This window comes from Streptomyces daliensis, from assembly GCF_054782395.1.
Genome location: NZ_BAAGSO010000099.1, coordinates 53570 through 111240 on the forward strand (window position 1 = coordinate 53570; position 57671 = coordinate 111240).

At 72.9% G+C, this 57671-nt stretch carries 36 protein-coding genes (1 of these 36 cut by a window edge); 15 read left to right on the plus strand and 21 right to left on the minus strand.

The window, feature by feature from the left end:
• Positions 1-1079, plus strand: a 1079-nt coding sequence (locus tag ACYVOO_RS26630) for an RNA-guided endonuclease InsQ/TnpB family protein (protein ID WP_461018239.1), incomplete at its 5' end; no start/stop codon positions are given.
• A gap of 13 nt (positions 1080-1092) precedes the next feature.
• Here the strand turns inward: ACYVOO_RS26630 and ACYVOO_RS26635 are convergent.
• The 3 genes from ACYVOO_RS26635 to ACYVOO_RS26645 form a co-directional block, all read right to left on the minus strand.
• Positions 1093-2253, minus strand: coding sequence for a phosphotransferase family protein (locus tag ACYVOO_RS26635; protein ID WP_461018240.1), 1161 nt, complete (start codon positions 2251-2253; stop codon positions 1093-1095).
• Positions 2250-3389: a hypothetical protein gene (locus ACYVOO_RS26640; protein ID WP_461018273.1), complete on the minus strand. Its 1140-nt coding sequence runs from the start codon at positions 3387-3389 to the stop codon at positions 2250-2252. Before ACYVOO_RS26640 ends, ACYVOO_RS26635 begins: the two co-directional genes overlap by 4 nt.
• Positions 3390-3783: 394 nt before the next feature.
• On the minus strand, positions 3784-11475 hold the full coding sequence (locus tag ACYVOO_RS26645; RefSeq protein ID WP_461018241.1) for an SDR family NAD(P)-dependent oxidoreductase: 7692 nt from the start codon (positions 11473-11475) through the stop codon (positions 3784-3786).
• A gap of 346 nt (positions 11476-11821) precedes the next feature.
• On the opposite strand from ACYVOO_RS26645, the gene ACYVOO_RS26650 reads away from it, so the two are divergent.
• Together ACYVOO_RS26650 and ACYVOO_RS26655 are read left to right on the plus strand one after the other, a co-directional pair.
• Positions 11822-12967 (plus strand): SDR family oxidoreductase, encoded by a 1146-nt coding sequence (locus ACYVOO_RS26650; protein WP_461018274.1) that lies wholly within the window; start codon positions 11822-11824, stop codon positions 12965-12967.
• A 125-nt stretch (positions 12968-13092) separates the two neighbouring features.
• On the plus strand, positions 13093-13761 hold the full coding sequence (locus ACYVOO_RS26655) for a hypothetical protein (protein ID WP_461018242.1): 669 nt from the start codon (positions 13093-13095) through the stop codon (positions 13759-13761).
• Positions 13762-13797: 36 nt separating this feature from the next.
• On the opposite strand, the gene ACYVOO_RS26660 is transcribed toward ACYVOO_RS26655, so the two are convergent.
• Positions 13798-14742: an endonuclease/exonuclease/phosphatase family protein gene (locus ACYVOO_RS26660; RefSeq protein ID WP_461018243.1), complete on the minus strand. Its 945-nt coding sequence runs from the start codon at positions 14740-14742 to the stop codon at positions 13798-13800.
• Positions 14743-15018: 276 nt separating this feature from the next.
• Entirely contained in the window at positions 15019-16194 is a 1176-nt protein-coding gene (locus ACYVOO_RS26665; protein ID WP_461018244.1) for an acyl-CoA dehydrogenase family protein, read from the minus strand.
• A 454-nt stretch (positions 16195-16648) separates the two neighbouring features.
• Between ACYVOO_RS26665 and ACYVOO_RS26670 the strand changes: the two genes are divergently transcribed.
• The 3 genes from ACYVOO_RS26670 (at position 16649) to ACYVOO_RS26680 (ending at position 21172) form a co-directional block, all read left to right on the plus strand.
• Positions 16649-17953 carry a glycoside hydrolase family 18 protein gene (locus tag ACYVOO_RS26670; protein ID WP_461018245.1) on the plus strand — a complete coding sequence of 435 codons (1305 nt, stop codon included), beginning with the start codon at positions 16649-16651 and terminating at the stop codon, positions 17951-17953.
• 282 nt (positions 17954-18235) lie between these two features.
• Entirely contained in the window at positions 18236-20050 is a 1815-nt protein-coding gene (locus tag ACYVOO_RS26675) for a bifunctional 3'-5' exonuclease/DNA polymerase (RefSeq protein WP_461018246.1), read from the plus strand.
• Between the two features lie 384 nt (positions 20051-20434).
• Positions 20435-21172 (plus strand): HdeD family acid-resistance protein, encoded by a 738-nt coding sequence (locus tag ACYVOO_RS26680; protein WP_461018275.1) that lies wholly within the window; start codon positions 20435-20437, stop codon positions 21170-21172.
• A 37-nt stretch (positions 21173-21209) separates the two neighbouring features.
• Here ACYVOO_RS26680 and ACYVOO_RS26685 read toward each other — a convergent pair whose 3' ends face one another.
• Positions 21210-21635, minus strand: a complete 426-nt coding sequence (locus tag ACYVOO_RS26685) for an HIT family protein (protein ID WP_461018247.1) — start codon at positions 21633-21635, stop codon at positions 21210-21212.
• 228 nt (positions 21636-21863) lie between these two features.
• Here ACYVOO_RS26685 and ACYVOO_RS26690 point away from each other — a divergent pair, with 228 nt between their 5' ends.
• Positions 21864-22634 (plus strand): class II aldolase/adducin family protein, encoded by a 771-nt coding sequence (locus ACYVOO_RS26690; protein WP_461018276.1) that lies wholly within the window; start codon positions 21864-21866, stop codon positions 22632-22634.
• A 67-nt stretch (positions 22635-22701) separates the two neighbouring features.
• Here ACYVOO_RS26690 and ACYVOO_RS26695 read toward each other — a convergent pair whose 3' ends face one another.
• A complete protein-coding gene (locus tag ACYVOO_RS26695) occupies positions 22702-26004 on the minus strand; it encodes an amidohydrolase family protein (RefSeq protein WP_461018248.1) in 3303 nt (1100 codons plus the stop codon).
• Between the two features lie 200 nt (positions 26005-26204).
• Positions 26205-27104 (minus strand): LysR family transcriptional regulator, encoded by a 900-nt coding sequence (locus ACYVOO_RS26700; protein ID WP_461018249.1) that lies wholly within the window; start codon positions 27102-27104, stop codon positions 26205-26207.
• A 129-nt stretch (positions 27105-27233) separates the two neighbouring features.
• Between ACYVOO_RS26700 and mgrA the strand changes: the two genes are divergently transcribed.
• Positions 27234-28232, plus strand: a complete 999-nt coding sequence (mgrA, locus tag ACYVOO_RS26705; protein ID WP_461018250.1) for an L-glyceraldehyde 3-phosphate reductase — start codon at positions 27234-27236, stop codon at positions 28230-28232.
• A gap of 71 nt (positions 28233-28303) precedes the next feature.
• On the plus strand, positions 28304-29614 hold the full coding sequence (locus tag ACYVOO_RS26710; protein ID WP_461018251.1) for a DUF6236 family protein: 1311 nt from the start codon (positions 28304-28306) through the stop codon (positions 29612-29614).
• 62 nt (positions 29615-29676) lie between these two features.
• On the opposite strand, the gene ACYVOO_RS26715 is transcribed toward ACYVOO_RS26710, so the two are convergent.
• The 7 genes from ACYVOO_RS26715 to ACYVOO_RS26745 form a co-directional block, all read right to left on the minus strand.
• Positions 29677-30249 (minus strand): 2'-5' RNA ligase family protein, encoded by a 573-nt coding sequence (locus ACYVOO_RS26715; RefSeq protein WP_461018252.1) that lies wholly within the window; start codon positions 30247-30249, stop codon positions 29677-29679.
• Between the two features lie 220 nt (positions 30250-30469).
• Entirely contained in the window at positions 30470-31297 is an 828-nt protein-coding gene (locus tag ACYVOO_RS26720) for an aldo/keto reductase (RefSeq protein ID WP_461018253.1), read from the minus strand.
• A gap of 175 nt (positions 31298-31472) precedes the next feature.
• Positions 31473-32111 carry an NAD(P)-dependent oxidoreductase gene (locus ACYVOO_RS26725; protein ID WP_461018254.1) on the minus strand — a complete coding sequence of 213 codons (639 nt, stop codon included), beginning with the start codon at positions 32109-32111 and terminating at the stop codon, positions 31473-31475.
• 204 nt (positions 32112-32315) lie between these two features.
• Positions 32316-33542, minus strand: a complete 1227-nt coding sequence (locus ACYVOO_RS26730; protein WP_461018255.1) for a beta-ketoacyl-[acyl-carrier-protein] synthase family protein — start codon at positions 33540-33542, stop codon at positions 32316-32318.
• Between the two features lie 227 nt (positions 33543-33769).
• Complete coding sequence (locus ACYVOO_RS26735; RefSeq protein WP_461018256.1) at positions 33770-34261, minus strand: MarR family winged helix-turn-helix transcriptional regulator; 492 nt, start codon at positions 34259-34261, stop codon at positions 33770-33772.
• Positions 34262-34269: 8 nt separating this feature from the next.
• Positions 34270-35493: an MBL fold metallo-hydrolase gene (locus ACYVOO_RS26740; RefSeq protein WP_461018257.1), complete on the minus strand. Its 1224-nt coding sequence runs from the start codon at positions 35491-35493 to the stop codon at positions 34270-34272.
• A complete protein-coding gene (locus ACYVOO_RS26745; RefSeq protein ID WP_461018258.1) occupies positions 35490-36371 on the minus strand; it encodes an SAM-dependent methyltransferase in 882 nt (293 codons plus the stop codon). Before ACYVOO_RS26745 ends, ACYVOO_RS26740 begins: the two co-directional genes overlap by 4 nt.
• A gap of 704 nt (positions 36372-37075) precedes the next feature.
• Between ACYVOO_RS26745 and ACYVOO_RS26750 the strand changes: the two genes are divergently transcribed.
• Positions 37076-37279, plus strand: a complete 204-nt coding sequence (locus tag ACYVOO_RS26750; RefSeq protein WP_453347800.1) for a hypothetical protein — start codon at positions 37076-37078, stop codon at positions 37277-37279.
• A gap of 80 nt (positions 37280-37359) precedes the next feature.
• Here ACYVOO_RS26750 and ACYVOO_RS26755 read toward each other — a convergent pair whose 3' ends face one another.
• The 3 genes from ACYVOO_RS26755 to ACYVOO_RS26765 all read right to left on the minus strand — a co-directional run bounded on the left by ACYVOO_RS26755 (position 37360) and on the right by ACYVOO_RS26765 (position 48392).
• The gene (locus ACYVOO_RS26755; protein ID WP_461018259.1) at positions 37360-45957 is read right to left on the minus strand and encodes a hypothetical protein; all 8598 of its coding nucleotides are present in this window, start codon (positions 45955-45957) and stop codon (positions 37360-37362) included.
• A 669-nt stretch (positions 45958-46626) separates the two neighbouring features.
• Positions 46627-47439 carry a maleylpyruvate isomerase family mycothiol-dependent enzyme gene (locus ACYVOO_RS26760; RefSeq protein ID WP_461018260.1) on the minus strand — a complete coding sequence of 271 codons (813 nt, stop codon included), beginning with the start codon at positions 47437-47439 and terminating at the stop codon, positions 46627-46629.
• Positions 47440-47624: 185 nt separating this feature from the next.
• Positions 47625-48392, minus strand: coding sequence for a HalD/BesD family halogenase (locus ACYVOO_RS26765; RefSeq protein ID WP_461018277.1), 768 nt, complete (start codon positions 48390-48392; stop codon positions 47625-47627).
• Between the two features lie 633 nt (positions 48393-49025).
• Between ACYVOO_RS26765 and ACYVOO_RS26770 the strand changes: the two genes are divergently transcribed.
• The 4 genes from ACYVOO_RS26770 (at position 49026) to ACYVOO_RS26785 (ending at position 54251) form a co-directional block, all read left to right on the plus strand.
• Positions 49026-49856 carry a B3/B4 domain-containing protein gene (locus ACYVOO_RS26770; protein ID WP_461018261.1) on the plus strand — a complete coding sequence of 277 codons (831 nt, stop codon included), beginning with the start codon at positions 49026-49028 and terminating at the stop codon, positions 49854-49856.
• A gap of 52 nt (positions 49857-49908) precedes the next feature.
• A complete protein-coding gene (locus ACYVOO_RS26775) occupies positions 49909-51807 on the plus strand; it encodes a KedN5 family methylcobalamin-dependent radical SAM C-methyltransferase (protein WP_461018262.1) in 1899 nt (632 codons plus the stop codon).
• A gap of 128 nt (positions 51808-51935) precedes the next feature.
• Positions 51936-52982: an EamA family transporter gene (locus ACYVOO_RS26780; RefSeq protein ID WP_461018263.1), complete on the plus strand. Its 1047-nt coding sequence runs from the start codon at positions 51936-51938 to the stop codon at positions 52980-52982.
• Between the two features lie 39 nt (positions 52983-53021).
• A complete protein-coding gene (locus tag ACYVOO_RS26785; protein WP_461018264.1) occupies positions 53022-54251 on the plus strand; it encodes an ATP-grasp domain-containing protein in 1230 nt (409 codons plus the stop codon).
• A 70-nt stretch (positions 54252-54321) separates the two neighbouring features.
• Here ACYVOO_RS26785 and ACYVOO_RS26790 read toward each other — a convergent pair whose 3' ends face one another.
• The 3 genes from ACYVOO_RS26790 to ACYVOO_RS26800 are packed head-to-tail and all read right to left on the minus strand — an operon-like array spanning position 54322 to position 56368.
• On the minus strand, positions 54322-54666 hold the full coding sequence (locus tag ACYVOO_RS26790; protein WP_461018265.1) for a putative quinol monooxygenase: 345 nt from the start codon (positions 54664-54666) through the stop codon (positions 54322-54324).
• Between the two features lie 11 nt (positions 54667-54677).
• The gene (locus ACYVOO_RS26795; RefSeq protein WP_461018266.1) at positions 54678-55289 is read right to left on the minus strand and encodes a DJ-1/PfpI family protein; all 612 of its coding nucleotides are present in this window, start codon (positions 55287-55289) and stop codon (positions 54678-54680) included.
• Between the two features lie 26 nt (positions 55290-55315).
• Positions 55316-56368 carry a GlxA family transcriptional regulator gene (locus ACYVOO_RS26800; protein WP_461018267.1) on the minus strand — a complete coding sequence of 351 codons (1053 nt, stop codon included), beginning with the start codon at positions 56366-56368 and terminating at the stop codon, positions 55316-55318.
• Positions 56369-56568: 200 nt separating this feature from the next.
• On the opposite strand from ACYVOO_RS26800, the gene ACYVOO_RS26805 reads away from it, so the two are divergent.
• Positions 56569-57671: the 5' end (the start) of a penicillin acylase family protein gene (locus ACYVOO_RS26805; protein WP_461018268.1), read on the plus strand. Its footprint extends 1384 nt past the window's final position; 1103 of the gene's 2487 nt are visible here — the first part of the coding sequence; its start codon is at positions 56569-56571; its stop codon lies off the right edge, out of view.

The window sequence follows — 57671 nt, forward strand, 5'->3', positions numbered from 1 at the left end:
GGCGTATCACCCAGGCCAAGCGCAGCGAGGAACGCGCCTGGCTCGCCGAGGTCTCCGCCGTTGTCCTGCAACAGTCCCTGCGGGACCTGGATGCCGCCTACAAGAACTTCTTCGACAGCCTGAAGGGCAAGCGGCCCGGCCGCAAGGTCGGGCCGCCCCGGTACAAGTCGAAGAAGGATGCCCGGCAGTCGGTCCGCTTCACCGGCAGCGCCTTCTCCCTCCAGGAGAACGGCAGGGTGTATGTGGCCAAGGTCGGCTATCTCAAGGTCAGGTGGTCGCGTCCGCTTCCGGCGGCCCCGACTTCGGTGACCGTCACCAGGGACGGCGCGGGCCGGTACTTCCTCAGTTTCGTCGTGGAGACCGAGCCCGACATCCTCCCCGTGCTGGGGACAGAGGCCGGTATCGACCTCGGGCTGTCCGTCTTCGCCGTCCTCTCCGACGGCTCCAGGATCGCCAGCCCCCGTTTCCTGCGCCGGGCGGAGAAGAAGCTCAAGCGTCTTCAGCGGGAGCTGTCCCGCAAGGCGAAGGGGTCGAAGAACCGGGCCAAGGCCCGGATCAAGGTCGCGCGCCAGCATGCCCGGGTGGCGGACCGGCGCCGGGACTGGCACCACAAGGCATCCACACAGATCATCCGCGAGAACCAAGCGGTGTATGTGGAAGACCTCGCGGTGTCCGGTCTCGCCCGCACCCGGCTGGCCAAGTCCGTGCACGACGCGGGATGGTCCGCATTCACCGGCATGCTGGAGCACAAGGCAGCCAAGCACGGCCGCACCTTCGCCAGAGTGGACCGGGCCTTCCCCTCCTCCCAGGCCTGCTCAGCCTGCGGCGTGCGGGACGGCCCCAAGCCCCTCCACGTACGGCAGTGGACCTGCGGGGCGTGCGGCACGGTGCACGAGCGTGACCACAACGCGGCCCGCAATGTCCTCGTCGAAGGACGCCGTATCGTCGCCGCCGGACGGGCGGAGACGCCAAACGCCCGTGGAGCGCCGGTAAGACGGGCACCCGTGCCCGCACAGCGCCGTGAAACAGGAAGCCCCCGGAAGGGCCACACGACCCAGACCGGAATCCCTGGACTTTAAGCCAGGGAGCACGTCAACAGTAGCGGTTCTCCAGCATCGCCTCCAGCGTGGCCCGGTGCATGATCAGGTCGTCCGGGTCCCGCGGGGCCACGGCCTCGCCGAAGTGGATCTGCCGGTAGGCGATGCGGAGCATCAGGATGGCGTGGCGCAGTGCCGCGTAGAGGGTGTGGAAGTCCATCGCGCGCGGCGTGTGTCCGGTGAGTTCGGCGTAGCGTGCCTCGACGGCGTCGCGGCGCAGGAAGTCCGGCAGCCCCCGCTGGCCGGTGGACTCGGTCAGGTCCTGGAAGAAGCGGTGGAGGAACACCGTCCAGGAGAGGTCGAGTTCGCGCGGTCCCAGGGACGCCATCTCCCAGTCGAGCACGGCGACGGGTGTGAAGCCGTCGTAGACGACGTTGCCGATGCGCGCGTCGCCCCAGCACAGCACCGTATCGCCCTCCTCCACCGGCCAGTTGGCCTCCAGCCAGGCGAAGGCGCGCTCGATCAGCGGTGATCGCGGGCGTCCCTCGACGACCCAGTGGTAGTAGGCGCGCTGCGCCTCGACGTGGTGCCGCAGCGGGCTGCCCGCTTCCTCGGAGTCGCCCTCCTCGGTGTCGGCGGGGACGGCCGGGCCGGGGTCGGCGGCGAGGAACTCGGCCTCCCGTAGCGGCACTTGGTCGTGGAGGCGGGCGAGGAGCCCGACCGACTCGGCTTCGAGGCGGGCGCGTTCGGCGTCGGTGGCCGAGTGCAGCCAGTTGCCGTCGTACGTGTAGGGCATGACGTCGGGCGGTACGCGGCCCCGTACGCGCTCCATCACGAAGAAGGGCGCGCCGAGGGGCCGTTCGTCCTCCTCCAGCCACAGCACGCGCGGCACGGGCACATCGCTGTGCGCGGCGACGAGGGCCATGGTGCGGTACTGGCGGGCCATGTCGTAGCGGGGGAAGACGGTGTACGCGGCGGGGTCGGCCGCGAGCCGTAGGGCGCAGGCGGTGACGGGCGCCTCAGCGTGTTCGAGGCCGAACAGCACCGTCTCGCTCGACATGCCGTTGCTCTCGGGAACGACCGGATCGGTGACGCGGGCGCCCGGCAGGCGGTCCCCGAGCCAGGTGTTGAGGCGTTCGGCGAGTTCTGCGGGGTCGCGGGTGGTGGTGCGGGGGCGGGAGCCGGGGTGAGGCCCGGGGCGGGGCGCGGAGGTCATGGCCGCTCCTCCCCCGTTGCGCCGGGTGCGCCGGGCGCGGTGTCGGCGTAGCCGGTGAAGCCGCTGGGGTCGTGGCGGCCGAAGCTGCCGTGCTCGAAGATCCCGTATCCGGTGCGGCCTTCGAGGGTGAAGCGGGCGGCGTGGTCGGTGACGCCGTAGGCCGCCAGTGGGTGGGCCGAGGGGTCGGAGAGGTCGTAGACGCGGCGCTCGCTCCAGCCGCGCCCGCGCCAGGTGCCGTGCTGCCAGTCGTCGGCGGGCGGGTAGCCCGCGCCGACGGCGAGGGGCGAGGAGGTCAGCGTCTCCACATGGAGTTCGAGGGGTTTGCTTCCGTGACCGGAGGAGCCGGACGGGGGTGCGTCGAGGTGGACGACGGCGCGTTCGGGGTGGCGGGTGCCTGGCCGGTAGGCGATCTCGGTGCGGGGCCAGCCGAGCTGGGTGTCGCGGTGCCCGTCGCGCACGAGCAGCGCCTCGTTGAGCGTGCGGTAGCCGTCGGCGTCCTCCTGTGCGATGACGACGAGGAAGCGGTCGGCGAAGCGGACGGGGCTCCAGATCCAGTGAAAGCCCTCGGGCCTGGCCTCCTCGGCGGCCCGGCCGCCCTCCTCGCCGGGTATCGGGCGGGTGCCCCAGCTCCGGTCGCGGATGCCCGTCCACTGCTCCGCCGTGACGGGGAGGTCGGTGCCGTCGGCCCTGATGACCCCGGTGACGTGGCCCGCCTGCACGAAGCGCCGCCCTTCGAGGATGAGGCGGTCCCCCCGGCGCTGCGTGTGGTGCGGCTCCCAGACGGCGGGGAAGTCGGCGGTCCAGGTGAGGTCGTAGGAGAGGGAGCCCTCCCCTCCCCCCTCGGGCCCCTCGCTCCCCTCGCCCGGGTCGCACCGGAGCCTGAAGCGCTTCAGCGGCTCCTCGACGGTGATGCGGAAGGGGCCGACGGCCAGGCTCATCCGGTCCTCGCCGAGGGCGTCCGAGGCGCGCACGGCGAGCAGCCGGTCCCCGAGGCGCAGGGTCGCGTAGGCGTCGATGACGCCCGTGTTGGGGTAGACGCCGAGCCCGGCGACGAGCAGGGCGCGGCCCGTGTGGTCGAGCACCTGGAAGATGCACCGGTCGTAGGCGTTGCGGTCGCCCGTCGCGACGTGCCGCATGGACAGGGGCACCTGGTGGACGGGGTACTCGTCGAGCGGGACGGGCCGCTCGTCCGCGAGGGGATGTGCGCCCGTACGGGGAGGGTCGTCGTCCGCGCCGGGTCGGGGCTCCGTGCGGGGGTGGTCCGCTGACTCGCCGGTCTTCGGTGACTCGCCGGTCTCTGGTGCCACGGTCTGCCTCCTCGATGAGGGCGTGCGGCGGCGCGCCGGACAAGGGCGGCCCCCTCGGCGGAACTTGACGGTACGTCAGCTGCGGCGAGGGGGCCAGGGTCCGTGCGGGGGCCAGGCGGTACGGGAGCCGGGGCACGGGGCCGGGGCCCGGCGGCGCCCCTTCACCGGCGTGCCGGGCCCCGGTGGTCCCGGGCGGACCCGGATGCTCTCCGGTGGCCGCTCCTCAGTCGGCCAGCGGCTCCTTCTGCGGCGCGGGTGCCTGCGCCTGCGCGGGAATGCGGACACCCGCTTCCGAACCGGGCGCGTTGCCGCCCAGGCCCAGGCGGATGTGGACGATGCGCGCGAAGTCGTCGATGGTGCCGTTGCTGCGCAGCAGCTCCATGGGCGGGATCTCCACCCCGTAGCGCTGCTGGAGGCTGACCAGGATCCGGGCCGCCATGAGGGAGTCCATGCCGTACTCGTCCAGCCTGCGGTGCACGTCGAGCTGGTCGGCTTCCATGTGCAGCACCTCGGCCAGCAGTTCGCGCATCGTGGTGCGCAGGTACCCCAGGGCCTCTTCCAGAGGCATGCCGTCCAGCCTGGCGAGCAGTTCCTCCCGGCTCAGGCCGTCGGCGCCGCGTACCGGGACCAGGTCGCGCAGCCGTGCGCTGTCGAGGAGGGGCAGCAGAGTGGCGGCGCGCGACCAGTCGATCCGCACGATCGCGGCGACGTCGTCCCCGGCCCGCAGCAGGTCCTCCGCCACGGTGAACGCCTCCGCCGAGCCGACCGTCTCGAAGCCGAACTCGGCCATGGATTCCGCCAGCTCGTTTCGCGCGACATAGCCCGCGTCCGCGATGGCACCCCAGGCGACGGCCAGCGCGCACTCGCCGTTCCGTCGCCGCCTGCGGGCCAGCGCCTCCAGATAGAGGTTCGCCGCCACGTAGGGAGACTGCTTGAAGTTCCCGATGGTGGTGGTGCCGGAGGAGTGGAGCAGGAACAGGCCGAGGTCGTCACCACGCTCCCTGGTCAGGGAGTCCAGTACCCGCGCTCCGCCCACCTTGGGGGCCAGTACGGCCGCGATCCGCTCCTCGTCCAGATCCGCCAGCAGCGCGTCGTCAAGTTGCATGGCACAGTGCACCACTCCGCGCAGGGGGTGTCCCGTCGCGTCCACCTTCGCCAGCACCGCACGCATGGCGTCCTGGTCCGTGACGTCGGCGGCGTGGGCGGTGGCGGTCACTCCCCGCGCGGCGAGCGCCTCCAGCAGCTTCGCCGCCTCGGGCGCCTCGGGTCCGCGGCGGCTGACCAGGGCGAGGTGACGGACGCCGAGACCGGCGAGCCAGTGCGCGGTGGCCGCGCCGAAACCACCGGTGCCGCCTGTGACGAGGTAGCTGCCCTCGGGGTCGAGGCGGGGCGTGGTGGCCCTCGGCCGGACGGGCGGGAGTTCGCCGTGCGGGTCGAACGTGACGACGACCTTGCCGATCTGCTTGGAGTGCTGGAGCAGCCGGAACGCCTCTTCGACGCGGGCTGCGGGGAAGGCTGTGCAGGGCAGGAGCGGCGCGTGCTCGCCGGCACGCAGTTCCTCCAGTTCACGGCGCATCGCGGCGTCGGCGGGGTCGTCGGCCCGGAGGCGGGAGACGTCCACGCCGAAGAAGGCGATGTTGTTGCTGAAGGGCCGCAGCAGCAGCGGCTTGTTCTCGTAGAAGTCCCGCTTGCCGAGTTCGACGAACCGGCCGCCGGAGCGCAGGAGTTCCAGTCCGCGCGCGATGGCCTCACCCGCGAGGGAGTTGAGCACGATGTCGACGCCGCGCCCCCCGGTGATCTCGCGCACCCGCTCGGCGAAGTCCAGGGTGCGCGAGTCCAGCACGTGCGGAACACCCAGTGCCCGCAGAAAATCGCGCTTCAGGCCGCTGCCCGCGGTAGCGATGACGTGTGCGCCCTTGAGCCGGGCGTAGTAGATCGCGGCCAGTCCCACGCCTCCCGCGGCGCCGTGCACCAGGACGGTCTCGCCCCGCCTGATCCGCGCGAGCTGCCCGAGCCCGTACTGGACGGTGGTGACAGCGACGGGGAGCGCGGCGCACTCCGCGAAGGAGTCGTGCTCGGCCATGCGCCACAGCTCCTCCCGGTTGAGCACCGTGTGGCTCGCGAGTGAGCCGTCCGCCATGCCCGCGACCCGGTCCCCCACCGCGATGTCGTCCACGCCGGGCCCGCAGGCGGTGACCACACCTGCGCACTCGACTCCGATGCCCTCCGAGCCGTCGGCGAACCTGGTGCCCTCCCGTACGGCGGCGGGGAGCATCCCCGAGAGCAGGGTGATGTCGCGGTAGTTCAGCCCCGCGGCACGCACCTCGACGGCCACCTGCCCGGGGCCGGGCAGGGGCGGGGTGAACTCCTCCCACTCCAGCCGGTAGGAGAGGCCGGGGTTGCGCACCCGCAGCGCGAACGGTGTCTGCCCCGCCCGCTCGCGCTCGGCGGGCCGTTCCCGCTCGCGCGGGACGAAGCGGTCCTGGGCGGTGAGCAGGATCTCGTCCTCGTCGTCGGGGTCGAGGAGTTCGCGCGCCAGGCGGTACGCGTCGGCCGCGACGCCTTCGGCGTCCGCCGAGCGGTGGAGGCTGACGCGGCGGCCCGTCACGTCGGCGTGCTCGTTGACCAGGGTGCGGGCGATGCCCCAGGTGGTGGCGTCGAGGGGGTGGGTGACCTCCTCGGGCGTGGGGACCGCGCCGCACGGCCTCGTCACCAGCCACACTTCCGCGTTCGCCTTCCCCGGCAGCTTCTCGCACGCCGCCGTGACGGCTCCCAGCGAGGTGGCGCGGCGCGCGGCACGGGCCACGTCTTCGGCAGGGCCGCCGTTCTCGGCTCCGGCGCCGAGAAGGACCGCGACGCAGACGCGTTCGGCCCCGGCCCCGGCCCCGGCACCGGCACCGGCACCGGCGAGGTGGTCCGCCCACGCCTCGGCATCGTCCGTCATGGGGACGGTGTGTGCCTGCCCGTCGCCGTCGTGGGTCAGTGCCTCGGCCAGCGCGGCGGCCAGCGGCGCCTCGCCCTCGTCCTCCGCCGCGAGGACGAAGGCCGTCGGGCTGGACGGCACGGGCAGGGCGGGCAAGGCGGGCAGGGCAGGCTGAGCGGATGCCTCCGGCGTGGGCGCCTCCTGCGGCGTGGCCGCGAGGAAGACCGAGAAGTCCTCGCGGGCGGGCGCCTCGTCGTCCCCGGTCTGGATCACATCGGTGAAGCCGCAGTCGGCCAGCACCTCCGGCCACCGCTCACGCGGCAGCAGCACGGCGTCGGGGCGCAGTTCGCGGTCGGTGTTGGCGTAGAAGCTGTCCAGAGGCCCGAAGATGGGTGCGAGCACCTCCAGGGCGTGGGCCTCGATGCCCAGCATCTGGCCACCCGGTGCGAGCAGGCCCCGCACCCTCCGCAGCGCCGCCTTCAGCTCCACCGCCGTGTGCAGCGCGTTGGCGGCGATGACGAGATCGAAGGAGCCTTCGGTGAAGCCCTGTTCTTCCGGCGCCGTGTTCAGGTCGAGTGTCCGGTACTCGACGAAGTCGTAGGCGCCGAAGCGGTCCTCGGCACGGGGGAAGAAGAGCGGGGAGACGTCGGTGAAGCAGTAGCGCGTACGGTCGGCGGGGAGCAGCGGCAGCAGGGCCGCCGTGACGCCCCCGGTACCGGCTCCGAGCTCCAGCACCCGCAGGGCGCGGTCGGCGGGCCAGTGCCGTACGGCCTGCCGGAGCAGGGTGGCCGCGACGCGGTTGTGGAAGCGGAGCGGCGGCGCGATGTCGTAGAACTGTTCCAGGGCCTTCGCCGTGGCCTCCGAGGCCAGCAGCTCCGTGGGGTCGCCGCCGCCCTGGAACGCGTTCTCCATTTGATGGGTGGCGAGAGCGACGTAGGTCACGAAGGCCGGGTGGCGGGCGAGCATTTCCGTGCACGCCGCCTCGGTGTGGAACTCCTTCACGAGCAGGCGGCGGCGCCCCTCCGCGTCCGGGGCCGTCCATACCCCGGCCTCTTCCAGCGCCCCGGCGAGCAGCGCCAGCGGACGGCGCTGGGACTCCGGGAATCCGGCGGCCACGAGATCGTCCGGGACGAACGGCAGGGCGGGGTCGTCGAGTACGGCCGCGACGGCGGCGCCGTACCGGTGGGCGAGGTACTTCTTGAGCAGCGAAAACGCTTCCCCGTACGCGAGGCCGTGCCACTCCTCGCGCAACCGCGCGATGTCCCCGGCAGCCTCGGTGACGAGCTGCCGCGGCGGGGGCAAGGGCGAAGGCGCACGGGGGGTCAGGGCCGGCGGCGCGGCGCGCAGTTCGGTGCGGAGCGTGGCGAGCGGTGTGGCCCGCGTGGTCTGTACGCGGCGCAGTCGGCAGCCCTCGATATGCGCCGCCACGACGCCGTGCGCGTCGGTGAGGAGGATGTCCCAGCACACCTCGTCGTGGGTGCCGGCGCGCTCCTCCACCCACATCAGCCCCTCGGTCGCCGGGGTGTCCCACACCCGTACGGCTTCCAGGACACAGGGCAGATACGCGTAGCCGTCCGCGAGGCGGTCGAGCAGCAGGGCCGCGCCCGTCTGCAAGGCGCTGTCCAGCAGGGCCGGATGCACGGTGTACGGATCGCCGGGAGCCTCGTGCCGGTAGGCCGCCAGCGCCTTCCCCTCCCCGGACCACAGGCCCGTGAGCGACTGGAAGGACGGGCCGTAGTGCAGGCCCGCCTTGTCGCAGGCCGCGTAGAACTCCCCAGCCTCCAGGGCGCGCGGGCAGGCGCGCCGTGCCCCTTCCACGTCGAGCGGTGCGGGACGGGGCCGCAGGAGTCCACGTACCCGGGCCCGCACGTGCGCGCGTGGTTCCCGGGACTCCTCGGTGGTGCTGGCGATCAGCACGGTGCCGTCGTCGGAGTTGAGCGAGGTGCGTACCTGGACGGATCCCGCGTCCGGCCAGGGGAGGACGAGGGCGTTGCTGATGTCGAGGTGCTGGACTTCGACGGCGTCGCCGAAGACCGCGCGGCCCGCCGCCATGGCCATCTCCGCGTAGCCGGTGGCCGGGAGCACCACGCTGCCGCTCACCCGGTGGTCGCTGAGCCACGGGGCGAGTACGGGTTCGACGGTGCCGGACCAGACGGGCTGCGGCGCGGGGAGCCGCTCCCCCAGCAGCGGGTGCTCCAGCTTCCCGTCGCCGCTGGTGCGCACCCACGACTGCGGGGTCCCGCGCCAGTGGCGCTGCCGCTGCCAGGGGTAGGCGGGCAGTTCGGCGACGCGCCCCTGACGGGGGAAGTAGCGGTCCAGGCCCAGCTCTGCGCCCGCCGCGAGGAGGGTGGCGCGGGTGGTGTCCAGTTCCCTCCGCGGCGCTTGCCCGGCTTGCTCCGTCTGGTCCGCGCCGTCGCGGTGCAGCGTGGGGACGACGACGGCGCGCTCGCCGGAGCGCGTGGCGGTGATGCGGCGCAGGTAGCCGCGCAGGACGGGGTGCGGGCCGATCTCGACGAAGAGGTCGGCGCCGTCGTCGAGGGCTCCTTCGACGGCGGCGGCGAAGCGGACCGGGCGGCGTACGTTGTGCCACCAGTACGCGGCGTCCAGCTCCGGGCCCAGTACCCGCCGCCCGGTCACGGTCGAGCGGAAGGGAAGGGCAGCGAGAGTCGGTTCCAGTCCCGCCAGCGCGTGCGTCAGCCCGTCCTGGAGACCGTCCATGGCGGCACTGTGGAAGGCGTAGCCCAGACCAAGGTCGCGGAAGAACACGCCGCGTTCCCGCAGTCGCCCGGCCAGCTCCTCCAGCGCGGCGGCCTCACCCGTGACGGTCACGTCCTGGCCACTGTTGACGGCCGCGATCTCCAGCCGCCCCGCGTACGGGGCGAGTTCGGCCCTGGCCTGCTCCTCGCCGAGCCCGACGGCCGCCATGCGCCCGCTGCCCGCCGTGGCGGCCTGGGCACGGCCGCGTTCGGCGATCACCCGAGCCGCCTGGGCGAGGGAGAGCACCCCGCTCGTATGCGCGGCGGCCACCTCGCCGACGCTGTGGCCGAGCACCATGTGCGGCTCGACACCCCGCGCGCGCAGCGAGGCGACGATGCCCAGTTGCACGGCGAACAGCAGCGGCTGGGCATTCTCGGTGGCCTCCAGTCGCCAGTCCTCGGCCGGTGCGGTCAGTGCCTCGGCGACCGACCAGCCCAGGTGGGGGGTCAGCTCCTTGTCGGCCTGGAGCACGGCGTCACGGAAGGCCGCGTCCGAGTGCAGCAGACCGGCGCCCATGCCCGCCCACTGGGAGCCGTTGCCCGAGAAGACGTAGGCCACCCTGCCTCGGGCGACACCCTGGGCCGTCGCGGTGACGGGCAGCGGCGGGACGGGCACCTCGGAGAGCGCGTCCGGGGACGCGTCGGCGGACACGGGTTCCGTACCGGCCGTCTCGGGTTCCGCTTCCGCCGCCAGCGCCGCCAGCCCCCGTGCGGCCTCGCGCGGGTCGTGCGCGAGGACGACGGCGCGGTGCTCGTGTCTGCCGCGCCGCAGCACGGAGGTGTGGGCCACGTCGTAGAACTCCTCGTCGGCCGCCTCTCCGAGCCGTCGCGCCGCGCGTCCCGCCGCCTCCGTCAGCGCTTCGGGGGTACGGGCCGAGACCAGGAACGGCAGCTCGCGGCCGTCCGGCGGGACTGCCAGCCGCTCCGGCTCCGGCGCCGTGGCGAGGATCGCGTGCGCGTTGGAGCCGCCGAAGCCGAAGGAGTTGACGCCCACGACATGACGTCCGCCAGCGGGCAGCGGCCGCGCCTCCGTGGCGACGCTGAGGCCCAGCCCCGAGAAGTCGATGTGCGGGCTGGGCGGCTCAGCGTGGAGCGTGGGGGGCGCGGTGCGGTGCTTGAGGACGAGCAGCGCCTTGCACAGCCCGGCCATGCCCGAGGCGGGCTCCAGATGGCCCAGGTTGCTCTTGACCGAGCCCAGGGGCAGCGGGCAGTTGATCCGGCGGATGCCCAGGGCCCTGCCGATGGCCATGGCCTCCAGGGGATCGCCCGCCGGGGTGCCGGTGCCGTGCGCCTCGAAGTAGGCCAGCTCGTCCGGGTGCACCCCGGCCTCCGCGTAGACGGCACGGAGCAGGTCCTCCTGCGACTGCTCGTTCGGCAGCGCGATGCCCAGTGTCCGGCCGTCGCTGTTGGAGGCGGTCCCCAGGATCACCGCGTGCACGCGGTCGCCGTCGGCCAGCGCGTCGGCCAGCGGCTTGAGGACGACCACACCGCCGCCCTCGGCCCGTACGAACCCGTCAGCGTGCGCGGAGAAGGACGCGCACTTGCCGCGCGGCGAGAGCATGGACGCCTGGGAGAACCCGATGTACTGGTGCGGACTGATCAGCACGTTGACGCCGCCGCACACAGCCGTCCTGCTCGTGCCCTCCCACAGGGTGCGGCAGGCCCGGTCGAGCGCGACCAGCGAGGACGAGCAGGCCGTGTCCACCGCCATGCTCGGCCCGCGCAGATCGAAGGTGTACGAGAGCCGGTTGGCGGCGATCGAGGAGGCGGCGCCGGACATCGTGTACGGGCCGATGCCGCGTTCGGCGTACATCTGGAGGGCGCCGTAGGAGGCGTCGGAGATGCCCACGTACACGGCCGTGTCGGAACCGGCGAGCCGTGCGGGGGCGAGGGCCGCGTCGTCGAGGGCCTCGGTGGTCAGCTCCAGCAGCAGGCGGTGCTGCGGGTCCACGTGCTCCGCCTCGGCCGGAGAAATACCGAAGTAAGCGGCGTCGAAGTGCGCGATGTCGTCCAGGAAGCCGCCCGCCGACGTGTAGCTCTTGCCGGGGCGCGGTACCGAGGTGTCCGCGTAGCGCTCCTTCTCGAAGCGGTCGGCGGGCACCTCCCCCACCAGATCGCGCCCCTGTTCCAGGGCCGTCCACAGCTCCCCGAGCCCGTTGATCCCTCCGGGCAGCCGGCAGGAGGCCCCGACAACGGCGATCTCCCGTCCGGTCGCGTCGTGCTGATGCGATGTCATGCGTGTGCGCTCTCTCTCCTCGACATCGGCGGCCGAGGGCGTCCGTCGGCCGACAAGCGCTCGCACGGTAGGGGGGAGGCGGGAGGTATCGGACGGTGAACACGCCACTAAGGAGGGCGATTCCGCGATTCATCCGGAAGGGCGGCCGTCAACGACGCTCCGCCCGTCAACGATGCGGGTGAACTTGTGCCCCTCGGCCCCCGCGCCGCTCGCCCGCGAGCGCCCATGAACGCCCACGCACGGCCCCTCCCCCGCGCACGGAGCGCCACGGAACCGTCGTCGGCCGGTGTTGAACTGTGCCGGAGACCGACGTAATGGACGTAATGGAGGCAGCACCTTGTCCGTTGTGATCACTGGCGCGAGCGGGTTTCTCGGCAGCCACGTCCTGCGGGAACTGCTCGCGGAGGACGCGCGGGAACCGGTCACCGTCCTGGGGCGCGGCGCCCCCGATGACCTGCGCGCACGCGTCGAGTCCGCCGTCGCCTCGCTGCCGGGCCCGCCGCTGGCGCCCGGGGCCCTGGGGCGGGTGCGGTACCTCGGCGCCGACCTCGCCCTCCCCGGTCTCGGCCTCGGCGTCGAGGACCGGACACGGGTTACGGCGGGGATGACCGAGCTGTGGCACTGCGCCGCGCTCACCAATCTCCAGGGCGACCCAGCGCGCCTCTTCGAGGCCAACGTGCGCGGCACCCGCGCCGTACTGGAGCTGGCCGACGGCGCCCCGGAAGCACAACTGCTGCACGTCAGCACGGCGTTCGTAGCCGGGAAGCGGCGCTCGGGGCACGTCATGGAGGACGATCTCAGCGAGGCGGAGGGCTTCCAGACGTACTACGAGGAGACCAAGTACACCGCCGAACGGATGGTCCGTGACTGGGCAGGGCGCGACGGCCGCGTCGCCACCGTGCTGCGCCCGAGCATGCTGGTCTCCGACCGTCCCGCCTCCGGCGGCTCCCCGGAGCAGACCCTCGATGTCGTCGTACGCCTCATCGACGACGTGCTGAACTCACGGCGGGAGGCCGCCGACGAGGAGGTGGCGGCGCTCGTCCCCGCCTGTGGCGGTGCGCTGCCTTTCCGGATCATGGGTGTCCCGGACGCCGTGATGAACGCGGTCCAGGTGGACTACGCGGCGCGCGCCATGATGCGGGTGGCCGCCGCGCGCGGGGCGAACCCGGCCCCTGGCGTCCGCACCGTGCACGTCACCCACCCCCGGAACACCCCGTTCGAGGCGTTGAAGGAGGCCCTGGAGATGATCTTTCCAGGGCTGCGACTCTCGCTCCTGCCCACCGTCCCGGCACCGGCCCGCCACGAGGCGTTCGCCATGGCGCACTGGAGCCAGCTTGTCGGCTTCAGCGCACAGGCCCGCACATACGACAGGGCCCACCTGCTGGAGGACCTCGCGTGCACGGGGGGCCTGCCGGATCCCGCGCCCCTGGACAGCGCCTATCTGAAGCGGGCCACGGACCGGCGCTCCGTCGCGGTGGCGGGCATCTCCTAGCTCTCTTGGCCGCCACGTATCGAGGCCCCCGGTCCGGGTACCCGGCGCCGGGAGGCCCCGGTCGGCGCCCCGGCCCCGGCGGCGCGGACCGGCCGGGAGGACGTGACGACCTGGAGGAGGCCGACGTGAGCGGGACGAGAAGCCGGAACAGCGAGAACAGCGAGAAGGACAAGGCGCTGGCGCGGACGCTGCTGAAGCGGTACGGGCGCACGTACGCGCGGGAAGCGGGCATCACCCTGCGTGACACGCCCTCGCCCCTCTACCGGCTGCTGGTGCTCTCCCTGCTGCTCAGCGCCCGTATCCGCGCGGACATCGCGGTGGCGGCGGCCCGCGCGCTCTCGGACGCGGGGATGCGGGACGCGCGGCGGATGGCGGACGCGACGTGGCAGCAGCGCGTGGACGCGCTCGGCGAGGGCGGCTACCGGCGCTACGACGAGAAGACCGCCACCCAGCTCGGCGACGGCGCCGAGCTGCTGCTGCGCGAGTACAAGGGCGATCTGCGCAGGCTGCGCGAGGACCCGGACCCGAAGAAGCGCCTGCGCGAGGTCCCCGGCATCGGCCCCACGGGCACCGACATCTTCCTGCGCGAAGCGCAGGCCGTATGGCCCGAGTTCGTGCCGCACATCGACCAGAAGGCGCTCCAGGGCGCGGAGCGCCTGGGGCTGCCGCGCTCGGCCGACGCGCTCGCGCGACTGGTCACCGAGCGCGAGGTGGCGCCGCTGGCGGCGGGGCTGGTGCGCGCGGCGCTCGACAAGAAGGTCGCCGACGAGGTCCGCGAGGCGGCCGGAGTCTGATCCCGTCCCCCCGGCCCGCGCCCCACGGGACACGGTTCAGAGGTCGAGCACGGCCTGTACGGGCAGGTGGTCGCTGGGGAACTGCCCGTCGAGGGAGAAGGTGTTGACGGCGGCGTAGCGGCTGCGGACCCCGGGCGAGGCCAGGATCCAGTCGATGCGCTCCCCGTCGGGCACGAGCGGCTTGTAGCCGTGGAAGGTGGCGTAGAGCTTGCTCCGCCGCTCGGCCGTGTCCCAGGTGTCGGTCAGCCCGCCGCCCGCCAGCAGCGCGTCGTAGACGGGGTTGCCGTGCGCGGGGACGTTGAAGTCACCGGTGACGACGCGGGGCACGTCGGCTTCCAGTGCGCCCAGGCGCTCGGTGATGAGCGCTGCGGAGCGCTCGCGCGAGGGCTGGCTCTGGTGGTCGAGGTGGGTGTTGAGGTGGTAGAGCGCGCCACCGGTGCGGCGGTCGGTGAAGCGGATCCAGGTGACCATGCGGATCACGGTGTTGCCCCAGCTCCTGGAGCCGATCAGGGAGGGCTGGTCGGAGAGCCAGAAGTGGTCGAACTCGGCCGGGGTCAGTCGCTCGGTGTCGTAGAAGACGGCCATGAACTCGTCGCGGCTGCCGCCCGCGCGGCCGGTCCCGATCCAGTCGTAGCGGCGCGGCAGATCGGCGGCGATGTCCTTGAGCTGCCCGTACAGACCCTCCTGCGTGCCGACGAGATGGGGTTCCTCCCGCCGCAGCAGGGCGCGGGTGACGGGTCGGCGCTCGGCCCAGCTGTGGGGTGTCTGGTCCGAGGCGTAGCGGAGGTTGAAGCTCATGACCCGCAGCGCGTTCCCGTCGCGCCCGGCGCCCGTGTCCTCCTTCGGCGTGGCCTCCTTCGACGAGGAGGCGTGCGCCGGGGTGGTGGCGCGGGCGGCGAGGGGCAGCGCGAACGCCGCCGCGACGGCGGTGCGCAGACCGTGGCGGCGGCTGATTCTGCGGCTCTTCGGGGCTGCGGTCATGGCGTCCTCCGGTGTCCTGGGCGGGTGTCCTGGGCGTGGGGCGGCGGCCGGTCCGGGCCACGGGAGAGTCTCAGACGGGCGGATGTGAGGGAAGTGGCACCTGCGCGAAGGGTGGGGGAACGCGCGATGTCGCGGGCGGACGGGACCGCGCGCCCCGGCCCGCCCCCCGTGACGCCCCGACCCGCCCCGGCCCGCCTGCGGGACACGGGCGCGGGCGCGGGGCCTCCGTCGGCCGGGCGTCAGCCCGTCACTTGACACTGCTCGCGCCGCTTGCCGCTACTTGCCGCTCTCCGGACCCGCGAGATGGCGGGCGATGACCATGCGCTGGATCTGGTTGGTGCCCTCGACGATCTGGAGGACCTTCGCCTCGCGCATGTACCGCTCCACGGGGAAGTCCGTCGTATAGCCGTAGCCGCCCAGGAGTTGGACGGCGTCCGTGGTCACGCTCATCGCCGCGTCGGTGCAGAAGAGCTTGGCCATGGCCGCCTGCTGCGCGAAGGGCCGCCCCGCGTCGCGCAGCCGCGCTGCGGAGAGGTAGAGGGCGCGCCCCGCCTCGATCTGAGTGGCGGCGTCGGCGAGCATGAAGCGCAGCCCCTGGAAGTCGGCGAGGGGACGGCCGAACTGCTCGCGCCCGTGCGTGTAGGCCAGCGCCTCGTTCAGCGCCGCCTGCGCGACGCCGATGGCGCACGCGGCGATGCCCAGTCGGCCCGAGTCGAGCGCGGACAGCGCGACGGCGAAGCCCTGCCCCTCCTCACCGAGGCGGTGCGTGTCGGACACGCGGACGCCGTCGAAGTGCACCTGTGCCGTGGGCGATCCCTTGAGGCCCATCTTGTGCTCGGGCGGCGCTGCCGACACGCCCTCGGCGTCGGCCGGTACGAGGAACGCGGTGATGCCTCTGGGTCCTTCGCCGCCCGTGCGGGCCAGGAGGGTGTAGAAGTCGGCGACGCCGCCGTGCGTGATCCACGCCTTCGTCCCGTCGATGACCCAGTCGTCGCCGTCGCGCACGGCGCGCGTACGGAGGGAGGCGGCGTCGGAGCCGGAGGAGGGTTCGGAGAGGCAGTAGGCGCCCAGGAGTCCGCCGCCGAGCATGCCAGGAAGATGTTCGGCGCGCTGCTCCTTGGTACCGAAGGTGGCGAGCGCGTGACAGGCGAGGGAGTGGACGCTGACCCCGAGGCCGACGGTGAGCCGCGCTGCGGCGAGTTCTTCGAGCACCTGGAGATAGACCTCGTAGGGCTGGCCTCCCCCGCCGTGTTCCTCGGCGTACGGGAGGCCGAGCAGTCCGGAGGCGGAGAGCAGGCGGAAGGTCTCGCGCGGGAAGCGGCCCGCGAACTCCTCTTCGCTCGCGGCGGGTTTGATCTCCCGCTGGACCAGCTCGCGTACGAGAGCCATCAGGTCCCGGGCTTCTTCGGTGGGCAGTTGGCGTTCCACCGGGTGCGGGCCGTACTGGGTCATGGCGGCGCTCTCCTCCTGTCGGGCGCTGCGGCGGCGTGCGCCGGGGTGTGGCGACGGCGCCGTTGTGTCCCCGGCCCTGCGGACCGGGCCGGGGGTGGCACTGCCCCTGCCGCGATGGTGCCGCGCCGGGTTGCGACGGCGGCTGACCTGCGGCTGTGGCGAACTGGAGTATGCCCGATCGGAGGCGTGCCGTCACTGAGTGAGCGGTCGGGGAGGGGCGGGGCGCGCCGAGTGGGGCGGGAGGGGACGCCCGGGGATGCGGAGTGGTCGCGAAGTGGTCGTGAAGTGGTCGAAGACGAAACGGAATTGGTAGGGACCATTGACGTATTGGTCTAGTCCTTCTAGATTCCAGCGCAACGTACGGACCGTTCATGCGCATGTCACCCACAACAGCCACGGACGGACCGTGCGCCACCTCATCGCACCCCCCGCACCCCACACCGCGAGGAGAACCATGCCCGAGCTACCCGTCCACCCCCACAGACCCGGCGGCGCGGCCCGGCGCCGGCGCGGCTTCCAGGGCCTCGTGGCCACCGCGTGTACGGCGGTGCTGGCGGCGACCCTGCTGTCGGCCACCGCCTCCGCGAACACGAACACGGCCCAGGACGCGCGGCCCGCGGCCCAGACCGCCCAGGCGGCGGACACGAAGGCCACGGCGGCGGGCAAGGTCGTCGGCTACTTCACCAACTGGGGCGTCTACCAGCGCAATTACCACGTCAAGAACATCGAGACCTCGGGCTCCGCGAACAAGCTCACCCACATCAACTACGCCTTCGGCAACGTCCAGGGCGGCAAGTGCACCGTGGGCGACTCCTACGCCGACTACGAGAAGGCGTACACCGCCGACCAGAGCGTCGACGGCAAGGCCGACACCTGGGACCAGCCGCTGCGCGGCAACTTCAACCAGCTCCGCAAGCTCAAGCAGAAGCACCCGAACCTCAAGGTGCTGTGGTCCTTCGGCGGCTGGACCTGGTCCGGCGGCTTCGCCGAGGCCGCCAAGAACCCGGCCGCCTTCGCCGACTCCTGCCACAGCCTCCTCAACGACTCCCGCTGGGCCGGTCTCTTCGACGGCATCGACATCGACTGGGAGTACCCCAACGCCTGCGGCCTCACCTGCGACACGAGCGGCGCCGCCGCGTTCGGGAACGTCATGAAGGCGCTGCGCGCCAAGTTCGGCACGAACAAGCTGGTCACCGCCGCCATCACCGCCGACGCCTCAAGCGGCGGCAAGCTCGACGCGACGGACTACAAGACCGCGTCGCAGTACGTCGACTGGTACCTGCCGATGACGTACGACTACTTCGGCGCCTGGGACGCGAAGGGCCCCACGGCTCCCCACTCCCCGCTGACCAGCTACAGCGGCATCCCGAAGGCGGGCTTCAACACCGCCGACACCACAGCGAAGCTGAAGGCCAAGGGCGTGCCGGCGAGCAAGCTGCTGCTCGGGCTCGGCTTCTACGGGCGCGGCTGGACCGGCGTCACCCAGTCGGCACCGGGCGGCACCGCGACGGGCGCGGCGCCCGGCACGTACGAGGCGGGCATCGAGGACTACAAGGTCCTCAAGACCAAGTGCCCCACCACGGGCAAGGTCGGCGGCACCGCGTACGCGCACTGCGGCAACCAGTGGTGGAGCTACGACACCCCGGAGACGATCGGCACCAAGAGCGACTGGGCCACCCAACAGGGCATGGGCGGGTCCTTCTTCTGGGAGCTGAGCGGTGACACCGCCAACGGAGAGCTGATCAAGGCCATCCGCTGACGTCGGCCGTCGGCGGCAGCCCATGGGGGAGGCCGCCGACGGCGGTCACCGGCCTGCCGGGACCACCGACCTGCCGGAACTGACGGCAACCGCCGCACGACAACCGCACGACAGCCGGACGGGGAACGCCGGGGGACGGCTTCCCGCACACCGTCGGCCGGTGAAGCGCTGCTCGGAGCCTTCACCGGCCGACGGGCTTTCGCGCGCCGGGCCACCGCGCTGACACGCACCGACATCCGCCGGCGCGGCCGATTGTCAGAGGCGGGTGCGAGACTCCGTGGCATGAGGTCCGAGCAGGTGGGAGAGGTGCGCGAGGCGGTTCCGGTGCCGGAGAGGGGACCGGCGCCGGGCGGTGGGGCGTCCGATGCCGGGCCGCCCGTCGCCCAGCGGTGGGCGCTCGCCGAGACGGAGGACGGGCGCGCGCTGGTCTGCCCCCTGGACGCGCACGGCCGCGCGGCGGGCCCGGTCCGCGTGGAGAGGTCACCGGCGGCCGCCGTGCGGGACCGCCCGGACGTCGTCCGCTGGGTGTGGCGGTCCACGGCCTCCGTGTATCCCCGGCTGCTGGACGCAGGGGTGCGCGTGGAGCGGTGCTATGACGTGGAGGCGGCCGAGGCCCTGCTGCTGGGGCACGAGGGACGCGCGGGCGCGCCGCGTTCCCTCCCCGCCGCCTGGGCACGGCTGCACGGCGCTCCTGTCCCGCCCGATCCGCCCCTCGTCTCCCGCGAGGCCGATCCCGAGCCCTCCCTCTTCGACGCGGGGCCTGTCCCCCTGCCCGAGGGCGTGGACCCGCTGGAGGCGCTGCTGGAGGTGTACGCGGCGCAGGGCGAGCGCACCGCCGCAGCCGAGCACCCGGACAGGATGCGGCTCCTGCTGGCGGGCGAGTCGGCGGGGACGCTGGTCGCGGTGGAGATGGGGCGGGCAGGCGTGCCGTGGCGCGCGGACGTGCACCGCGAGCTGCTGGACGAGCTGCTCGGGGAGCGCTATGGGGGCAGCGGCCTCCCCCGTCGCCTCGCGGAGCTGGAGGAGGAGATCTCCCGCGCCTTCGGCCCCGAAGCGCATGTGCGGCCCGATCTGCCCGCCGACATCCTGCGCGCCTTCGCCCGCGCGGGCATCGCGCTTTCCTCCACGCGCGCGTGGGAACTGCGCGAGATCGACCACCCGGCGGTGGAGCCCCTGCTGCGGTACAAGAAGCTGTACCGCCTCTATACGGCGCACGGCTGGTCGTGGCTGCGCTCCTGGGTGCGCGAGGGGCGGTTCCGCGCGGAGTACGTGCCGGGCGGGACGGTTTCCGGCCGGTGGACGACGAACGGGGGCGGGGCGCTCCAGATCCCGAAGGTGGTGCGCCGCGCGGTCGTCGCCGATCCGGGCTGGCGCCTGGTCGTCGCGGACGCGGCGCAGATGGAGCCCCGCGTGCTGGCGGCCGTCTCCCGGGACCCGGGGCTGATGGCGGTCGCCGGGGACGACGGCGATCTCTACACCGCGCTCTCCGAGCGCGCCTTCTCCGGCGACAGGGGCGAGGCGAAGCTCGCTCTGCTCGGCGCCGTCTACGGCCAGACGAGCGGCGACGGCCTCAAGAACCTCGCCGCGCTGCGCCGCCGCTTCCCGTACGCGGTCGCGTATGTGGACGAGGCCGCGCGCGCCGGTGAGGAGGGTCGGCTGGTGCGCACGTATCTGGGCCGCACCTGTCCCCCTGCGGGTGGCGGGGGCGAGGACGGCGAGCAGGGCGGGAGCGGTCCCGAGGGGGACCTGGGCGAGGAGCCGGGCGGCCCGCCCGCTTACGGCCCGGGCGGGGGCGGCGGTGCGAGCGCCCGCGCCCGGGGCCGGTTCACCAGGAACTACGTGGTGCAGGGCAGCGCGGCCGACTGGGCGGTGCTGATGCTGGCCGCGCTGCGCCAGGAGCTGCGGGACATGGCGGCCGAGCTGGTCTTCTTCCAGCACGACGAGGTCATCGTGCACTGCCCGGCCGAGGAGGCCGAGCGGGTCACCACGGCGATACGCGCGGCGGCGGACCACGCGGGCCGCGTCACGTTCGGCGAGACCCCGGTCAGGTTCGCCTTCACCACGGCGGTCGTGGAGTGCTACGCGGATGCGAAATGATCGCGGGGCGGGGCACGGAGCGCGGAGCGCGGAGCGCTCGCGGAGCCGCTGGGGGCACGGCGGGCGCGTGAGGCCGCGTACCCCGGATGGCCGAGCCCCGGATGGCGGACGGGTGAGGCCCGGCCCAGTGTGAACCGTATGAGCACACCAACCGGCACACCGGCGAACGAACCAGAGGGCGGGGGCGGCGCGTCCGGTACGGGCGGCGCATCCGGCTCGTCCGGTACGGGCGGCTCGTCGGGCGTCGGGCCCACCGCAGGTCCCGGCGAGCCCAGCAGCCGGGGCACCGGAAACCGCGGCGCGGACCAGGACCCGGACCCGCACCGGGGCCAGGGACCCGGAGACGCACCCGGCACGTCCGGCGCGGCGGGGCCCGGCGAGGGCGTGCGCTGGGGCGGCCCGTACGAACCGGGTCCGGGCGGCGCCGAGCGGGGCGGGCCAGACCAGGGCGGGCCCGGTCCCGGGCTCGGGGCCCCGCTGCCCACTGGGGTACTGGGCAAGCTGTCGCGCGCGGCCTGGCAGTACGTACTCGTACTGGGCCTCCTCTCGCTGGTCCTCGGCGTCCTCACCCTGCTCTGGCCCGGAGCCACGCTCCTCGCCGCAGGCGTGCTGTTCGGCGTCTATCTGCTGGTGAGCGGCGTCTTCCAACTGGTGTCCGCGTTCGGCACGCACGCGACCACGGCGCTGCGCGTGATGGCCTTCATCAGCGGCGCGCTGTCCATCCTGCTGGGCCTGTTCTGCTTCCGGGGCGCCTTGCAGTCGGTACTGCTCCTCGCGCTGTGGATCGGGATCGGCTGGCTCTTCCGCGGCATCACCCAGGCGGTGGCCGCCGCGTCGGACGAGGCGATGCCCGCGCGCGGCTGGCAGGTCTTCCTCGGCGTCGTCAGCGCGCTGGCGGGCGTCGTGCTGCTGGTCTCGCCGTTCAGGACGGCCGCCGTGCTGACCGTGCTCGCGGGGTGCTGGCTGCTGGTGCTGGGCGTCGTGGAGATCGTCACGGCCCTTCAGATCCGCGGCAGGACGAAACACCTGGGCACGGGCAGGGGCGACAAGGACGGCCGCGACGGCGAGCACCGGGACGCGGACCGGACGGGCGGGGCGCGCCACGCGGCCCGCCACCACTGAGCCCGCCATCAAGCCCCGCCCCACCGCGCCCTTGGACTCAGCCCTCGGCCAGCTCCTCCCGCAACCGCCGCGCGACGGACTCCGCCTCGGCCTCGTCCGCGTAGCGCGTGCGCGGCCAGAAGAAGCCCCGCAGCCCGTCCTTGCGGTTGCGGGGCACCACGTGGACGTGGAAGTGGGGCACGGACTGGCTCACCTTGTTGTTCGCGGCGACGAAGGACCCGGCGGCGCCCATCCCCCGCTCGACGGCGCCCGCGAGGATCTGTACGCGGGTGAAGAAGGGGCCCACGGCGTCCGGCGGCAGATCCGTCAGCGTCCCGACGTGCTCCCGGGGCACGGCCAGCACATGCCCGTGGAAGAGGGGCCGGGTGTCGAGGAAGGCCACGACCACGTCGTCCTCGAAGACCCGGTGCGCGGGGGTGCGCCCGGCGACGATCCCGCAGAAGAGGCAGCTCTTGTCGCTCACGGTCCCAGTGAACCCTCCCGTCCCGCCACGCGACGCCCAGCGACACCGCACCGCGCACATCTCCGCAGCGCATCTCCGTCCGACGCGTCGCATCGCGCTCCTGTGCGGGTACCCGATGAGAATGCCCGTGCGCGACACCCGTACGGGCCGCCCCTGTCCCCGACCACGCCCGTACCCCAGAAGGAGAGCACCGTGACCGAGCCGGTATCCGCCCCCGCTCCGGCCGCCCTGGAGCCCGATCCGATCGCCGACGCGGCTGCCGAGGAGTTGCAGCTGCGCCGCGAACTCGCCGCCGTGTACCGGCTGGTGGCGCACTTCCGGATGACGGACCTGATCTTCACCCATATCTCGCTGCGGCTCCCCGGCCCCGATCACCACTTCCTGATCAACCCCTACGGGCTGCTCTTCGACGAGATCACCGCCTCCAACCTGATCAAGATCGATATGACCGGCGAACCGGTGGAGCCCACCCCTTACACCGTGAATCCGGCCGGGTTCGTGATCCACAGCGCGATCCACTCCGCGCGGACGGACGCGCGCTGCGTGCTGCACACGCACACCAAGGCGGGGTGCGCGGTGGCGGCGCAGCGCGAGGGGCTGCTGCCGCTCAGCCAGATGTCGATGGAGTTCTACGGGCGCGTCGGCTACCACGACTACGAGGGTGTGGCCCTCAACCTCGACGAGCAGCGCCGCCTCATCGACGACATCGGCGAGCACCCGGCGCTCATCCTGCGCAACCACGGGCTGCTCACGGTGGGTGAGACGGCGGCGCAGGCGTTCCTGCGGATGTACTACCTGGAGAAGGCGTGCGAGATCCAGGTGACGGCCCAGGCGGGCGGGGCCGAGCTGACGACGCCCCCGCCCGAGGTCTGCGCGTACGCGGCACGGCAGCTCAACAACGAGGTCGGCGGCGACCTCCAGGACACCGTCGCCTACGGCCTGGCCTGGGACGCGATGCTGCGCCTCCTGGAGCGTACGGCCCCCGACTACAAGGACTGACGACAGGGCGCGGGGTGGGGCGACCGGCCGGGGCGGCGGAACCGTCCCGGCCGGTCGTACGCGCCTCTCACATCCCCGTGTCGCAGCAGCCGTCGCGCCGCATCAGATGCCCGGCGCGCCGCCAGTGCTCGGCCGCGCTCTCCCCGTCGCCGCCATCGCCCTCGCCGCCACCGGCCCGCTTCTCCACGCGCGCGGGCGCGGGGAAGGACTCCACCAGCTCCTTCTGCGCGAGGGGCACTCCCCCGCGCAGCACCGAGACCGTCCGCACGAGCGTGTCGAAGTCCGTGAAGGGGTCGCCGTCGATCAGCGTGAGGTCGGCCAGCTTGCCGCGTTCCACGGTGCCCAGATCGCGTTCGGCGCCGAAGACGCGCGCGGCCAGCACCGTCGCGGTACGCAGGGTCTCCGCCGGGGAGAGCCCTGAGCGGTGCAGCGCGCGCAGCGCCATGTGGAGGTGCAGGCCCACCGGCACGAGCGGGGTGTCGGTGCCGAGCGCGACGAGCCCGCCGCCCGCGAGCACCCGGCGGTAGAAGCCGGTCTCCCGGTCCAGGGTGGCCAGTTCGTCCGCCGTCGGCGGCTTGGCCGCCAGCGCCTCGACGGCCTGCACGTCCCAGGGCGGCATCAGCCGGGTGACGCGCGGATCGTCCGCGAGCGCCGGATCGGCGCCGACGAGGGGCGAGGCCGTGAACGGGGTGGCGACGAGGTGGAAGTCGCCCGTGTGCGTGTAGATCTCCTCGACGTCCTGCTGCGCGCGGCCCGTCGCCGTCGTCGCGTGCCCGAACTCCAGGCGCTGCGTGGCCTGGAGATGGGTCGTCAGGTCCTGCCCGAGCTGGATGCCCGGGGTGCACAGATGGCTGCCGGAGCGCACGCCGAGCCGCTCGTGCGCGAAGGTCGCCGCCTCCTCCATGATCCAGCCGGGCGCCCGCACGTACGTCTTGACGAAGTCCCAGTCGAGGCCCGAGGCGCGGTCCAGTGAGCGGCGCAGCCCCTCCCTGGTGCGGTGTGCCCGTCCCATGCTGTAGGCGACGCGCGCCCCGTCGAGGAGTTCGCCGGTGGCCAGCAGCCGGGGTCCGGTGAGGCTGCCGTCGGCGAGGGCCTCGCGGAGTCTGGTTTGTTCGTAGGCGAAGCCTCCGAGGGAGACGGCGGTGGTGATGCCGTACGCGAGCTGCGCCGTCGTCAGCCTGCCCCCGTACGTCGACTGCCAGGGGTGCGTGTGGCAGTCCCAGAGCCCGGGGATCACGGTGAGCTCCGAGGCGTCGATGTGCCGCGCTCCGTGGCGTCCGGCGCGGTGGGGCGCGACGGAGGTGATCCGTCCGCCGCGCACCGTCACGTCCACGTCCTCGCGCACCGTGTCCCCTGTGCCGTCCCACAGCCGCCCCGCGTGCACGACAGTGTCCCGCGACCGGTGCCGGCGGGTCTCCAGCGGCACCCTGACGGTGCGGGCCTTGCCGGGTTTGCCGTCGTGCACGGGAAGGAGCCGGAGCTTCCCCGAGGAGAGGTAGAGCAGGGTGCGCGAGTCCCCCGACCAGGAGGGGTGGTCGGCGGCCTCTTCGGTGACGCGGCGCGGTTCGCCGTCGGGCGTGCCGTCGGGCCGTACGGGCAGCAGCCACAGCGCCGACTCCGCGACCAGCGCCATCCAGCGGCCGTCAGGCGACCAGACGGGGCCCGAGTCGTAGCGGTCGGAAAGCGAGGTGTGCGGCGCGGGGGCGTGCAGGACGGCCTCGCCGCTCGTCGCGTCCACGACCCGCACGAGGTTGTAGCCCTCGCGGAAGCGCTGGTTGAGGCGGTTGCGGTCGCACAGGGCGATGCGGCGTCCGTCGGCCGACCAGGTGGGTCTGCCGGGCAGGCCGCCCGAGCCGAGCGGCTGCGCGAGTACGCGCTCCTCGCCACCGCCACCGCCACCACCGCCGTCGTCCAGGTCCCGCACGACGAGGGCACCCGTCATGTCCAGGCAGGCCAGCCGCTTCCCGTCGGGCGAGAGCGCGGGGAAGACCCGACCGCCGGAGGCGAGTACCGTCTCCTCGCCCGAGGCGAGGTCGCGGCGGCGCACGGCGAGGAGGCCGTCCCTGTCGTCGGCGTAGAGCAGTCCACGCCCGTCCGGGGTCCAGGTCGGGGCGAGAACGTAGCGGGTGGGCGCCGACTGGACGATCTTGCGCGGTCTGCGCCCGCCCGAGACCTCGACGGTCCACAGCGCGTTGAGCGCGGCGAAGGCGACGGTGCGCCCGTCGGGCGAGAGCGCGGGCAGGTGCACGCCGCGCACGGGGCGCCCGCCGCCCGCCTCGAAGCCGTAGTCCTTGACGCGGTAGCGGGGGCGTTCGACGGGCAGCGCCGCCGTGAAGGGGATCTCCTCCGTCTCGCCCGGGTCCTTGGCCCGCACGACCGTGAACCGGCCGCCCACGGTGAGCAGCAGCTCCTCGGGGGAGATCCAGCGCGGCGGCACGGGCTGGACGTCGCCCTCCACGCCGACGGCCTCGCCGTCCACGACGAGCGTGCAGGAGGCGGCGGGCGCCGGGGTGGTGCGCAGATAGGCCAGCCGCCCCGAAGCGGAGACGGCGGGCGTCATCACCTGCGCGCCCGACGTGTCCTGGTGCTCGGTGCGCACGGCGCCCTCGCCGTCCGCCGCGACGGACGCGACGGTACGGGCCCGCAGCACAGGGCCCGTCGGCCCCGTGGCGGCCTCGGCCCGGACGAACAGGACGCGTTCGCCGTCCGGGGACCAGGTGGGGTCGAAGTCCTCCCATGCCCCGCCCTGGAGGGGCCCGTCCTGACCCGGCAGGCCCGTGAGGCGGGTGAGGCCGCCGGACGCGACGTCGAGGATCCAGATCCGATAGGGGCTGCCCTTGACCGTCTCGCCGCCCCGCTCGGAGGCGAACGCGATCCGCCGCCCGTCGGGCGACCACGCGGGGCCCCTGTCGTCCCAGGGCCCGTCGGTGCGCTGGCGGAGCCCGGTGCCGTCGGGGCGCAGCGTCCAGATGTGGAACCCGCCGCCCTTGTACGCGCAGACGGCGAGCTGCCGTCCGTCGGGCGAAAAATGGGGCCGGGTGGGTTCGAGATCGGGCGTCGTCAGCGCCTTCGCCTCGCCGCCGTCGCGGGGAACGGACCACAGCACGTTCTGCACCTCGGCGACCAGCCGGTCGCCCGTGGGCGAGAGTGTGGCCGCGCCGTTCGTGGCGGCGGTGAGGGTGAGCGAGGGGGTACGGGCGGTCGCGGCGGCGACGGTGGACGGCGCGAACGGGGTGGCGGACGGCGCCGCGGTGGCGGCGGCAGCGGCCGTGCCGGTGCCAGCGGTGATCGCCGTGGCGGCGGTGGCCGCGGTCGTCGTCTGGAGGAAGCGCCGCCGGGTGAGCGGTCTTTCCGGGCCGGAAGCGTCCAAGGGGGCCAACGGTTCTCCCAGGGCACGTGAGTGGCGCAGGACAGGAGTGACGCGACGTACGAGCCGCACGATCGTCGCAACGCGTGGCGGGGCCGTCAACAGTGCGTATCGGCCGGTGTGGCGGAAGCGGATCCTCGCGCTCCCCCTGGGTGGCGGGGCCCCTGCCGCCCCGTCAGACCGTTGCCCCGTCAGTCGCCCCGTCAGGCTGTCGGCGCGGCGGCCGGGAGGTCCAGGTAGGCGCGGAGCCGACGCGCCGCCGGGGTGAGCGCGTCGGCGGCCGGGACGGCGACGGAGACCTCCCACACCGGCCCGGGGTCACCCGCGAGGGGGACGGCACGCAGCCCGGACGCCTCCGGCTTCCTCGCGAAGTGGCCGGGGACCACCGCCGTGCCCAGGCCCTCGGCGACGAGTTCGATGAGGCTGTGCACGTCGTTGACCTCCAGCTCGACCTGCCGCGCGACCCCGGCAGCCGCGAAGGAGAGGTCCGTCAGCCGCCGTACGCCCCAGTCGGGCTGGAAGTCCACCAGTGCCTCGCCGTTCAGCTCCGTCCAGCGCACCTCGTCGCTGCCCGCGAGGGGGTGCAGCGGATGGCAGAGCAGCACCATGGGCTCGCTGGTCAGGGGCAGCAGGCACACGCCCTGCGGCGGCTGTTCGCAGAGCGCGACGAAGGCGAGGTCGAGGTGTCCGGCGGCGACGGCCTCGACCAGCGCGGCCGAGCCCGCCTGCCGCAGCCGTATCTCCACACGGGGGTGATCGGCGCGGAACCTGGCCAGCAGGCTGGGCACATGGACGCCCGCGATGCACTGCTCCGTCCCGACCGAGAGGGTGCCGCGCAGCAGGCCCTGCACGGCGGCCACCGCGTCCTTGGCCGCCCGGACGCTGGCGAGCGCCCGCGTGGCCTCGGTCAGCAGGGCGCGGCCCGGGCCCGTCAGCTCGACGCTGCGCGTGGTGCGGACGAACAGCCGCGCGTCCAGCTCCCGCTCCAGCGCGCGCACCGAGGCGGACAGGCCCGACTGGGAGACCATGAGGCGCTGCGCGGCGCGCGTGAAGTGCCGTTCCTCGGCGACCGCGACGAAGTATTCGAGATGACGGAGTTCCACGATTCAGCAGCGTAGCCACTGAATCCGTTCGTTTTCTTCTATTGGACGGCTCGCCGGCCCCGAGAGAGGCTGAAGCGGCCCACGGGCCCCTTCCTTCACCTCCCCTCGACGACGCTGGAGACCTCCGCCGTGTACGAAGCCGACGCACGCCGCTACGACGCGATGCCCTACCGCCGCACGGGCCGCAGCGGCCTCCGGCTGCCCGCGGTATCGCTGGGCCTGTGGCACAACTTCGGCACCGACCGCCCGCTGGACGGCCAGCGCGCCATCCTGCGCCGCGCGTTCGACCTGGGCGTGACGCACTTCGACCTGGCCAACAACTACGGCCCGCCGCCCGGCTCGGCGGAGACCGCCTTCGGCCGGATCTTCCGCGAGGACCTGCGGCCCTACCGGGACGAGATCGTCGTCTCGACGAAGGCGGGCCACCTCATGTGGCCCGGCCCGTACGGCGAATGGGGCTCGCGCAAGAGCCTGCTCGCGTCCCTGGACCAGAGCCTGGGGCGCATGGGGCTCGACCACGTCGACATCTTCTACTCGCACCGCCCCGACCCCGACACTCCCCTGGAGGAGACGATGGGCGCGCTGGACACGGCGGTGCGGCAGGGCAAGGCGCTCTACGCGGGAGTCTCCAACTACTCGCCCCAGCAGACGCGGGAGGCCGCGCGCATCCTCGGTGAGCTGGGCACTCCGCTGCTGATCCACCAGCCGCGCTACTCCCTGCTCGACCGCACACCCGAGGACTCGGGCCTCCTGGACGAACTGGAGGCGCTGGGCACCGGCTCCATCGTCTTCTCGCCACTGGCGCAGGGACTGCTCTCGGACCGCTATCTGGAGGGGGTGCCCGAGGGGTCGCGCGCTGCGAGCGCCAGCCCGTTCCTGCAAGCCGACGGGATCACGGAGGAACGGCTCGCCGTGCTGCGCGCGCTGAACGAACTCGCCCGCGAGCGGGGGCAGTCGCTGGCGCGGATGGCCCTGGCGTGGGTGCTGCGGGGCGGCCGGGTGACGTCGGCGCTGGTCGGCGCCAGCAGCCCGGAGCAACTGGAGGACAACGTGGCCGCCGTGCGGAACCTCGACTTCTCGGAAGCGGAACTCGCCCGTATCGACGCGGTACTCGGCCGCGAGTCCTGACCCCGGGCCCGATCTCCGAGGAGCACGCCGCGGGGGGTACGGCACGCGGACGCCGGGTCTACCGTGCTCCCATGCTCCCGGACATCGGGCTCTACTACCCGTACATCCACTTCCGCAGCGACGCGTGGCTCAAGACCGCGGCCCTCTACTGGCCGCACATGGCACGCGTGGTGCCGGGCGACTACGCACTGCGCGACTCGCGCACGGTACGCGCCCTCGCCGACGACCTCGGCTTCATCACGGCCGTCGGCCCGGCGCGCACGGCCGAGGCCGTCGCCCCGGTCTTCCTGGAGGTCATCGAGCGGTACGGGGAGGGACTCTCCCGCCTCTACGGGCGCCCCGGACGGGGGCTGGCCCTCTGGCAGTCGGAGCCGCAACCGCACGCGTGGCCCGAATTGCCCGCACCGAACGTGGACTCCGAGCCCCGGGCCCCGTTCGCCTGGTCACCGGAGCCGGGGCAGACATGGGAGGTCCCGGCCCCCGCGTACCGCGAGGGGGACGGACGAGGCACCCCGGCGCTGGCCGGTCTGTCCTACCAGGAGGTCGCCCCGGCTCTGCGGACGGCTCTCTACGAGTCGGGACTCGCCGTGGAGGCTCAGCGCTCGCGGTTCGGGCGCGGGGACGCACTGCCCTGGGTCGCCATGGCGGCGCCGCTGGTCTGGGTCTACAAGTGCGTGTTCACCGAGCACCTGGCCAGGGCGGGCGGCTACGCGCCCACCACCGACCAGGAGTTCGCACACATGACGTCCGACGACTGGACGGCCGAGCGCATCGCCCGCGTGCTCGTCGGCGGACAGCCCGGTCCCCCGCCCTCCGAACCGGAGGGCCCGGAGGGCGGCAAAGGACCGGGCCGGGCCACCGCCATGGCCATGCTGGCCGTCGAGATCGTCGTACCGGCCGACATCGCACGCGTCCCCGTCGAGAAGATCGTCAAGCTGCGGACCGACCACCGCGCCGAGTTCGACGCGTTCACCGCAGCGGTGAGCGGGCTCGCGGCGGAGCTGCACGAGGATCTGGCCACCGTCGTCGACCCCGAGAGCCGTGAACTGCGTCTGCGGCTCGCGATACGGAACCGGCTCACGACCCCGCTCGACGAACTCCGCAAGGCGATGAGGGGGCTGCGCTTCTCCACCGCGGTGGACACGCTCACGATGAAGGTCGAGCTGCCGAGCGCGGTCACCGCCGTCGCCGGGTCCGCACTGGTGGGAGAGCCCGTCGTGGGCGGCATCGTGGGCGGCGCCATCGCCCTCGCGGGGGTGCGCCGTGCCGCGTCCCGGCAGCGGCAGGAGCTGCTGAGGGGATCGCCCGTGGCCTATCTGCTGGCCCTGGAGCGCGGCCTGCGCCCCGCGCCGCTGCTGCGCAGGCTCGCCGGGAACGCCTGAACCCGAGAACCGGGAGACCCCGGAGAAACCGGAGGGCTACGAGGCGGACCACGCGGAACGGTTCAGGACTCGTCACCCGCGAGGGGCCTGCGCACCAGGATCCTGAAGCCCGATTCGCCGCCCGCCTGCCGCAGATCCAGACTCCGGGCGGGGCCGCTCTCCGACGGGATGTCCAGGTCCTCCATCGAGGACGCGGGGATGTCCTCGCGGGCCAGGCCGAGCGTGACATGGGGCCAGTAGTCCTCCTCCGCACCACCCAGATTCCGCGTCAGGTCGGCGTGGATACCGAGGAGTTCCGGCACGGGCTCGACGCCCAAGCGGATCTGCTCCCCCTTCTGGGCAGTGGCCTCGTCGTAGCGGTAGTCGGGGTTCCGCTGGAGGTCCCAGCTGCCGTGCCGCACCTCGCCCGTGAAGCGGATGCTGGGTACCGGCCATGTCTTCCCGCTGGCCAGCGCCGCCGCGTCGGCCAGTTTCACCGCGTCGGCCTCGTGGAGGAAGGTCAGCGTGATGTGGATCTCGTCCCGCCGCTGCGGTCGGACCGTCTCGCGCTGCTCCTGGAGCGCGACCACGCCCTCCACCAGCCGGGTCGGGATCTGAAGACTGAAGAATGCGTTGACCGTCCGGGCGTCTTCCATGTGCGCTCCTCGTTGCGAGACCTCATGACGCGTAGAGGTCTGCCCCGGTACGCCCGGAATTCCCTTCTTGTGGCCCCGCGTCGACCGAACCGGTGAACACGCTCACCGGCTTGACGCCGACGACCACGGCGGGACGGGACGGAGCGGGGCGGCGAAGGGGATTCCCCTTCGCCGCCCCGCGCCCCGCCCCGCGCGCCGTGCCCCGCCCCGCGCGGCCGGATCAGTCGAGGGTGTCGGGGTCCGGGCCGACGCGCTCGCCGGTCTCCAGGGTGCCGATCTCGATCAGGTCGTCGCCGTCCAGCTCGAAGTCGAAGACGTCGATGTTCTCCTTGATGCGGGAGGGCGTCACCGACTTCGGGATGACGACGTTGCCCAACTGGATGTGCCAGCGCAGCACGATCTGCGCGGGCGACTTGCCGTGCTTCTCGGCGGCCTGGGTCACGGCGGCCGTGTCCAGCACGCCGTTGCCGCGGCCGAGCGGGGACCATGCCTCGGTGGCGATGCCGTGCTCGGCGTCGAAGGCCCGCAGCGCGTCCTGCTGGAGCCGCGGGTGCAGCTCGATCTGGTTGACGGCGGGGACGATGCCGCTCTCGTCGAAGAGCCGCTGGAGGTGCGCGGGCTGGAAGTTGGACACACCGATGGACTTGGCGCGCCCCTCCTCGTAGATCTTCTCGAAGGCACGCCAGGTCTCGACGTACAGATCGCGCGCCGGGAGGGGCCAGTGGATGAGGTAGAGGTCCACATAGTCCATGCCCAGCTTGGCCAGGGACTCGTCGAAGGCGCGCAGGGTGGAGTCGTACCCCTGCTCGGTGTTCCAGAGCTTGGTGGTCACGAAGACCTCGTCGCGCGGGATGCCGGACCCGGCGATGGCCGCGCCGGTGCCCTTCTCGTTCGCGTAGAGGGCCGCGGTGTCGATGCTGCGGTATCCGGCCTCCAGGGCCGCGGTGACGGCGGTCGCCGCCTCGTCGTCCGGCACCTGGAAGACGCCGAAGCCGAGCTGGGGCATCGTCCGGCCGTTGTTGAGCGTGCTGGCGGGGACATTGCTCACAGGGGATCCTCGTGTGTGTCGGGGTCTTTTGTGGCGGGGTCTTTTGTGGCGCGTGTGTCGCGGTCTTTCTTGACGTTTCAACCCTAGGCGCGTCCGCCCCGTTCCGCGCGCCCCGGCCACCCCCCGCCCGGGGGCGCGCGGAGTGGTAGGGGTGCGGCGGATGCGGCCGTGCGGGTCAGTTCGCGGCCGAGACGCGGGTGCGCGGGTGCGCGTCCTTCTCCAGTTCGTCGAGGAAGGCGACCGCGTAGTCCTCGGCGCTGATGCGCTCGCCGCCTTCGAGGAGCTGGTCGCCGCCGAGCCGGTAGGTGCCGGTGCGCTCGCCGGGGCCGATCTCGGGCGCCGGGGAGACGTAGGTCCAGTCGAGGTCCTCGACGGAGCGGTAGAGGGCGAGCACCTCGCGGTGGGCCAGGGCCTCGCCCTTGTAGGCGTCGGGGAAGCCGGGGGTGTCCACCAGCTCCGTACCGGGCGCCACCTCCAGGCTGCCCGCGCCGCCGACCACGACGAGGCGGCGCACGCCCGAGTTCCGTACGCCCTCGATCAGGGCGCGGTTGTCCGCGAGGAACGGCTCGGCCGGGGCGCTGCCGTCGCGGGGCGGCGCGAGGGCCGAGGCCACCGCGTCGTGTCCCTCGGCCAGGCGGGTCACGGTGCCCGCGTCGGACGCGTCGGCGGCGACGGCCGTCAGCCCGCCCTCCTCGCCGGACGCGGGAGTCTTGCCCGAGCGGCTGACGGCGGTGACCTCGTGACCGCGCCGAAGGGCCTCGGCCGCGATGCGGCTGCCGACCATGCCGGTGGCGCCGAACAGCAGGATCTTCATGAGAGGGCTCCGTTTCGAGGTTTCCGGTGTTCACCGGTGTTCCGGGGTTTCCGGGGTGTGAGGTGTCGGGATGCGGGGCATCCGAACGGGCAACATTATCTGCGCGCTCAGGTATTTCCGCTGCCGGAAACTTTCTTCCCCGGGGCCGGGACCGGAGCCGGGTGCCGCCCGTACCGGGCGGGCGCCTACGGGGCCCCTACGGAGTCAGCCGCGCGACCCCGTCAGCACCAGGCTGACGTTGTGTCCGCCGAACCCGAAGGCGTTGACGAGCCCGGCCCGCCAGTCTCCGGCACGGTTCTCGCCGCGCACCACGTCGAGGCCGACGGCCGGGTCTGGGTCGTCGAGGTTGCGGACGGCGGGGAGGCGCCCTTCGCGCAGCGTCAGCAGCGCGGCGATGGCCGCGACGGCGCCCGAGGCGCCCAGCATGTGCCCGGTCATGGACTTCGTGGCGGTGACCGCCACGTGGTCGCCGACCGCGCGGCGCACCGCCTCCGCCTCCGCCAGGTCCCCCGACTCCGTCGACGTGGCATGGGCGTGGACGTGGTCGAGGTCCCCCGGCGCGAGACCGGCCGAGCGCAGCGCGTCCTCGATGGCGACGATCTGGCCGTCCGCGTCGGAGGCCGTGATGTGGTGCGCGCTCGACGTGACGCTCGCCCCGGCCAGCGCGCCGTGGACACGGGCGCCACGGGCGCGGGCGAAGTCCGCGCGCTCCAGCACCACGACGCCCGCGCCCTCGGCCATCACGAAGCCGCTGCGGTCCACGTCGAACGGGCGGGAGACGGCGGCCGGTTCTTCGGTGCGCGGGGAGAGCGCCTTCATCTGCGCGAACGCTGCCAGGGTGAAGGGGTGCAGGCACGCCTCGACGCCGCCCGCGACGACCACGTCGGCCCGGCCCGCGCGGATGAGGTCCAGCCCCATCGCGAGGGCCTCGGCGCCCGAGGCGCACGCACTGACCGGCGTCCGGGCGCCTCCCCGCGCCCCCAGCTCCATGCTGACCCAGGCCGCGGGCCCGTTGGGCATGAGCATGGGCACGGCGTACGGGGAGAGCCGCCGTCCGCCCGACTCCTCGAACAGGTCGTCCTGGCCGAGCGTGGAGAGGACGCCTCCGGTTCCGGTGCCGAGGACCACGGCCAGCCGCTCGGGCGCGACCTCCGGGCTGCCCGCGTCGCGCCACGCCTCCCGGGAACCGATCATGGCGATCTGCTCGCAGCGGTCCAGCTTCCTGGCCTCGACGCGGCTCATCAGCGACGCCGGGTCGACGGGCAGCCCCGCGGCGACACCGACCGTCAGCCGCTCGGCCCACTCCTCCTCCAGCGCGGTGACGCCGGACGCGCCCGCCAGCATCGCCGACCAGGACGCTTCCACATCGGCACCGAGGGGCGTGATCGCGCCCATGCCGGTCACGAGTACGTCGCCGTGGTGATCCGTCACGTTTCCTCCATCGATCCATAGAGAGCACACAAGGCGGGACCGGGTCCGATGGGCCCGATCCGCCTCACTTGATGGCCACAGTGCCAGGTCACGGCGTTCCGCACGGTCGAGCGCGCGCACCGATTCACGGTGGGAGAACTGTGCGGTTACTACAAGCCGCTCGGCGCTCTCGGCGCGGAAGACGGACAGGGGAAGAGCGCGGCGCGGGCGAGTCGGCGCAGAGTGGATCAGCGCAAGGTGGGGAGGACCGTGCGGGCGTGCTGTCCGAGGCGGTCCAGCGCGGCGGTCATCACGGCCGCCTGGCTGCCGGAGAGCGGCCCGTAGAAGTGCTCGTCGAGCTGCTGGGCGTGGAGGCGGGCCGCGCGTATGAGGACGCGCTCGCCCTCCTCGGTCATGACGACGGTCTGCACGCGCCCGTCGTCGGCGGAGCGCGTACGCCGCACGAGGGCGGCGCCGACCATCCTGTCGACCAGCCGGGTGGCGCCGCCGCTGGTGAGGATCAGGTCCTGGGAGAGGCGGCTCATGCGCGCCCCCTCGGGACTGTCGGCGAGGTGCAGCAGCACCTCGAACATCGAGTGGGTGATGCCGCACTCCTCCTGGAGGCGGCTGCCGAAGAGCCGTTCCATCAGCGCCGCCGTGTCCAGGAGCACCCCGAACGCCTGGATGCCGGCGTGCGCCGCCGCATCCGCCGCGGACCGGATCTCCGTCTCCTCAGCCACCGCTCTCCTCAGCCGCCGGAACCCAACCCCTCCATGGTGCCCGACCTGCCGCCCTCGGGGACGGGGCCCGTCGCCAGGGGCTCGGGGCGTCTGGCCAGCGCCTTCCACCAGGGGGCCGCGGGCAGGGCGCCCGCGGGCTCGTAGGACTCGCCCGGTCTGGGCACCGCCACGCGCACGCCCGACTCCTCCGCCGCGGCGACCGTCCGCTCGACGGGCTCCTCCCACGGGTGCGGGGCGAGGTTGAAGGTGCCCCAGTGGATGGGGAGCAGCACGCCGTGCCCGGGGCCGATCCCGGCGCCCGGCTGCGAGGCAGCGGGGCCCGCGAGGTCCAGGTGCGCGGTGACGCCCTCCTCGGGCGTCATATGGATGTCGGGCCAGTGCTCGCTGTAGGCGCCGATCTGGATCATCGTCGCGTCGAACGGGCCGTACTCGGCGCCGATCTTCGCGAAGCCCGGGAAATAGCCGGTGTCGCCGCTGTGGAAGACGCGGTGCACGGGCCCGGAGACCACCCACGACGCCCACAGCGTCAGCGCGCGGCGGCTCAGGCCCCGGCCGCAGAAGTGCCGCCCCGGGGTGGCCGTCAGGGTGAGGCCGCCGACGTGCGCCGACTCGTGCCAGTCCAGCTCGCGCAGCCGCGCTTCGGGCACGCCCCAGTGCTCCAGATGCGCCCCGACCCCGAGCGGCACGGCGAACACCGTCCCCGTACGGGCCAGCGCGCGGATGGTCGGCAGGTCCAGGTGGTCGTAGTGGTCGTGGGAGATCACCACGGCGTCCAGCGGCCCGACCTCGGACAGCGGCACCGGCATCGGATGGAACCTGCGCGGCCCCGCGAAGGCGAAGGGGGAGCAGCGCTCGCCCCACACGGGGTCGAAGAGCACCCGGTGGCCGTCGATCTCCACGAGGACGGAGGCGTGCCCCAGCCAGGTCACCCGGAGCCCCGTGCCCGGCGCCTCGTCGCGCTCGGCGAAGGCGGGGCGCACCAGCGGCGGGGCCTGCGCCGGTGACCTGCGCAGCCGGGTCTCACGGCGCAGCGATTCCCGCAGCAGGGGCACCAGGGCGCCCGGGGACATGGTCCTGGCGGGCTGCTCGTTGCGGAACTGGCCGTCGCGGAACTGCGGCGAGCGCTGGACGCGCTCCCAGCGCTCCCCGTAGGGCGCGGCACCGAAGGCGTCGGGCAGCAGCCGCCACCGTCCTGTGGCGCGGGGCGGTCTTTCGGCGGGTGCGGAGCTCATGGCTTGCGTGCGACTCCTCCGTACACGGACAGCTCGGCGTCGCTGACCTCTCGTTCCGGCACCACGGCCTCCTCCGGCTCGTCCGCTTCCCCGTCCTCGGCCACCGCACGGGGCTTGTACGCATCGTCCGTCAGATTCAGCTCGGGGCGCCACCTGTGGGCCACCACCAGGCCGGGTTCGACCAGCTCCAGGCCGTCGAAGAAGCGCAGGACGCCCTCCTTCGACCGCAGCTGGCCGCCGCCCGTGACGGACGACTCGTAGAACGTCGCGACCCGTGCCATGAGTTCCGGGTCGAGGTCGTCGGTGGCGTGCGTCAGCATGACGTAGCTGCCCGAGGGCAGCGCGTCCACGAGGGTGCGGACGATCTCGTACGCGCCGCGCTCGTCGCTGATCAGATGGAGCAGCGCGATGAGCGAGAGGGCGACGGGCTCGCCCAGGTCGAGGGTCTCCCGCAGCTCGGGCGACTCCAGGATGTCCTGCGGGCGGGTCACGTCGGCGTGGAGGTAGGCCGTACGGCCCTCGGGGGCGCTGTGCAGCAGTGCCTGCGCGTACTGGAGCACGATGGGGTCGTTGTCCGCGTAGAGGACGCGTGCCTCCGGCGCTACGGACTGGGCGACCTGGTGGAGGTTGGGCTCGGTGGGGATGCCGGTGCCGACGTCCAGGAACTGGCGGATTCCGGCCTCCGCGGCCAGCCAGCGGGTCGCGCGGTGCATGAAGGCGCGGTTGAGCTGCGCGCCGACGCGGACGGTGGGCCAGATCTCGGAGACCCTGCGGGCCGCCTCGGCGTCGGCCTCGTAGTTGTTCTTGCCGTTCAGCCAGTAGTCGTAGACGCGCGCTGAGTGCGGGGTGCTCGTGTCGATCTCGGGCGTCGGGGTCACTGCGCCTTCTCCATCGGTCGGTCCATCGGTCGGTTCGATGACAGGACGACAAGGGGGCCGTGCGAGCACGCTCTTCGGGTCTGCTCGCCGGGTACGTACACCGGCGCGCGGGCCATGGGAGCGCGCCCCCTGGGCGGCAACAGTGTGCCGCATGACGGGAGTTGGTCCGTACCCGCGGTGCCCGTGGGCCCCGGCGACGCTGTGACCTCGCGCGTCGCACCCGAACCGCCGTCAGTACGCGCCGGTGGCCGCGCGTTGGGCCGAACGGGTGGCAGGACGGATGGCAGGACGCGCGACGGGGCGAGCAGCCGGCCGGAACGAGACCATCCGGTAGCGGATCGCGGACCGCGTACGGAGTCGCCCGATCGGGGATGCGAAACGGTGACGTTCCTCACGCGCGCTCCCGGCCGCCGCGCGGTCCCTCGCGCGCGGCTCCGGGCGCGCGGCCGACGCGGCTTCACTCCCGTGAAAGCGTCACCCGCAGCACGTACAGCGCTCACATGGGCTGTCACCAGCGAGGATGAACGGCGTCGCCCCCGTGAGCCGCCTTCAGGCGTCCGTTCGCGACGGTCTCCGCGCGCCCCCGCGCGCCCGACTCCCCGGTGTACGAAGCCGCCTGACGGGTCGAACAGGGCTCTCGGTCATATGGCTGCGGCACGAAAATGGAATCGGCTGTTGTCAGTGCCGGGACCTAGAGTTCAACCATGCCCACTTCACCCGACCCTGTACCGGAGTCGGCCGCCCTGTCCCCGAATCCCCCCTTGCCCTCCGCCGCCGAGGCGAACGCCGCGCTGCGCGCCTTCGCCTCCGGACGCACCTCCTGGACCCCCTCGGCACTGGCCGAGCTGGACCGCCTGCGCTCGACGTGGCAGGCGGCCGTCCGCCGCGAGATAGTGCGCGCCGCCTGACCCGGGTCCGCCGCCGGGCCCGGCCCCGGCGGCGACGTGGAGCGCCGCACGGCGTGACGGCGCGTCCGGTCCGGTCCTCGTCAGCGCCGTGACCGCCGCCCGGGTGAGGGCGGCCCGTGGCCGGGGCCCGGCCGCTGCACGGCGACGGTGGCGGGCGGCACGGTCGCGGTGGCGGGCGGAACAGCCGCGGCGACGGGGCTGGTCCCTGCGACGACCGCCGCGTGCGGCCGACGCTGGGGGACGGCGCCGCCGACGGGGCTCGCGACCGGCGCGGATGCGGAGGCGGGAGCGGGTGCGGGGCTTGTTCCGAGGTCGGCTCCGGTGGCCTGTCCGTGCCCGTGGCCCGTCGGCTTCGCTGATGCCATCGTTGTCGCCGTCACCAGGCCGGTGAACCGCTCGCCCTCGGGAAGGGCGATACGGAAGTGGTCGTCGGACAGATGGAGCAGCACGCCGGGCGCCTTGGCCGCCGCGTCCTCGGGCACGTCCTTCGCACCCCTGGCGTCCTTCGCGTCCTTGGCGCCCTTGTCGTCCTGGCCCTCGTCCGGCGCCGAGGGCGGGAAGCGCAGGGCCGCGCCGTCCTTCGTCACGACGGTCACCGGAACGCCCAGGACCCGCGCCCCCAGCGCGGGCATCAGGTCGGCGGCGTCGTGGTCCCATGAGGCGCGCTCCTCGACGGCCGGGCGGTTCAGCAGGCGGTGGATGAGCGCGAGGCGCTGCCCGGCGGTCGGCGAGGTGCCGCGCGGCAGGTTGCCCGTCTCCGCGAACTCCTCCCGCTCCGCCTCCCCTCGCAGCGTGACGCCGCTGCGGGTGAGGTCGGCCGGGGTGTAGGTGTCGTCCGGGTCGAGCGCGGCCATGGCGGCGAGGTCGGCGTTACGGGGCTCGTCGAGCGCCTCGGCCAGCCGCTGCCGCACCGCGTCAGCGCGTACCGCGCCCCCCGTGGCCTCCGGCCGCGCGCCGGGCGGCAGCAGCCGGTCCAGCAGGCCGAGCCGGTCCGCGCCGTAGGCCAGCGCGTGGAGCAGGGAGGAGCCGTCGTGCGGTACGTCGTGCACCGTGTAGCGGGGCCCGCCGTTGGGTGCGGTCAGGGTGGTGGGCGCGTTTTTGTCCGCGTCCTTGTCAGGGGTGTCCACCTTGTACGCGGGCGGCGGCTGCGGCAGCCACGCGGGCACTTCGTAGGCGGGCACCTCTGGCTTCGGCACGCGGGCACCCCAACTTCCCCGTGCGGGCGCCGCTTCGGGGGCCGGTTCCGGAACGCCCTGGGCCTTCACGCCCTGGGCCTTCACCTCCGCGGCCTTCGCCTCCAGGGAGGCGCTGACGTCGGGGCCGCGCACCGGCGCGGGGGCGCGGTCGTGGGCGGGGAGGCGGTACCAGGCCGTCAGCCGCTCCGCCTCGGTCCGCAGCCTGTGCACGTCGGCCGCCGCCTCGTCGGCGCGGCCGTGCCACAGCGCCGTCTCGGCCGCGGCGCGCTTCCACTCGGCGAGCGCCGGGCCGTCCTTCTCCGAGCGGGTGAAGTCACCGGTCTCCCCTGCCCGGCGGGCCTCCTGACGCGCGCTCTCGGGCAGTTCGAGCCACGCGTGACGGACGGCGGCGCGCGCGGTGTAGTACGCGTCGTCGGCGTGGGAGAGCGCGCCGTACGCCTTTCCGAGCGTGTTCCACGCGTCGCCCGCCTCCTTGGGGAACGTGTCGCTGTTGATCAGCCCCATCCGCGTGGCGATGTCCTCGCGGACCCAGGCCAGCACCACGGTTTCGGTCTCAGCGCCGCGCGGCCCGCGCGGGGCGCCGCCGAAGGTGTCGCGTACGGCACCCGTGGCGGCGTTGTCGTGCAGGGTGCGGTGCACGTCGGCCACCGCGAGCCAACTGACCGGCAGCGCGAACAGCATGGCGCGCGGCGCCTCGACCTTGTGGGACCCACCGCGCGTGGTGTCCAGGCCGCCCTTGCTGACGGCGCCGTCGGGCGCGGCGTAGCCGGTTCCGGTGGCGCCGGGCACGACGGTGCCGGCGGGTGTGGTGCTGAGGAACGGGGTGGTGCCGAACTGGCCCTCGTGCGCGCCCGAATGGGACACGTCCTGGCCGCCGCTCTCGGTGTCGCGCCGCATCCCCTCCATGCGCGGGGCGTTCTCGACGGTGAGCAGGACGGCCTTGCGCACATCGGGACGCGCGTACAGGCGGATGTCGGCCCGTGCGGACTCGCCCAGCAGCCGGGGCGCGGCGATGCCGGGCAGTTGGTGGCCCTCGGGCCGCAGCGCGTGGGGCAGGAAGGCGGTCAGCCCGGTCTGGCCCGTGGCCTCCTCCATCGCGTGCGCGGTCTGCGCGCCGAGGTGGGTGAGCGGGGTGTGACGGGCCACTGCCAGCGCCTGCCGGAGGCCGTCGCCGCTCAACTCGCCCGCCGTACGGGCCCCGACGCCGTATGACTGCCCGGCGGCGAGGGTGAGCGCGTCGCGCACCTGGCCCGCGCCGAGCACGCTCACCGCGAGGAACCCGGTCTCCGGCGGGGTGCTGAGACCGCCGTCGTGCGTGCCGCGACGGCGCCACGCCTCGGGCCCGCCCGCGCGCGCGTCCTGGGCGCGCCAGACCCGTATCGCCTCCGGGGGCGACGGGACGTTCTCGGGCAGCCCCTGCCGCACGGCGTCGGCCTTCGTGGCAGTGGCGGTGCTGGTACCGGAGCCGGTGTCGGTGCCGGTCTCGGTACCGGCGTCGGGCCTGCCCTTGGTTCCGAGCGCCCCGGCGGCCCCGCGGGCTCCCCTGCGGGTCTCGGGGCGCAGCACGCTCAGGGGCATCAGTTCGCGCAGCTCGCCCACGGGGCTCGTGAACGTCTCGGGGCGCGCGTCCTTGCCGGCCTCCTCGACGGTCACCGTCAGGTCGTACTCGGTGATGACCTCGCCGTGCCCCTGCGTGGTCGCGATGTTCGGCATGCGCAGCGACGAGGTGCCCTCGCTGGTCTTGTTCTGCTGTGCGGACGAGGTGTTCTCCGCCAGGCTCGGCCCCATCGCGGCCAGTTCGCCGCGCCCGGCGAACGCGCTCTGGGCGACACCGGCGCCCAGGTCCCGCACGGTGTCCCGGGCGACGGACACCTCGCCGGAGACACCGCGCGTGCGGTAGTCCTCGAACTCGCAGCCCGTACGCACCCGCCGCACGGTCGTACGGCGCGGCGTCAGCTTGACGCGCACGTTCAACTGCCGCGCGCCGAGGTGCAGATGACGCAGGAAGCGGGCCTGGCTGCCGTGCGCCCGCACCGGCACCGTGACGCCTTCCCCCGTCAGCTCGATCAACTGGCCGTTGAGCGCGTCGGGGCCCAGTGCCTGGAGGACGGCGTCCCTGTCGTCGGACCGCACGCCGAGGCTCCGCAGCCTCGGCAGCAGCCGCTCGGCCACCGGGCTCGCGTCGAGGCGGCCCAGCGGGTGCGAGAAGAAACGGTTCCCCTGCGCCCATCCGGGCAGCCGGTAACCGCCGGCCGTGTACTGGGGCGTCGTCGCCGGGAGCCCGTCGGGCGCGAGGCCGGTCTCGATCGCGTCCGGCATGGGGACCTCGATGAGCACGCCGTCCGCCACCCGGTGCTTACGGCCTGCGGCGTGCGGCGTGCGGAGCGACGCCCCCGGGTCGGGCGGAGAGGCGGCCGGGGCGTCGTGCGAGGTGCCCCGCAGCCGCTCGGCGCCGCGCCACACTCGGTCCTTCGTACGGCGCAGCGCGTCGACGGAACGCGTCCCCAACAGCCCGAAGGCCGCGCTCCAGTGGGCTCGTACCGCGACGCGCTCCTCCACGTCCGCGCTCACGAGGTACATGCGGCCTGAGGGCGACAGCACCGTGTCCCGGCCCGCGCTCTGCGTCAGCGAGCGCGTGACGGTGCGGCCCGCGCTGATCTGCGCGGCCGAGGAGTACGAGCCGAACACGGGTCCGTGGCCGTCGTCGTGCTGGTGCATGTAGGCGCCCTGGAGACCCCCTGTGACGCGCGTCGACCGCGCCGCCGCACCGATGATCCGGCGCTCGGCGCCCGTCGTCAGCTCGGTGCCGTGCCGTTCGGGGTCTCCGACGACGACGGGGTCCGTGACCTCACCGTGCACGGCCGCCTTGAGGTAGTGACTCTGGTACGGGCCGCTCGCGTTGAGCGCGGTCAGGCGCATGCCCCAGCGGCCGAGCACCTGGCCCAGATGCCCGGTGACGGTGTTGTCGGTCAGCGCCCGGCCCAGCGCCGTGCGCAGCGGAGCCGCCGGGGTGGCGGTGTGCCAGGAGCCGCCGGTGGCCTCGTCGGCCGCCTCCAGGCCGAGTTTCTCCCTGAGCCTGCCGCCGTGCGCTGAGGCGACCGCGACCGGACGGCTCATCAGCTCGCGGATACGGGCCGCCTCCGCGGTCTCGTTCCTGGGCACGGACCAGGGGCGGTCCACGAGGCGTTCCGCCTCGTCGGGCGTCAGGTGCTCGGCCTCCTTGGGCGCGGTACGCGCCGGGGCGGCCGTCGCCGGGACGCCGGTTGCCTGAACGCCCGTCGCCGGGACGCCCGTCGCCGAAGCGGGCTTCGCCGGAGCCGTCGTCCGCGCCTTGGCGTCCCTGGCGTCCCTGGTGTCCCGGGTGTCCCGGGCGTCCCGGGCGTCCCCGGCCTCGGATGCCCCGGTCGGCGCCCGGCCCCGCACACGGGCATTCGCCGGGGAGCGCGGGGCGCTGTGCGCGGAGGGCGCGGCCAGCACGACGTGGCCCAGCGTCTCCTCACCGGCCTCCAGCAGCCGCCTGCTCTCCACGGGCGAGACGGCGAAGCCCATGCCGAGCACCCCCAGCGACATCAGCCGGGCCCAAGCGCGGGGCCGACGGTAGCCCTCGACGGTGGCGCCGAGCGACACGTCGTAGCCGTAGAGGTGCGAGGGCCCGGTGGAGGCGCTGACGCTCTCACCGTGCAGCACCACACCCGACTGGGTGCTGCGCTGGATCTGGCCCCCGGCCCGGAGGCCGATCCCGATGGTGCCGATGCGGCCGGGCCAGCCGGTCACTTCCGACTTGTCGTGGGAGCGCGGCGAGATGCCGACCTCGGCTCCGGCCGCCGCGGCGATCGTGGCCTGCGTCGACTGCTCGCCCCGCTCGCTCGTCATCACGGAGGTGCGCAGGGTCCGGTCGTACGAGGTGCCTTCGTAGCGCCGCCCCGTCAGCTTGGCCGTGAGCGCGACGGAGAGGTGGCCCCGGCGGAAGGTGTGCGGGTCCTCCAGCTCGATCCGTACGCCCGTCGTCGACAGCATCTCCAGGCTCTGTTCGAGGGTGTGCCGGTCCGAACCCTCCATGACCTGACGGGTGTTGGCGAGCGCCTCGCGGACATGGCGACGGTTGCCGAGCGCCGCCTCCGACGCACGGCGGCCCCGCATCACCTGGGAGAGCCACGACCCTCGGGCGCCCTCCTCCCAACTCGCCGCGATCAGCTCGGGGTAAGCGCGCTGGAGCGACGCCATGACGGAGTCCACGTATGTGTCCATCACCGCGCGCCCCGCACCGGGCGGTTGCGCGGACAACTGCGCTGAAGGCTGCGCGGGAGGTTGCCCGGGGGGCTGCGGGGTCTGGATCGCGGGGGTGAAGCGCTCGGCGCGCGTCTGGCCGAGGTGCCGGGGGTGGTTGCGCGTGAGGTACTCGGGCGCCGACGGCGCCTCGGTCCGCAACCTGCTGCCGTCGTCCCAGCCGCGCAGCCGCCGCGCCTCGGCCTCGCTCATCCAGTCCAGCGTGACGACGCGGAACGGCCGCGCCTCGGAGGAGGGCTCGCCCGACCTGCGCAGGTGCAGCGTCTTCTCCACCCGGTAGAGCGCGACCGGCGTACCGGCCTTGACCCGTCCGGCCAGCCTCCTGGTGACCGTGCTGCCGACGTAGTGGCTGCGCTCCAGCGCCGCGTCCAGCCGCCCGTACGGGCCGCCCTGCACCCGCACGTCCGTGCCGAGGTTGACGAAGTCGTAGTTCGGTCCCGCGGTCAGATAGACGGCGAGGTTCGTCTCCCGGCCGCTGGAGCGCTCGTTCTGCCTGCCGGTCTGTACGAGGTCGCGCAGGTCCACCTTCGTGGCCTCCGTGACCAGGGTGGCCCGGGTGTTCTCCAGTCGGTCGAGGACGAGATGGCCGAGCGGCGTACGGCGCCATCCGCGCGTCAGCTCGGGTCCTGTCACCCGTCCTGAGAGGCGCGGCAGCAGCGTCTCCAGCCGCGCGGGGCGAAGGAAACCGGTCAGCGAACGGTGCGCCGAACTGCCGGGCCGTACGCCGAACTTCGCGAGCGCCCACTCCTCGGGGCGGTCCAGCAGCAGCATGCCCTCGCGGTGGGAGACGACGTAGCCGTCGGTGGCGGGACGCGGGGTGCTGTGGGCGTCGTGGGCGTCGTGTGTGTCGTCGGTGGCGCGGAAGTCGATGACGGCGGGCGCGTGGCCGCGCCGTCCCGGGGCGGTGAGGCTGTCGGGCAGCCGCCAGGACAGCCCGTCGCGCACGGCGAAGCCGGTGTCGGCGACCGGGGTCCGTATCCAGGCGGGCGCGTCGGCGACGGGCGTACGGGCGGCGGACGTACCGGTCTCCGACGTGCCCGTGCCGGTCTCCGGCCGTGCGTCGGACGGGGCGCCCGGCGCGGGCGGGGTGGCGCGGGACCCCTTGGGGGCCTGCGTCAGGTGCGCGACGCGGACGCGGAAGTACACGTCGTCCAGGTGCAGGTGCGAACCCTCGGCGTACCGGACCTCGGTATGGCTCAGCCCCTGGTTCGAGGTGTAGTACCCGGACTTGTGGTCCCGCCCGACGGCGAGACCGAACTTCACCAGCCAGTCGTTCGGCGGCCCCAGGCTGAACGTCAGCGGGATCCGCCAGGGCGAGCCGAACGACTTGCCGCCGCCCGTGTTCGCCTGCGCGCGCTGGTGCTGGTCGAGCCTGGTCTCCTGCGAGGCGCCGTCGGTGAACCGCTGCCAGCGGTGGTACGGGACGGCCTCCACCGCCACCTCGTACGCCTCACCGGAGCGGGCGCGCATGACGAAGCGGGAGCCGCCGGAAGCGGTGAAGGACGCCGCTTCCGTGCCGAGCCTGCGCACCAGTTCCATACGGTCGAAGCCCGCCGCCACCCGCGCGGGCAGCCCGGCGACGATCTCGTCCGCGACGCTCTCGCGCCCCCGGAACCTCAGCTCGCCGCCCGCGAAGAAGACGGGGCTGCCGCCCGCCGGGTTCGAGTCAGCCCGCGCGCGTGCCGCCGCTTCCGCTTCCCGTTCCGTCTCCGGCGCCGCCCAACTGGCGGGCCTGCTCGGCACATGGGCGTGCAGGAAGTCGGGCAGCCGACTGCCGTCGGCGAACCGCACCGACCGGGGCGGGGGCCCGGGGGGCAGCGCGGCCGGGCCTTTCACGAGGCGCGGCTGCCTGGTCCTGTCGAGTTCCGCCTCGACGGTGCGCGGGCCCTGGTCCCCGGCAGCGGGGGCCGGAGCGGGCGTGGGCGGGGGCGTGGGTGCCGGAGCAGGAGCAGGAACGGGGCTTGTTCCGCTTCCGCGCTCAAGCGGTGTCGGAACCGGCGTCGACGCCGGTCTCGGTCTTGGTCTCGGCGTCGGCACCGGTCTCGTCGCCGGGGCCATATCGGCCCTCCGCTTCGGGACTTCGCCGGTCCCGGTTGCGCCCTCGTACAGCTCGGCCGCTGCCGTACGCGCGACGTCCAGCCGGTGGTAGGCGTCCCGCAGCGCGGCGTCCCCCGGGGTACGTGCGGTCCCGCGCACCGAGGAGGCCGCCTCGCCCGCGTCCCACCGCGCCGCCGCGCGGGGTTCCCGCGCCCTGACGGTCTCCACCGCGTCCAGCGCGTCCAGCCACTCCGTGAGTGCCGCGTCCCAGGCACCGGCAGCACCCGCGCGCTCCGGTACGGCCTCCCCTTTGGGCACGGCCGGCGTGGGCGTGGGCCGCGGCACGGGCATGGACGGAGGCATGGGTATGGGCGTGGCGGTCATGGCCGGAGGTGCCGTGACCGGAGCCGTCGGCGGCGACGCCGTGAGCCCTCGCCCATCGGACCTCCGCGTCGAGGGCCCGGCGACCGGCGTCAGCGCCTGATAGCGGTCCCGCCCGTTGTAGTAGACGTAGAGCCGTCCGCCCCGCGCGCCCTCGTTCAGGCGGAGCGGTCCCGACCCGTCGGACACGACGGTGAGTTCGACGCCGAGCGTGCGGGCGATCAGGACCGGTACATGGTCGCCGAACGGCGACGACCACAGATCCGGGTGCTCGACCGCGGCGACGGCGAGCCCGTCGTTGCCGAGCCGGTTCGCCGTGGCCGGGTCGGGGGCGATCCGCGCGAGCCGCGGGTAGGGGCCCGCTTCGAGGAGGTGCCGCCACACCTCCCGGTCGTTCGCGCGTACCCGTTCGGCGATGAGGTCCCAGACCTCGGCCTCGGCCTCCCGCGCCTCGTCCGGCACCGTCCCCGCGGTCCCCGCCGTCCCGGCCCCGCCCGGTCCGCCCGGACCGCCAGGCCCGCCCGACCGCGCCCGGTGCCACTCCCGCAGGTCGTCCAGGACGACGTCGACGGGGCTGCGCGGGTCGTCCACCTCGGTCCCCGGACGCGGCTCCCGGCCATCGGACAGCCGCCCCCGTACGACGTCGCGCAGCGCGGGCACGTCGAGCTGCCATGTCTCCGGCGCGATGCCCTGCGCGGAGGCGCCCGACAGCACGGCGCCGAACAGGCTGTCGTGGTCCGTCCGCACCGGCCGCAGGGCGAAGCTCCTGCCGTCCACGGCGGCCGTCGACGTCCCGTCAGGACGCCGGGTGACCTCGACGCGGACGGGACCGGATGCGGGGACGGGGGTGGCCCCGGAGACAGGGGCGGGACCGGATGCGGGGACGGGGGCGGGCGGCGACGGAGGGGGCACGGGCCGAGGGCCGTGGGAGCCCGAGCCTGCCGACCCCGACCCTGCCCACACGTACGGGCGGGCCGCGGGTGGGAGCGCCGAGCGCGCGTCGAACCGCCCGTCGCCGGAAGCCGCATCCGAAGTCGCGCCCGCAGCCACACTCGCCTCCGTATCCCTGCCAGGTCCCGCGCTCCGGTCGGCGACCGGGCCGCTCTGAAGTACCTACGGTGTCGGGAGACGCGGAGCGGCGCCCGTCGGCGCCGTGCCCTCGTGCTCCGTCCGCTCGCTCCGTTCCGTCGCTCTCGTCCGAGTCCCGACCGGGTCCGGGTCGGGCGCCGACGGGGAGTCACCTCCACCTGTCCGGTCCCCGCCCGTCCCTGACCTGCGCCGTTAAGCGTACTAAGCGCCCGGTCACCGCGTAAGCCGAGCCTCATCCACCTCAACCGCCTCATGCTTCTCTTGCCCCGTACACCGTCCGGGCACGCACAGTTGGGCAGGACTCGCGGGCGAGACTCGGGAACAGGGGCTCAGGAGCGGGGGCTCAGGGGACGCGCGTCACCGGGGCGGCACGAGCGCGAAGTAGCGTTCGAGCAGGGCGCGGTCCCCCCGCACTCCGTCGAGCCGGTCGGCCGGAAGCCGTTCCCAGAGGAAGAGCATCAGGTCGGAGGCCGTGCCCGCGAGTTCGACGTCCCAGGGCGCCGACTCACCGAGGAGCCGTACGTCGTCGCCGTCGAAGTGCGCCGTCCACACCTCGGGGCCGTCGGTGCGCCGGAAGCGGAAGCGCTCGCCCGCGCCGCGCTGCGCCTGCGCCCAGGCGCGCCGCGCGGGGGCCATGACCTGGAATGTGTGGGCCACGGCGTCGGCCGCCAGCGCGGGATCGAAGGGGCGCGCTTCCCCGGCCACGTTCTCCGCGTCCCAGCGGTGAACGGCGGCCTCGATGGCCTGGATGCGCATCCAGAAGCCCGCGGTGTGCTCCGGGGCCCAGGTCCACACCGGGTCCCGCGGGTCGCTCTTCCTGAACTCCGCCTCCAGCGCGAGGGCTCCCTCGGCGAACCAGTCGACGAGGGAACCGGGGACGGGCCCGAGGGTCGGGGTCTGCTCGAACGAGACGGGCCAGCCCTCGCGTTCGGCGGGCAGCCCGAGAAAGTCCAGATCCGCCGGATCGGGCTCCTCCTGGACCCTCTCGCGCAGGAGACGGAGCACATAGCGGTGCACCGCGCCCAGGTGCGCGATCAGGTCGGTCACCGTCCAGCCCGGGCAGGACGGCACCAGGGGCGCCTCACCGGCCGCGGCGACCGGCCGCACGGCGGCCTCGAAGGCCCTGACCTCACGCCCGAACCCGGAGATGTGCGCCACGCTCTCGTCCATGGCCTCACTGTGCCAGGCGGGCAGGTCACCGGGTATGTGCCGAACTGGACATCCCGGGCCGCTTCTTTCGGTCACCGTTCAGGTCACCGCTCGGGCCATCGCACCGATCCGGCGCGTCGGCCGGGGCCCTTGTGACGGGCCCCGGCCGACGCGCCGCAAGCAACGGCCTGGTCGAGCCGGGCGCGCTAGTCGAACATCGCACCCATGGTCTCGTGAGTGACCTCCTTGTTGAGGTCCCTCTCTCCGGCGAACGTGGTGTTGAGGATGATGCGGGTCTTGTCCTCCGACAGCGGGATCGTCCTGTGGAGGGTGGTGTCGGTGCGGAAGAAGTACAGGTCGCGCGTGATGTTCCCGTACGTGCGGATCGGGTTCTCCAGGAGGTAGTCCATGACCCGCGGGTTGGACTTGTCCCAGTCCGTGTGCGGCACGCACTGGAGGGCCCCGCCGTACTTCAGGTCCGGCGCCTCGATGAGCCAGACGATGGCGTAGCTGAAGTCACCCCAGTGCCAGCCGTGCGTGTCACCCTTTTTGTGCTGGTGGAGAATGGCGTATTTCTCGCCGTCCCACGGGCAGTCGAGGACAGGCTCGGCCGCGATACGGGAGAGTGCCGCCTTGAGCGATTCCGAGGCGTATACCGCCGGAATGATGACGCCGTCCTCAGCAATTGCCGAAGCGCTCACCGTGCTCATATAGCGCGGCGAATCGCTGGTCTCGGGAAGAGTGACGTCTATTCGCTTCTCGTACTGATCGATCAGCCGGTAGGTCTCTTCCTGTAAAGCCTCGAAGACGGCATCAGGAACCAGGTCGCGTACCTTCACGTACCCTTCGCGCCGAAACTGCTGGGACGCCTTCCGGGTGCGTTCTTCGTCGAAGTTCTCGGCGATGTGCTTATCGAGGATCGAATCGACGTTCTCTGGGGTAACGGTCGCGCTCAATTCGCATGCATCCTTCATCTCGGCTGTGATTTCCGGTGCCTCACCAAAAGTGGCGGCGCCCGGTGCGGGAATCAACTGCAAAATCTCAAGTGTGACGACAGTCACATCCACTCAAACGATCATTTCGGATCGCGCCGCCAACTGCTGCCCACCGCGCTCCGGGGTCCTTTATCGATCTTGCCCGTCTGGCCAAAAGTGATCGGCGACCAATCGGAGTACGACAGAGATCTGGCATCCGCCGCCTCCTGGACGTAGCGTCCATGCTCCGTGGCGATGTTTCCGTCGCCACAGCCGCCGCAGGAAGACCTGGCCCACCGTCCGGGCTGGGCCCGGACCGGCGCGCTCACGGGGGAAACACGGGGGAAGGGAACGCGCAGTGCGGCCATCCGCGCCTGACCAGGGGCAGCAGCCATGCCGTCGGACGGCTGTGTCTCCACGGCTCCGCGTCTCCGTGTCCCGGTGGACACCTCACCCGTTGGGCAATCGCCCCCGCGCCGACCACGTCGGCACACACTCGTCGGCGCCACGGCCCATGATGAGCACCGGCATCACCACGAACGCACAGGTGAACCCGCAGCCGCACAAGTACGGCTGCCGGCACACGCGCAAGCACGAACACGAGCACACGCACGAGCACCCCAGGAAGATGCGATGACCCACCCGACCGACGCCGCGACCACGACGACCAGCACCGCGGCCTCCGCCACGGCCCCGACCACGGCCCCGACCACGGCACCGGCCCCGGCCGCGACGACCGCCGCCGGGCGGACACGCGGCCTGACCCTGACCGTCGCGCCCGAGATCGCCGAGCGCTACCCCGACTGCCGGACGGCGGCCGTGCTGGTGCTCGGGGTGAAGAACGCGGAGCCGTGGCCCGAGACCGAGGAGGCCCTGAGCCTCTTCGAGTCCGAGGTGCGCGACGGCACCCGGCACCTCCCCGGTCAGGAGGAGCCCGCCATCGCGGTCTGGCACGACCTGCTGCGCAGCTTCGGCACGAATCCCCGCAGGACACGGCCGAGCGTGGACGCCCTGAGCCGACGCCTCGTCAAGTCGGGCCGGGTGCCCCGGATCTCGCCGCTGGTCGACACGTGCAACCTGGTGTCGCTCCGCTACATGCTGCCGACCGGCGGCTACGACCTCGACGGCATCACCGAGGGCTTCAGCCTGCGCTACGCGCGCCCCGGCGACGTCCACGTCCCCCTGGGCAAGCCGGACGAGCGGGAGACCCCGGTCGACGGCGAAGTGGTCTACGCCGACGGCGGCAATGTGCTGACGCGGCACTGGAACCACCGGGACGCCGACAGCACCAAGGTCACCGAGCGGACCCGGAACGTCATGCTCCTCCTCGAAGGGGTCGCCCCCGTCGTGCCACCGGAGGTGCTGGCCGACGCACAGCGCGAGCTGGCGGCGCTGGTGGCGCCGCACGCCGAGGCGGTCAGCCTCTATGACTTCGATCCGGCCACCGAAACCCGCGTCACATAGTCCGCGGTCGACTGACACGGATTATTTCATCCCACACGGAGGTACCAGCACCATGCTCAAGATTGGCCTGGTTCAGCAGAGCGCCTGGGACCTGCCCATTGATTCCATGCCCCTGGCCGCCGGGTACTTGAAGGCGTTGCTGGACGCCGACGCCGACTTATCCCCCGAGGTCGACGTTCGCATCCACAACCTGCGGGGCGGCTCGTCGGTAACCGACATGGCGCGTTCCATTTTCGAGGACGACGTGCCCGACGTCCTGGCCTTCTCCGTACTCGGCTGGAACTACCGCAACTTCGCCCATCTCGCCGAGCTGCACAAGCAGCTCAAGCCCGACGGCCACACCGTCTTCGGCGGAAACCATGTGAGCCATCAGGCGAAGAAGGTCTTCCGCGAGTGTCCGACCGTGGACATCATCGTGAACGGCGAGGGCGAGCTGACCTTCCGCGACCTCATCACCGCCCTTCTCAAGGACCGCAAAGAACCCGATCTGACGCGCACGCCCGGTCTCTCGTTCCGCACTCCCGACGGGGAGTTCACCACGACCGAGGACCGGGCCCGTATCGACGATCTGGACGTTCTTCCGTCCCCTTTCCTCACCGGCGCGATACCCCTGCTCGACCACAACGGGCACTTCCCCTATGAATTCGCGCTGCTGGAGACCAACCGCGGCTGCCCGTACAAGTGCTCCTTCTGCTACTGGGGAGGCGCCACGGGGCAGCGCGTGCGCTCCTTCTCGCGCGAGCGGCTGGCCGCCGAGCTGGACCTCTTCGGGTTCCACAAGGTGCCCACCGTGTTCCTGTGCGACGCCAACTTCGGCATGCTGGAGGCCGACGAGGAGTTCACCGAGGACCTGCTGAGGGTCAACGAGAAGTACGGGTTCCCCGCGGCCCTGGAGGCCAACTGGGCCAAGAACAAGTCCCAGCGCTTCCACCGCATCGTGCGCACGCTCAGGGACCGCGGCTTCAAGAGCTCCTTCACCCTGGCGCTCCAGACCCTCTCGGACGAGGCGCTCACCGACATGAAGCGCCGCAACATGAAGCTCAACCAGTGGGAGGAGCTGGCGGACTGGCTGGCCGACGAGGGCATGGAGTCCTTCGTCGAGCTGATCTGGGGAGCGCCTGGCGAGACGACGGAGTCGTTCTTCGAGGGGTACGACAAGCTCGCGGAGAAGGTCCCCCGCATCGCGGTCTATCCGCTGCTGCTCCTGCCCAACACGGCCTACAGCGAGCAGCGCGAGCTGCACGGGTTCGTCACCCTGCGCGGCCAGTCCGACGACTTCGAGTACGTGCTGGCGAACCGTTCCTCCACGTTCGCCGAGAACCTGAGCATGCAGCGCTTCATGTATCTCGCCCGCATCCTCGGCGAGAACCAGTTCTTCAAGCGGCTGTGGCACCCGGCGCGGCTGCTGGGAGGGATGACGCAGACGCAGGTCATCAAGTCCCTGATGCGGTGGATCGACGACTCCTCGCACCCCTCCGTCGCGGCCTTCCGCGCGTCGTTCCCCGTTCTCGCCGAGTCCCCCGCCGTCGCCAACGGGCACCGCATGCTCTACGGCGATCCGGCGCTGGAGGCGGAGATCGCGCGCTGGTGGGCCGAGGAGATCGTGCCCAGGTTCCCCGCCGAGTGGGCGGAGTACGGCGCGCACCTCTACACGTTCGAGCACTGGTCGCGCCCCGTCTACCAGCCCCCGGGCAGCGAACTGCCCGCCGGCTGGCGCGTGGAGGGCGAGGAGTACGTCAGCGACCCGGTGGCCTTCCCGTTCCACGCGGCGGAGGCGCTGGGCAGGATCGCGGCGGGCGACACCGTGCCGCCGGATCCCGAGGAAGTGGTGTACGAGTTCCGCGGTCTGCGCGGCTTCTACCAGCACCTCGACAACCACGAGACCGGCGCCCACTACTTCGCCTCGGCCAAGCAGTTGGAGGCCACGGGACAACTCGGCACGACCGCCTGACGGGGCTCTTGACCGCATTGCGCGGGTCACCCCGCTGTGGTTTGCTGGACCGGACTTGACGGCTTGCGCGCACGGATTAGCGCGGCCGTCAAGGACCGGCCGTAGAAATTCCATTGGAGACCCAGTAATTGGCTGAACTTTCTTCTGGTTTACGCACCTCGCACATCGGCCGTGGCGTCGCCCCGATTCTCGGATTCGCCACTCTGACCGCCGCACTGGACGTCTATGGGGGCAACAAGCTCCAGGTCATCAGTCCAGAAACCATGGCGGCCATTTCCTTCTCGCTGGCCGCGGTCTTCTTCCTCGGGCTGGAGATCACCCGCCGGGGCGCCGCCGCCACCTTCCGGCCGATGCGCACGCACAGCTACGACGTCACCGCCATCAATGTCACCACCGCCGTGACATGGCTCTCCATGCTGTATTCGCTCAAATACCTCGAACCCGCCGTGGTGAGCATCGTCGTCGTGGCGCTCGGGCCCGTGCTCACCCTGCTGATGGGCCCGCTGCTGCGGCGCGGCAGTTCGGTGATCGGGGCCGAGATCGGGGTCTCGCTGGGCATCTCGGCCGTTCTCGGGGTGCTGGTCTGGGGCTCCTTCACGGGCCGCAGCGGCGTGGGCGACGTGGGCACGGGCCAGGCCGCGCTGGGCATGCTCTTCGCCCTGCTGTGCGGGGTCGGGTCCACGGCCAACATCATCTATATGAAGCGGCTCAGCGAGACCGGGCACAGTCCGCAGGCGGTGCTCGCGATCCGGTTCTTCCTGATGATCGCGATCTCCTGGGTCATGACGGCACTGAGCGACAACCCCGAACTCGGCGCGGGATTCGTGCCGGGTCTGATCGTCGCCGTGATCGGCGTCGGACTGCCGATCTACGTGCTCCAGATCGGCATCCGCCACACCGAGCCGATCACCACCTCGCTCCTGCTCTCCCTCTCCCCCCTCATCACGTTCCTGCTCCAGTTCCTGGACGGCAGGCTGCGGCCTTCGGCGCTCACGCTGACGGGAATCTTCGCGATCGTCGTGCTCGTCGGCGCGGGAACACTCGCGCGAAGCCGGTACGACGCGCGGACTTCACCACCGGAGGAAGAGAAACCGCTCCCGACGGCACCGGAACCAGAACCGGAACCGGCACAGAGCGAAACGTCACCGGCGCAGAGCAAAGAAGAGCTGAGCTAGAGAACCGAGCTGGAGAACTGAGCTGGAAGGGCTTGTGTGATGACGTGTGCCATTGTGGACGCCTATGGTGCCGGGCGCCTGCTGCCCGCGGCGCTGCGTCGCTACGGCGTCGAATTCCTCCACGTCCGCTCCGAATTCCCGGACACCTATCTGGAATACCGTCCCGAGGATTTCTCCGTCGATATCGCGCACAAGGGTGACGTGGAGGCGACGGCGGCGGAACTGCGGCGGCACGGCGTGGACCACGTCGTGGCGGCTGCCGAGTCGGGCGTGCTGCTCGCCAACGAGCTGTCCGTCGCGCTCGGCACCCCGGGCAACGGCATGCGGCGGCCCGAGGCGCGGCGGAACAAGCTCCAGATGCAGCGGGCCGTGCGCGACGCGGGGCTCGCCAGTGCCGACAGCCTCGTCTCCGCCTCGGCCGACGAGGTGGTGGCCTGGGCCGTCGACCGCGGCGAGTGGCCGGTGATCCTCAAGCCGGTCGCCAGCGCGGGCACGGACAACGTCCTCATCTGCGACTCGGCCGACGACGTCCGCGCCGCGCACGCCCGCATCCTGAGCGGCACGGACCGCTACGGCCGCGGGAACGGGACCGTACTGGCCCAGCGCTTCCTCGTCGGCGAAGAGCACTACGTGAACACCGTCAGCAGGAACGGCGTCCACCGCATCGTCGAGATCTGGCACTACTTCAAGCGCCCGGTGCCCGGTGGGCGTTCCATCAACGACTACGAGATCCTGCTGCCGCCCGACGACCCCGAGGCCCGCCAGATCGGCGACTACACCCTCGACGTGCTCGACGCGCTGGAGATCCGCAACGGCGCCGCGCACACCGAGGTGATGCTGACGAAGGACGGCCCCGTGCTCATCGAGTGCGGGGCGCGGCTGGGGGGCGGGCAGATGCCGGACGTGCTGTCCCGGTGCATCGGCACCGACCAGGTGGACCGGCTGGCCTTCTCCATCGCCCACCCGGAGGAGTTCTCCGGCGGCTCCCAGGAGCCGTACCGGCCGCGCACCCATCTGCGGTGCGTCAACCTGATCAGCCCGCACGACGGAACTGTGCCCTCCGGGGCGCGCTGGGACCCCGTCAGGGCGCTCCCCTCCTTCGCCGCGCTGGTGCCGAACCTGCCCGAAGGCGGTCCGGCACCGCGCACCGTGGACCTGGCCACGTGCCCCGGGGCCGTCTATCTCAGCTCGCACGACGCGACCCAGGTCGAAGCGGACTGCGCACGGCTGCGGGAGCTGGAGCGGGACGGGCTCTACGACGGCGGCTGAGGCGGGACGGGACACGACGGGGTGGCTGAGGGGCCCGGCCAGGCGGCTGCGGTCCCCTCAGCCGCGTCGGCTACTGCGCGGGAAAGTCCGGGTAGACCCTGACCTGCGGCCTGGTGCGGGCCCATTCGCGCACCTCGGGTCCCACGGGACCGTAGATCTCCGCGAAGATCATCTCCGCGGTCTCCCCCACCCGCGCCAGCAGCTCCGCCTGGTGTTCGTTGTGCATCACGGCAGCAGCGGAGTCGGTGTACTCCTCCAGCACCAGATAGCAGCCGGGATCGGGCATCGAGAACCAGCGGTAGCTGACGGTTCCGGGCTCGGCCGCCGCCGCGTCGCGCAACGCCAGTGCGATGCGCTCGAATTCGGCCTGCCGACCGTCCCTGACGTCGAAGCGGGCCCGTACGAAAATGCTCATGCCCCACTACATCAAACCCCGGACCTCATGCGCTCCACCAGGGCAGCCGGGGCCTTCTCGGGGGAGCCCGCGTCGTAGGGCGGCTGGGGGTCGTACTCGATCATGAGCTGGACGGTCTGCGCCAGTTCGTCGCCCGCGATCCGCCCCGCGAGGGTCAGGCCCATGTCGATCCCGGCCGACACGCCCGCGCCGGTCACGTACTTGCCGTCGAACACGACGCGCTCCCCCGTCGGCCGGGCCCCGAGCCGCTCCAGTTCCTCCATCATGAGCCAGTGCGTCGTGGCCCGGCGGCCTTCGAGCAGCCCGGCGGCGGCGAGCAGGAGGGAGCCGGTGCACACGGAGGTCGTCCAGGTGGTGGCCGTGTCCACCGTGCGCAGCCAGTCGAGCAGCGTCTCGTTGCCGGTGTCGGGCCCGGGCCCGCCGGGCACGACCACGAGGTCGGGGCGCATGGCCTCGGCGAGCGGCCTGGCCACGACGGAGAGGCTGCGGCAGTCGTCCAGGACGGGGCCCGCCTCCTCGGCGACGAACACCGCCTCGACGTCCGGCAGTGCGCTGAGCGTCTGGTAGGGGCCCACAGCGTCGAGCGCGGTGAACTTGTCGTAGAGGAGGATCGCGATCTGCATGGGGTTCGGTCCTTTCGTCGGGCGGGTCACTGGGTGGGTCGGGGGCGCTGTTCGACGGGGGCGGCCGAGGGGGCAGCCCGGAAGTCCGCGCCGAAGCCCGCGCTGAAGCGGCGGCGGTACTCCGCCGGTGACGCGCCCAGCGCGTTGAGGAAGGCGCGCCGCATGGCCTCGGGGGTGCCGTAGCCGCAGCTGCGGGAGATCTCCTCCACTCCCCCGCGGGTGTCCTCCAGGAGCCTGCGGGCGTGTTCCAGACGTACGCGGTCGACGTAGCGGCCCGGGGTCATGCCCGTCTCGGCGTGGAAGGCCCGCGCGAAGTGCCGTGGCGAGAGGCGGGCGCGCGCCGCCAGCGACTCCACCGTCAGATCGCCCTCCGGATGTTCGGTGATCCAGCGCTGCACCTCGCGCAGCGGTTCGCGGCGCGCGGTCTGCGCGGACAACTGGGCGCTGAACTGGGCCTGGTTGCCGGGGCGGCGGAGGAAGACGACGAGATAGCGGGCGACGGCGAGCGCGACCTCTCTGCCGAGGTCCTCCTCGACGAGGGCGAGGGCCAGGTCGATGCCCGCGGTGACGCCCGCCGAGGTGGCGACGTGCCCGTCGCGCACATAGATGGGATCGGGATCGACCTCGACCTCGGGGTGGTCGCGGGCGAGCTTGTCGCAGAACGCCCAGTGGGTCGTCGCGCGGCGCCCGTCCAGCAGCCCCGCCTCGGCCAGCGCGAGCGCGCCGGTGCACACGGACACCAGACGCGGGGCCCGCGGTGCGTGTGCCCGCAGCCAGCCGACGAGACGCGCCTCGCAGGCCCTGGTGCCCTCACCGCCCGGCACGAGCAGGGTGTGCGGTACGGGCGCGTCGTCGAGGGCGAGGTCGGGAGCGAGGGAGAGGCCGCTCGACGTGCGGACGGGGGCGCCGTCGAGCGAGGCGGTACGGACCCGGTAGGCGCCGGGTCCCGGCGCCGTGACGAGGTGGGCGGCGCCGGTGAAGACCTCGACGGGGCCCGTGACGTCGAGGCTCTGCACACCGTCGAAGAGGACGACGAGCACGTCCTTGGCGCGGCCGGGGCCGGCCGGGTCTCGTGTCATGCCCCGGATTCTTCAGCGGTCCCGGTCCGTCCGCAATGACGAGAACCCCACCTTTCCTGCCATGGCCCGGCGCGGACCCGGCTCGGGTCCGGCGTGAACCCGGCGCGAGTACACGCCAATTCACGTCGGCCCCCTCCCCGGATAAGCAACCGCTCGGTACTGTCCGCCGAGCCCTGTCCGACCGACGCTGTGAGGTTCCGATGCAACGGCGCTTCAGACGCCTCGCCCTTCTGGGCACCGCGCTGTTGACCATGGCCGCCACCCTGGCTCCCGCCACGGCGGCCGAGCGCACCGAAGAGCAGCGCCCCTCGGGCGGCGGTCTGTCGGCAACGCTCAGGTACACCGAACACGGCATCCCGCACATCCTCGCCAAGGACTACGCCGGGGTGGGCTTCGGCTCCGGATGGGCGCAGGCCGCCGACATGGTGTGCGTGCTCGCGGACGGGTTCGTGACGGTACGCGGTGAACGCTCCAGGTACTTCGGCCCGGACAAGGCGCCCGACGGCTCGCTCTCCTCGGCCGGCAGCAACCTCTCCAGCGACGCCTTCTTCCGCGCCGCGCGGGAGTCGCCCGAGGTCGCGAAGCAGCTCAAGCCCGGCTCGGGCGGCGGCGACGGCGGCGACCGGGGCCGGAGAGACGGTGGCCGGGGTGACGGTGGCCGGGGTGACGGTGGCCGCGAGGCCAGGAACGCCGCCGAGATGACCCGCGGCTGGATCGCGGGCTACAACGCCTGGCTCGCGCAGAACCGGGTCACGGACCCGGCCTGCGCGGGCGCCGACTGGGTCGGGCCGATCACCGCGAAGGACATGGCAACCCGCGCCTTCGCACTCTCCGTGATCGGCGGCCAGGGCGGCGCCGCCGACGGCATCACGAGCGCGCGGCCGCCCGCCGACGGACCCGGCGCCACCCGCTCCCCCTCCCGGCCGGATCCCGACACGCAGGCCGACGCCGCACGGAAGCTGCTCGACACCAGCACGGCGGACATGGGCTCCAACGCCGTCGCGTTCAGCGGTGCGACGACCGCCGACAACCGGGGCCTGCTCCTCGGCAACCCGCACTACCCCTGGCAGGGCGGGCGCCGGTTCTGGATGTCGCAGCAGACCATCCCCGGCGAACTGAACGTCTCCGGCGGCTCACTGCTCGGCTCGCCCGCCATCTCCATCGGGCACAACGCGCACGTCGCCTGGAGCCACACCGTCGCCACCGGCGTCCCCTTCAACCTGCACCAGCTCACGCTGGACCCCGAGGACCCCACCTCCTACCTCGTCGACGGCGAGAGCGAGCCGATGACCAAGCGCACCGT

What these genes read in the sequence shown, in the direction of transcription:
- ACYVOO_RS26750 (WP_453347800.1), top strand. Translation starts at nt 37,076, where the DNA reads ATGCCCACTTCACCCGACCCTGTACCGGAGTCGGCCGCCCTGTCCCCG.
- ACYVOO_RS26665 (WP_461018244.1), bottom strand. Translation starts at nt 16,194, where the DNA reads ATGACCCAGTACGGCCCGCACCCGGTGGAACGCCAACTGCCCACCGAA.
- ACYVOO_RS26795 (WP_461018266.1), bottom strand. Translation starts at nt 55,289, where the DNA reads ATGCAGATCGCGATCCTCCTCTACGACAAGTTCACCGCGCTCGACGCT.
- ACYVOO_RS26760 (WP_461018260.1), bottom strand. Translation starts at nt 47,439, where the DNA reads ATGGACGAGAGCGTGGCGCACATCTCCGGGTTCGGGCGTGAGGTCAGG.
- ACYVOO_RS26645 (WP_461018241.1), bottom strand. Translation starts at nt 11,475, where the DNA reads ATGACATCGCATCAGCACGACGCGACCGGACGGGAGATCGCCGTTGTC.
- ACYVOO_RS26715 (WP_461018252.1), bottom strand. Translation starts at nt 30,249, where the DNA reads ATGGAAGACGCCCGGACGGTCAACGCATTCTTCAGTCTTCAGATCCCG.
- ACYVOO_RS26800 (WP_461018267.1), bottom strand. Translation starts at nt 56,368, where the DNA reads ATGACACGAGACCCGGCCGGCCCCGGCCGCGCCAAGGACGTGCTCGTC.
- ACYVOO_RS26635 (WP_461018240.1), bottom strand. Translation starts at nt 2,253, where the DNA reads ATGACCTCCGCGCCCCGCCCCGGGCCTCACCCCGGCTCCCGCCCCCGC.
- ACYVOO_RS26785 (WP_461018264.1), top strand. Translation starts at nt 53,022, where the DNA reads ATGACGTGTGCCATTGTGGACGCCTATGGTGCCGGGCGCCTGCTGCCC.
- ACYVOO_RS26740 (WP_461018257.1), bottom strand. Translation starts at nt 35,493, where the DNA reads ATGAGCTCCGCACCCGCCGAAAGACCGCCCCGCGCCACAGGACGGTGG.
- ACYVOO_RS26765 (WP_461018277.1), bottom strand. Translation starts at nt 48,392, where the DNA reads ATGAAGGATGCATGCGAATTGAGCGCGACCGTTACCCCAGAGAACGTC.
- ACYVOO_RS26710 (WP_461018251.1), top strand. Translation starts at nt 28,304, where the DNA reads ATGCTCCCGGACATCGGGCTCTACTACCCGTACATCCACTTCCGCAGC.
- ACYVOO_RS26675 (WP_461018246.1), top strand. Translation starts at nt 18,236, where the DNA reads ATGAGGTCCGAGCAGGTGGGAGAGGTGCGCGAGGCGGTTCCGGTGCCG.
- ACYVOO_RS26790 (WP_461018265.1), bottom strand. Translation starts at nt 54,666, where the DNA reads ATGAGCATTTTCGTACGGGCCCGCTTCGACGTCAGGGACGGTCGGCAG.
- ACYVOO_RS26670 (WP_461018245.1), top strand. Translation starts at nt 16,649, where the DNA reads ATGCCCGAGCTACCCGTCCACCCCCACAGACCCGGCGGCGCGGCCCGG.
- ACYVOO_RS26775 (WP_461018262.1), top strand. Translation starts at nt 49,909, where the DNA reads ATGCTCAAGATTGGCCTGGTTCAGCAGAGCGCCTGGGACCTGCCCATT.
- ACYVOO_RS26660 (WP_461018243.1), bottom strand. Translation starts at nt 14,742, where the DNA reads ATGACCGCAGCCCCGAAGAGCCGCAGAATCAGCCGCCGCCACGGTCTG.
- ACYVOO_RS26640 (WP_461018273.1), bottom strand. Translation starts at nt 3,389, where the DNA reads ATGCGGCACGTCGCGACGGGCGACCGCAACGCCTACGACCGGTGCATC.
- ACYVOO_RS26770 (WP_461018261.1), top strand. Translation starts at nt 49,026, where the DNA reads ATGACCCACCCGACCGACGCCGCGACCACGACGACCAGCACCGCGGCC.
- ACYVOO_RS26725 (WP_461018254.1), bottom strand. Translation starts at nt 32,111, where the DNA reads ATGAAGATCCTGCTGTTCGGCGCCACCGGCATGGTCGGCAGCCGCATC.